Below are 54,943 nucleotides of genomic sequence, written 5' to 3'. Positions count from 1 at the left end.
ACCCGAAACTTAACCGAGTCATATTTTTAACTCGGACCACTTTCGGGCTCCCCGCCCTCTACCCTCCGACCCTCACCCTCCACCTTCCCGTGCAGGACCTCGCGCGCCTGGTCGGCCGCCCGCGCGATGCTCTCGGCCACGAAGTCCATGAACCGGGCCATGTTCTCCAGCCGCACAGCCGCAGGCGTTCCGGCGCCTAGTACCCCCACCCCCCTACGAGCCACCTCCCCCAGGTAGGCGGTCGCCTTCGCGCTGGCCATGGTCGACTGGTACATCACGTCGTCGTCGACGACATACCTCTCCCGCCGCCGCCCCTCCGCCTCGCGTTCCCGCCGCACCAGCCCCTGGGTCTCCAGGAACGCGATGGCCTTCGACACGGACCCCGCGCTGACCCCGAGCCGCCCCGACAACTCCCCCGCGGTCAGGGTCCCGCCGTCCGTGACGTAGAGCGCGGCCAGCACCCGGGACGTCATGTTCGGCAGCCCCTGCTGGGTGAACAGCGTCGCGAACGCCTCCTCGTACTCCCGCACCGCCTCCATGTCACGCCCCTCGACCGCCGCCACCGCACCGGCCACCCGGGGCGCGGCCTTCTTGCGCCGGTGCGCGCGGGTCTCGGTCGCGCGGTGCGCGAGGTCGGCGCGATACCCGACGGGCCCGCCGTTGCGCATGACTTCACGCGTCACCGTGGACGTCGGCCGGTCGAGCCGCCGCGCGATCTCCGCGTAGGCGAGCCCCTCCCCCAATCCCACCGCGATCTGCTGACGCTCCTGCTGACTGAGCCTGCCTCCAGGCATCGCACCCTCCTCCACCGGCCTTCGAGGACCGCGCCAGCATAGCTTTCAATCCAGAATCATTGCAACGCGCACACCATCGCATGTTGCGTTAAAGCTAGGCTTGTTGCAACGATTTCTAAGCTGTGAACTGCATAAACAAGACTCCATCGCAACGAACTCATTGCCAGATTCTTCAACGCAACGTAGCTTTTCCAACGTCAGAAACGACGAAGCGAAGGACAGGAACCATGCAGAAGTTCGACACCCCCGCCGCCATCACCGCCACCCTCTCCATCCCCGCGGGCCGCATCCAGCTCATCGCCGCCGACCGCGCCGACACCACCGTCGAGATCCGCCCCGCCGACGCCGGCAAGTCCCGTGACGTGAAGACGGCCGAGCAGACCACGGTCTCCTACGACGCGGGCGTCCTGCGCATCGAGACCCCCGCGCCGAAGTCCGGGCTCCTCGGCGGGCAGGGCGCGGTGGAGGTCACCGTCCAACTCCCCGCCGGTTCCCGGGTGGTGGCCAAGGCGGGCGCCGCCGAACTGCGCGGCGTCGGCCGGCTCGGCGACGTCACCTTCGACGGCGGCTACCGCGAGGTCAAGCTCGACGAGGCGTCGAGCGCCCAACTCACCTCCCACGACGGCGACATCACGATCGGCCGCCTCACCGGGCCCGCCGGGATCAGCACCCAGCGCGGCACGATCCGCGTCACCGAGGCGGTGCGCGGCGCCGTCGACCTCAAGACCCAGCAGGGCGACATCGAGATCGGCGCCGCGCAGGGCGTCTCCGCCTCGCTGGACGCCGGGACTTCGTACGGCCGCGTCTCCAACTCCCTGAAGAACGACGGCACTTCCAGCCTCGTCATCACCGCGACCACCTCGCAGGGCGACATCACCGCCCGCAGCCTCTGAACCCCGGAAAGGAACCCCGCCATGACCGAACTGGCCATCTCCGCCAGCGGATTGCGCAAGTCCTACGGCGAGAAGACCGTCCTCGACGGCATCGACATCGCCGTCCCCGAAGGCACCGTCTTCTCGCTGCTCGGCCCGAACGGCGCGGGCAAGACCACCGCCGTGAAGATCCTCTCCACGCTCATCACCCCGGACGGCGGAGAGGCCCGCATCGCCGGGCACCAACTCGCCGGCCAGGCCCAGGCGGTGCGGTCCGCGATCGGGGTCACCGGCCAGTTCTCGGCGGTCGACGGGCTGATCACCGGCGAGGAGAACATGCTCCTCATGGCGGACCTCCACCACCTCTCCAAGAGCGAAGGGCGGCGCGTCACCGCCGAGTTGCTCGCCCGGTTCGACCTCACCGACGCCGCGAAGAAGCCCGCGTCCACGTACTCGGGCGGGATGAAACGGCGCCTCGACATCGCGATGACCCTCGTCGGGAGTCCCCGCGTCATCTTCCTCGACGAGCCGACGACCGGGCTCGACCCGCGGTCCCGGCACAACATGTGGCAGATCATCCGGGAGTTGGTGACCGGCGGAGTGACCGTCTTCCTCACCACGCAGTACCTGGAAGAGGCCGACGAACTCGCCGACAGGATCGCCGTGTTGAACGGCGGGCGGATCGTCGCGGAGGGTACGGCAGAGGAGTTGAAGCGGCTCGCGCCGGGGGGCCACGTCAGACTCCGGTTCGCGCACCCGGCGCCGTACCAGGACGCGGTGGCCGCGTTCGGCGAGGCGTCCCGGGACGACGAGTCGCTCACGCTCCAGATCCCGAGCGACGGCAGTCAGCGCGAACTGCGGGCGGTCCTGGACCGGTTGGACGCGGCCGGCGTCGAGGCCGACGAACTCACCGTGCACACACCGGACTTGGACGACGTGTTCTTCGCCCTGACCGAGAGCTCGACCGGCGGATCGGCCAACGGCCCCTCGACCGCCTCGCCCTCGACCACCGACCCCTCGACTGCCGGCCGCTGATCCCGGCCGGCACCACCCCCCACCCCCCGCCGGCCGCCACACACCCACCAGCTCCCCAACTCCCTTCAGGAGAACGCCCGATGAGCTCCCTCTCCCTCGCCGCCCGCGACTGCTCCACCATGCTCCGCCGCAACCTCCTCCACGCCCGCCGCTACCCCTCCCTCACCCTCAACCTCCTGCTCACCCCGATCATGCTGTTGCTGCTGTTCGTCTACATCTTCGGCGACACGATGAGCGCCGGCATCGGCGGCGGCGACCGCTCCGACTACATCGCCTACATCGTCCCCGGCCTGCTCCTGATGACCATCGGCTCCACCACGATCGGCACGGCCGTCTCCGTCTCGAACGACATGACCGAGGGCATCATCGCCCGCTTCCGCACGATGGCGATCCACCGGGGCTCGGTGATCGTCGGGCACGTCATCGGCAGCGTGCTGCAATCGGTCGCGAGTGTCGTCCTCGTCGGCGCGGTCGGCGTGGCCATCGGGTTCCGGTCGACGGACGCGAGCGTGCTGGAGTGGCTCGCCGCGTTCGGGCTGCTCGTGCTCTTCGCGACGGCGCTCACCTGGATCGCCGTCGGGATGGGCCTGGTCAGCCCCAACGCCGAGGCCGCGAGCAACAACGCGATGCCGCTGATCCTGCTGCCGCTGCTGTCCAGCGCGTTCGTGCCGGTCGACACGATGCCGGGGTGGTTCCAGCCGATCGCCGAGTACCAGCCCTTCACCCCGGCGATCGAGACCCTGCGCGGTCTCCTCCTCGGCACGGAGATCGGCAACAACGGCTGGCTCGCGGTGGGTTGGTGCGTCGGCCTCACGGTCCTCGGCTACTTCTGGTCGACCGCGAAGTTCGACCAGGACCCCAAGTAGGCGCCATGGCAAGGCCGTTCACACACAGGCGGCGCACTCCGGCAACTGCCGGGCGTGCGCCGCCTGTTCCGCGTACGGGGCACTTCGCGCGGCAGGCCGAGCGGCGTACGAGCCCTCCCCGCGCCGCCAACAGGCCGACATGCGCCGCCTGTTCACCGTACGAAGCACCCGCCCCACCCCGCTCAGGAACCCCCCGCCCGCAGCTCCCCCACCGCAGCCGCCAGCACCCCGAACGCCCGCTCCGCCGCCGCGACCGCGTCCGCCTGGACCTCCTCCACCGGCTCCCCCTCCGCGATCCGCCGCCAGTTGTCCAGCGCCAGGATGCGGCGTACGGCGATGATCTGCCCGGCCGCGAGGCGCGCGGCGAGGTCGCCGCCGAGGGCCTCGCCGAGCGCCTCCTCGGAGCGCTCCAGGAAGCCGTACAGCCGCGCGACCAGCGACGGCGTGCCGTACAGCAAGGCGTAATACTCCCGTACCTGAGGGTGATCGTTGAGGCCGGTGACCGGGTCGTGCGCCTCCAGCCCGGCCAGGAAGTGGAGCCGCAGCGCCTCCACCGGTGCGAGCCCCCGCGCCCGCCCGGCGGTCACCACCTCCGCGGGCTCCCGCTCGTGGTCCGCGAGCCGGTGCAGGACGAGGTCCTCCTTCGCCGGGAAGTACCTGAACAGCGTGGGCTTGGAGATCTCCGCCGCTGCGGCGACCTCGGCGACGGACACCTCGTCGAAGCCCCGTTCGATGAACATCCGTACCGCAATGTCCGACACGTCCCGGTACATCCGCTGTTTCTTGCGCTCCCGCAAACCGCTCTCACTCATGCGACGAGCGTACGCAGCGTAGCCCTCACGGGGTCTCATCCGGTGAGCGCGAGCCCCAGGTAGGGGTTGGCGGCGCGGGGGACGGGGAGGCCGAGGACGTCGAGGGCGGCTTTCAGGGTCTGGCCGTAGGAGTCGACGGCGCGGCGGACGTTGGGGGCTTCCAGGGCCTCTCTGCTGACGAGGCGGTCGAGGTCGATGTAGGCGGAGCGGATGATCTCCAGCCAGCGGTACACCAGCCAGTCGTTCTCCCACCCGGCGACCCGTTCCGCTCCGAGCTTCTTCACCCACCGCTCGAACATTCGTTCCCTGATGGCCTGTTTGGTCGGCGTCAGGTGCATGTGCCGGACGAGGTCGTACAGCGGGTCCCCTACGAGTGCCAACTCCCAGTCGATGATGGTGAATTCGGCAGAGTCGTGACGACGGACGAGGTTCCAGGGGTTGAGGTCGCCATGGAGGAGGGAGGGTGCCCGGCGAGTGATGTGATGCCGACGCAGCAGCTTGCCCAGCAGGTCGGCCTCGGGCAGACCCACTTCTTTCGCCAACTCACCTGTCTCTTTGGGAAGTTCACAGACCAGGCCGACCAGCGAGGAAGTCAACTGCCCGTAGAAGTCGCGGCTCTCGGCCTCCGGGTCCAGCGACGTCCAGTCCACCCGTGTCAACGCGCACAACTGGTCCACCAGCGCGTCCGCCTCGAACGGCCGCAGTCCGTCCACCGGATGCCGGGGGGCCCGCTCCGGGTCCGGACCGGCGTACGTGTGGATCGCGAACGGGTCGTCGTGGTAACTCTCCCCGAGCGCAAGGACATTGGGCGCGAGAACCGGTACGTCGGAGGCGTGGATGGCGCGCAGCACAGCGTGTTCGTACAGCGGGCGCCGCTCCCGCCGCCGCACGTCGGGGAGTTCACGCCGTACGACGACCGGGAAGCCGATGCCCGGGACCTCGACGACGGTGTTGAGGTGCGAGGCACCCTTGAACACGTGGTCGGCGCCGGCCGCGCCCTCCGCGAGGAGCACGGCCTTCACCTGCTCCGCCCCGAACTCCTCACCGAGCGGCACCCGTTCGGTGTCGATGCGGCAGTCGAACGCCTTGCCGAGCCAATCCCGCCCGCTGACCTCACCACCGCGCCGGGCGGCGAGCCAGCGGAACAGCGCCGACTCGATCTCGGCCCGGCCCGGTACGGAACGCAGCCTGAGCGGCCGTTCGGCGACCCGCATCGCCCGCTCGACCTCGCGCGTCGCACTGTCCAAGTCCCGTTGCGTGAAAGAGGAGTCGAGGGACCGCGCGGCGCGCATGACGTCGGGGTAGAGGGACTGGGCGCGCTCGAAGTCGAGGTAGTGCCGCAGGTCGGAGTCGAAGCCGGTGACGGCCGCGGGCCGTACCCTGCGCATCGCGGACTCCCAGGCCACGAGCACCTCGCTCCACTGGTGCTCCGGATAGCGCATGCGCACCAGATGGGTGGCGAGATCCTGCAACGGGTCCCCGAACGTGGCGAGTTCCCAGTCCACGGTGACCACCTCCGCCTCCACCGGGGCGTACGGCAGGATGAGGTTGTCGCGGTGGAGGTCGGTGTGCAGCAGACTGTAGGGCCGTTGCGCCATCGTCGGCACCCGCTCGGCGAAGCGCGTCAGCGCGTCCTCCGGGACGCCGAGTGAGCTGAACAGGCCACCGAAACCACGCCAGTTGGGCAGCCTGATCTGCCGGTCCGCCTCCACGGCAAGGGTCTTGAGGAAAGCCTGGCTGTCGGCACCGTGAGCGGGCCAGCCCGAGGGCAGCGGCGGCAGCACCGTACGCCGTACCCGGGTCATCTGGGCCAGCAGTTCGGTGAGCGCCGACATGAGCCGACCGTCCACGAGTTTGCCGTCGCCGCAGACCGTCGACAGCGGCACACCCTGCACATAGCTGTGGATGCTGAAGCTCGGGGCGCGCAGCAGGCAGGTCGGCGCGTGCGGCAGATGCGGGCGTACGGCCTTCAGGATCGCGCCCTCGTCCTGCCAGGTCCGGATCACCACCGGCAGCGCTTCGCGCCGCCTGACCCGCACCAGCACGGTCGTACCGGCCTGCTCGCCCAGCCTGTCGGCGAGGAACTCCGGCAGCTCGCACACGTAGTTGTCGTTGTGATGGCCGCTGGCGACCGGTGCCTTGTTCCTGGCGTCCTCGACGAACGACGACAAGGCGGCGCTGGGCTTGATCACTGACCGCTCCGATGGGACGACTCACGCTGGTATGACAGGCACGCGACTTGTGTAACGACCCAGTGGGGACGTGGGTGTAGTCACCACTCCTGGGTGTCTGTCTGTTCGACAGCGCGGGCGGGGAGTCGTTCGGTCATGGTATTCAACTCCCATTACACCGAGGTCACTTGGCGAGATTTCTCCACACCGACTCGAACCACGTCCGCATGCTCTCCACGAAGACGGAGGCGGCCGAGTCCGGGTCGTCGTCGCGTACCTGATGGGTGAGGGTGGCGCCGAGACCGAGTACGTCGAGTGCGTCGACCTCGGCGCCCGTGTCCAGGGCGATCGGCCGCTCGACCACCTCGTACGGACCGAACAGTGCCGAACGGTCGTTCAGCAGGTAGAGCTTGAACGTCGGTGTCAGCGGCGCATGCTTGATCTCCAGGGAGACCTCGTCGACCATCTTGCGCACCTGAAGTTCCGCGAACAGCCGGGTAAGCGAGTCGACATGCTGCCCTGTGATCTTCTGCATCCGTTCCTGAAGCCTCATGTCGTCCGGGACGCCTTTGGTGCGGGGATACGGCAGTTCACCGGAGGGAAGCAGCATCCGCAGCGAGATCCTCCGGGGCGCGATCTGCCCCGAATAGATCCGTTCCGCCTGGGTCATCATGTGCCCGGTCAGCGACTCGGACGTCAACGTGTAGATGTCCAGGGCGACTTCGGGTTCCTGGAACGCTTCGTCGAGAAACGGCCCCAGAGACAGGACCCGGCCCTTGCGCTGCGGATCTCCGGAGGATATGCGCTGGGTCTTCAGCACCACCCGCGATCCGCTGCCCTGCCGAGACTGGATCCACCCTTCGCTGGCCAACTCCCTCAGCGCCCGCTGGACGGTGTCCCGCGAGACGCCGAACTCTTCCGCCAGATCCCGTTGCGGCGGCAGGAACCCCCCTACGGGGTAAGTACTTTCGGTGATACGGGCGCGCAGGACCTCCGCGACCCGTCGGAACTCCCTGCCGCCGCCGTCGCCGATCTGTTGCTCGCCCACTCTTCGACCGTACCGCCACCATCCCGGTGACAAACCACTTTCAGTCAAATCGACCGGCCAACTGGACTGCCCGTTAAGGGATCTACCGGTCAGGGAAAGACCACTTCACGTCAACCAGTCCAATTGGACTGCTAGTTGCAGACTTCACCGAGAGTTGTCGGGAGGTGAAAGAGCATGCTCCTGTTGTCCACCCTGACGGAATCCCTCAGCCTGGCCCTGGGCCTCCTGGCCCAGGCACGGCTCGGCCCCTTCGGCGTCTTCCTGTTGTTCTGCCTGGGAGTCGGGCTGCGAGCCCGCCACAGCGGACTCGCGGTCACCTCGGCCACATTGCTGACGATCCTCATGATCCAGGCCTGAGCAAGGCTTTCCCCACCGCTTACGCCCGTTTCCTGACCACCGCCAGCACAGGCTTCAGCGAGGTGACGACCGCCTCCGCACCCTCCTCGCGCAACAGGCTCTCCTTGAGGTCGCTGCGCGCATACCCGAGGAACGGCACCCCTGCCCGCCGCGCCGCCTCCAGGTCGGTCGGCGTGTCACCGATCATCAGGGCGTCCGCGGGCGCCGAACCCATCGCCCGCAGCGCTTTGTTGAGGCAGTACGGGTCGGGCTTGAGGAGCTGGAGATCGGCGGTACGGCCGTAGACGTGCGGGGCGAAACAGGCGCTCAGGCCGCGGCCGGCCAGGTATTTCCCCACCACCCGGGGGGAGTTGTTGGTGGTGATCGCCATGCGCGCGCCGACCGCCACCCACGTACGGATCAGCGGGTCGGCGTACGGTGTGGGCTGCGCCGAGGTCGCCGCCGTCAACTCCTCTTCTGTGAGCCACTCTTCCAGCTCGACGACGAGGTCGCTGCCGGAACACCGGCTGTCCACGGCACGCAGGACGGCATGGGGGTCCGGGCTGTCGCGCTCCGCCCCATCCAACAGCCCCCGCAAGCCCCGGAGTTCGAGCCGCTCAACCAGCCCCGCCGCGATACCCGCCGCAGGGTACCCGGCGAAGAGCGCGCACACGGGCCCGTCGAAGTCCCAGAGCACGACCCGGGCGCGACCGATCAACTCCTGGACTTTTTCGGTCGTCTTGTCGCCATCAAGAGCCATCCGATCCGTCTGTCTCGTATCAGAAGTCACTAGGAGAGTGTCAGGTCTGTCGTGATGGTTTCCCAGAGGGCGTCGAACCAGCGCTGAGACTCCTCGACGAACGCCGCGTCGCGCTGGCCGGTGCTCTTCTCGAAGGAGAAGAGGAGGGACTCGGTACCCCGGACGTCGTACATGTCGAGGAGCTCGCCGTCGTCGGAGGGCTCTTCGTACCGGGCGACCGTGTAGTAAGCCATCAGCGCTTCCGTGCCGTTGAGCAGATACAGCTTGACCGGAGGCGTGAACGGCAGTGCGCGGAAGGTGACTTGGACGTCGATGCCCTGCGAGCGGAGGGCGTTGAGGTTGTAACGCAGCACCTGGCCCTGGGCGTTGCGCATCCCCAGCCACCGCTCGTGCACCGTATCTCCGCCCGCGCCGCCGCCGACCTGGACCGGGAACGCGAGGTTGATGTCCCGGGACGGCAGCATGATGCGGACGTCGATACGCTCGGGCCTGACCTCGCCGCCGTGGATGAGACGCAGTGGCTCACCGAGAGCGGGGATGAGGCTCTCCGCGGTGAGGCAGACGGCGTCGATCCTGATGCGCGACGACTGGAATGCCTCCACGATGCGGGGTCCGAGCGCGACCATCGTCGGCCGGGGTTCGTCGCCCTCGCCCTCCGGCGCCTCGGCGATGCGCGGTGGGCTGCCCTTGCTGACGTTCGTCAGGAGCCCGTCCTCCTGCAAGGCCCGCAGCGCCTGCCGCACGGCGCCCCGCTCGACCCCGAACTCGTCGGCCAACTCGGCCTGGGTAGGCAGCCGATCACCCGCTTTGAGGTCCCCGACCCGGATCTGTTCCCGCAGATGGTCGGCGATCTCCTGAGGCGAGAGCCTTCTGCCGGCGTCCACTGCCACCTTCCCCCTGGGTCGTCACGGTCGAACGGTACAACTCTGATCCATCTTAGGGCAGTTGCCGACAACTTGTTTGAGGGTTGGTGCCAAGTGGGGACAACATCAGTGTAGTTGGTTGCCAACTTGGTCAAGTTGGCAGACCGCTGGCATATCCAAGCCGGTCCGCACCGAGCAAGCCCGCACCGAGCCGGCCCCCGTCACAGCACCGCACACAAGGAAGGGGTGAGCCCCATGCCCGTCGCCCTCGTCACCGCCGCCCTCGAACAGGCCGTCCAGTGGAGGTACGGCACGTCAGGCGCCGTCGCCATGCTGCTGATCAGCGTCGGGATCAAGGCCAGGATCCCCACCCTGACGTCGATAGGAGCCGTGCTGCTGGCCGCGCTGATGACGACCCCGGCGGTCAACTCGTGAGCTGGAGGTCCGAGCTGATCGTCCCCCACAGCGCGTCGAACCACAGCCGGGACTGCTCGACGAACATGGTGTCGCGCGCCCCGGCCCCCCGCCCGAACGCGAAGAGCATCGACTGCGTGCCCTCCGCGTCGTACGTCTCCACCCGCTCGTCGTTGATGAGTTGCTCGCGCCGCCGCAACGTGTAGTAGGCGAACAGGGCTTCGTCACCGTTGAGCAGATACAGCTTGACCGGAGGCGTGAACGGCAGTGCGCGGAAGTCGACTTGGACGTCGATGTCGTGCGTCTGCCGCAGCGCGAGGAGGTTGTGCTTGAGGACCTGCCCCTGCGCGTTGCGGTGCAGCAGCCAGTGTTCGCGCAGCCGCCCGGAGACCGAACTGTCCAGCGGGGCGGGGAAAGCGAGCGGGATGCTGCGCGACGGCAGCAGCACCCGCACGTCGACCTTGGCCGGTTTCATTCGCCCCGCGTGGATGTGCCGGAGGGGTTCGCCCATGGCAAGTGTCAGCGAGACGGCGGTCAGGCAGAGCGCGTCGATCCGGACGTGTTCGGCCTCGAACGCCTCGGCGATGCGCGGCGCGAGAGCGACCGTCGTCGGCTGCGGCGGGGCCGCCGGACCGCCCACCTGGAGCCCAACTCCCAGGTCGAGGGCGACAGTTGCGGGCGCACCCTTGGTCATGTTGGTGAGCAGGTGCTCCGCCTGGAGGATGCGCAGGGCCTGCCGTACGGCCCCGCGCTCGACCCCGAACTCGTCGGCCAACCGGGCCTGCGTGGGCATGCGTTCACCGGGCCGCAGCACTCCGGTCCTGATCCGGGTGCGCAGTTCGTCGGCCACCTCGTGGTGCGACTTCTGTGGCCGCTGTGGCCTTTTCCGTCCATTGACGGAGGCGGGTTCCGGCTCCACGTCGAAACAGTACAACTTCCCGCCATCTTTGGGCAGTTCCCCGGGAGATGGTTATGAGACGCTTCCAAGCGGACATAAGTACAGTGAAGTTGGCAGCCAACTTCACCTGACATGGTCAACGTGGTCAGACTTTCAGATGGTTGGTCGGGCTCCCTTCCGGAGGGGAGCCGGGAGCCCGCAGACAGACGGCGGCCCTGGCCGCACAGGCACAGCCACAACCGCATACGAGGCACCACCGCACAGCCACAACCGAACATCGCGAGCACAGCCACAACTTCATGAGCACAGCTACGGAAGAGTACGGAAGAGTTACGCCGTCAGGAGTACGACCCGAGTACGACCAGTGACCGGAGAGGAGGAGCAGCACCATCCCCCTGCGGGGGGCTCGACTCAGAACATGTCCGGGCACCATGGCCGCCCGGACGTACGCAGCAGGGCGTCGGCCTCGCGCACGGCGCCCGCTCGTACCTCCCGCACCCGGTCCAGCGCCGCCAGCCGCGCCACCGACTCGTCGCCGAGCCACACCGACGCGAGGTCGGTCACGTCCAGCGCGAGGTCGGCGCCCCGGGTGCTCCTGGTGCAGGACGCACCCCCGGGTGACGCCGAGAGCAGGAACCGTCCGCCCGCGAGCCCGGCCGGGTCGTCCACCTCCAGTACTACCTCTCCGGTGGTGTCGTACGTCCGTGCCTCCAGGGCCCGTGGGACATCCAGGAGCCGTACCCACAGCCAGTCCCCGAGCTGGGTGATCCGCGCGGCGCGGGGGTCCGGCAGGAAGCGCGGCAGCAGGTCGCCGGGGCCGCGCCAGCCCGACTTCACGGTGGCCACCCAGTCGATCGAGCACAGGAAGTGCCACAGCGCGCGCTCCGCCTCGGGAGTTACGCCGATCAGCCACTTCACGGTCAGCGTGTTGGCGGCCTGGCCGCCGCCGGTCCACGCGTCGTCGACCTCGTACGCGACCAGCCCGTCGATCTGCCCCGCGCCCCCGCCTGCGCCCCCACCCGCGCCCTCGCCCGCCGGCGAGCGGTACGCCACGTACGTCGGCACCGGCCGCTCACCCTCGTACGTCCGTAGTACCCCGGTATCACGGTCCCACCACTGCTGGTCGCGGCTGACCGCGCCGGCCGTCGCCCTCCTCACCCGCTCGTGCAGCTCGGGCCCGGCCTTGCGGACCTCCTCCGGCTCCAGCACCTCGATCCGGCCCCCGCACTCGGGCGCGGCCCACCGCGGGTCGAGCCCCGTGCGCGGTACGTCGATGCTCCACTCGGCGACCGAGGTCGCCGGCCCGAACCCGTACCGCCCGTAGATCGGGTACTCGGCGGCGATCAGCGTGGCCACCACGTCGCCCCGCTCCTTCGCCGCGGCGAGGTCCTCCCGCATGATCCGCGACAGCAGGCCGCGCCGCCGGTGCGTGGGCAGCACCGCCACGTTGGAGATCGCGTCGGCGGGTACGACCGCCCCGCCCGGCACGGTCAGCTCCTGCGCGAAGGAACGGTACGTCGCGACGACCCGGTCGCCCTCGAACGCCCCGTACGTCCGCGACCCCTCGTCCGCGACGCGCCGCGCCTCGACGTGCGGCGCCGAGATCGCGGAGGACCGCAGGAAGCCGACGTTCATCGCGCGCAGCCACTCGTGCCGCTCGCTCTCGGCGATCAGCCGGACGGCAATGGGTTCACTCGCAACAGGTTCACTCGTCATACCTCCACGCTATGCACCCTGAGGACTACACCTCCAGCAAATTGCCGCCCGCCCTCACCCCAGCAGGTCCTCCACCTGCGCCTCACCCTCCCGATACCTCCGGGTGATCTCGCCCCCGCAGTCGTCCGCCGCCCGCTGCAAGCCCTGCCGCCGCCGGGAGACCTCCTGCTCGTACCTCTCCAGTCTCCCCATCGCCTCGCTCAGCTCCCCGTCCGTACGGGCGGACAGGTCCGACAGCTCGACCTCGCCCAGCATCTGCGCGGCCAGCTTCCGGTACTCCTCCCCCTGGGGCGTACCGAGGGTGACGTGCCGGGCGGAGGAGCGGTACCGGGCCGGCCCGTCCGCGAGGATCTCCGAGAGCCGCTCCACCACGCCCCCCACCACCGCGGTCCCCCGGCAGGCCAACTCGGCCCGCAGGATGTCGATGCGCCCCTGCAACAGCCGCCGTACGTAACTGAGATCGGCCTCGTCGCGCAGCGCGTCCCGGCGCAGGTCGCGCAGCTCGGCCAGGCTGAGCCGGGTCAGGTCGTACTCCTCGTACCGCGTACCCGATGTACTGAGTGTGCTCATCCGCCTCTTACCGTCCCCTCGACCGTCCCCTCGACCGGGCGTGTGGGAAGCATGGTGCCACCCCAAGTGGCCGCTATGTGACCGAGTGCCCCCGAACGGCCCCAGATGGGGGGCTTTAGCCACCCGGTACGCCCCTGGGGCTACCCGGTTACGACCCGGCGCAGCCGCCCGCGAAGCACCCGGCATCATGGAGCCATGCGAGCAGTGGTGCAGAGAGCGGACGGCGCGAGTGTGGTCGTCGAGGGCGAGACGGTCGGCGGGTTCGAGGGCGAGGGCCTGTGTGTCCTGGTGGGGGTGACCCACGACGACACGAAGGAGAAAGCGGCCCAGCTGGCCCGGAAACTCTGGTCGATCCGCATGCTGGCGGACGAGAGGTCGTGCAGCGACATCGCCGCCCCGCTGCTGGTGATCAGCCAGTTCACGCTGTACGGCGACGCGCGCAAGGGCCGCCGGCCCACGTGGAACGCGGCGGCCCCCGGCGACGTCGCCGAGCCCCTCGTCGAGGCCGTCGTATCGGAACTGCGTGCGCTGGGTGCGACGGTGACCACGGGCCGCTTCGGAGCCCAGATGCGGGTATCCCTCACGAACGACGGCCCGTTCACGGTACTGCTGGAGATGTAGGCACCTACCCCTGCGGAGCTACCCGCGGAGCAGCCCCGGAGCAACCCTCGGAGCCACCTCCGGAGCCACCCCGCAGAGCTACCCCTACGGTGCTACGACGACCTCCTGGGCCGCAGCCGTCTTCTCCCCCACCACCAGCTCCGCGTCCACCGGCACGTTCCGCTTCACCAACGCCAGCGCGATGGGCCCGAGTTCATGGTGCCGGGCGGTGGTCGTCACGAACCCGATCTTCCGCCCGTCCGCCCCCTCGGCGGCGAGACGGATCTCGGCCCCCCGCCCCGGCAGCTGCACCTCGCTGCCGTCGAGGTGGAGGAAGACGAGCCGCCGGGGCGGCTTGCCGAGGTTCTGGACGCGGGCCACGGTCTCCTGCCCCCGGTAGCACCCCTTCTGGAGGTGGACGGCGGTCCCGATCCACCCCAGCTCGTGCGGGATGGTCCGGTGGTCGGTCTCGAACCCGACCCGGGGCCGGTGCTGCTCGACGCGCAGCGCCTCGTACGCGAGGAGCCCGGCGGCATCGCCCACCCGCCCCGCGAACTCTTCCAGCTCCTCCCGGGGCAGGAAGAGATCACGCCCGTACGGCGTCTCCCGCACCACGACGGACCCCGGCACCTCGGCCACGGACCCGGCCGGCAGGTGCACGACGGCGAAGTCGGCGGTCCGGTCCTCGACCTCGACGCGGTAGAAGAACTTCATCGACTCCAGGTACGCGATCAGCGCCTCCTGCGACCCGGGCTCGACGTGCGCCCACACGGTCGACCCGTCGTCGACGAGGTACAGCGCGTGCTCGATGTGCCCGTTCGCGGAGAGGATCAGCGCCTCGGTGGCGACGCCCGCGGCGAGGTCGCTCACATGCTGGGTGAGCAGCAGATGCAGCCAGGTCAGCCGGTCGTCCCCGGTGACGGCGACGACGCCCCGGTGCGACAGGTCGACGAACCCCCGCCCGTCGGCGAGCGCCCGTTGCTCCCGGAACAGCTCCCCGTAGTGGGCGGCGACACCGTCGTCCACACCCTCCGCGGACACCGCACCCGGCAAGGACAGCAAGGGACTCTTCATGGTCCCAACCCTACGACGCGGCTCCCGGAACCCGGCGGGGCTCCCGCCCCTCCGCTACTCCCTCTCCTTCGCCGAGCACTCCGCGCACCGCCCGAAGATCGCGAAGTGCTTCATGTCGGTCTCGAACCCGAACCGCTCGCGCAGCGCGTCCGTGAACACGGCCGCGACCTCGACGTCCGCCTCGATCACGCGGTCGCAGTCGCGGCACACGAGATGCAGGTGATGGTGCCGGTCGGCGAGGTGGTAGGTCGGCGCGCCGTGCCCGAGGTGCGCATGACTCACCAGCCCCAACTCTTCCAGCAGCTCCAGCGTCCGGTAGACCGTGGAAATGTTGACCCCCGACGCCGTCTTCCTCACTTCCACGAGGATGTCGTCGGGGGTCGCATGCTCCAGCGTGTCGACAGCTTCCAACACAAGCTGCCGCTGCGGCGTCAGCCGATACCCACGCTGCCTGAGGTCGCTCTTCCAGTCGGTGCTCACCACACTGGAGAGTCTAGGACTACTTGAAGAAAGCGATCCCGTCATCCGGCATGTCCTGCGGGAGGGCCTTGGCCCAGCGGGCCACGTCCTCCGGGGTGACGACCTTCTTGAGGTGCGCGGACATGTACGGCCGGAGTTCTACGTCGGGAGTCTGCTTCTCGCCGACCCACATGAGGTCGCTCTTGACGTACCCGTACAGCCTCTTACCTCCGGTGTACGGCCGGGAGGCACCCGTACGGGCTACGGCGTCCGTGACGAGGTCGATCTGGGGCTGCTTGGCCGCCAGTTCGCCGTACCAGATCTCTACGACGCCGTCGTCGCGGACCATCGTGACCTCGACCTTGCGGTCCGCGTCGATGCGCCAGAAGCCGTGCTCGGACTCCAGGGGGCGGACCTTGTTGCCGTCGCCGTCCAGTACCCAGGTATGAGAGGTGTACTCCAGGAAGTCACGGCCGTCCTGGGTGAAGGACACCTCCTGGCCGAAGTTGCACTTCTCCGAGCCGGGGAAGTCGTGCACGCCCGCGCCGGCCCACTGGCCGAGGAGGAACGTCAGCGGGAGGAGGTCCTTGTGCAGGTCGGACGGGATCTCGATCATCAGGCTTCCTGGTCGGACGGGGTCAGCGCTGGCCCTGGTACAGCTTCTTCACGGTCAGCCCGGCGAACGCGAGCACGCCGACGCAGACCAGGACGAGGAGAGCTTCGAAGAAGACTTCAAGCACGGGGTGCTCCTAGAGGCGCGATTCAGGTACACAAGGCCGGACCCCAGCTTACGCCGCCGGGGTCCGGGCCACTCATCGGGCCGGGGTCACCCCAGGGGAGGAGGCGAGCAGCTGGCTCTGGAGTACGACGGTCTGCTGGAACGGCACGCTCGCGGCGGACCCCTTGCGGGACTGGAGTACGACGGCCATGACGTCCCCGTGGAACAGGTACGCCTGCCGGAGCTGCTCGGCGCCGTAGGGCTTCTTCTCGTCGTAGACGTCCCGGTCGACGCCCTGGACGTTGGACTCGTACGGAATCCCGTCGTCGAACTCGGTCTCCTCGGCGCCGCGCGCGGGGTAGAAGGGCGCGTCGTACCCGGTGAGGTTCTCGCGCAGCCGGTCGACGACGGCGGGGTCGTCGAGGCGCAGGAGGTATACGGAGGTATGGGTACCGTCGGCGGTGGTCCACCCCCGTGCGGCGATGTGCCTCAGCCCGTAGTCCTTGAGGTACTCCCCCACCCTGGTCCGCTTGTCGGCGGAGGCGTACACGGCGAGGAAGTCCTTCACGGCGAGCCAACCGCCGTCCCCCTTGAGAGCTACGTCCTCGACCGCCCCCTGAGGGGCAGGCAGCACGTAGGCCCGCAGATCGGCGCCGGCGACGGGCCGCTGGATCTCGGGGTAGTCCCACCGTCCGTCGGAGGTGGTACCGAGCCCGGGTACGTCGGTCCGCTCCATCCGCGTGATCCCGTACGCGGTCCCCGCGCCGAGCACCCCGAACACGGCGACGGCGGCGGCCCACCGCAGGACGCCGCGCAGCACGCGCCGCGACTTGGGTACTTCGGGAGACGGCGCGACGACCTCTTCCGGGGCGGCCTCTTCCGATTCCGGGACGGCCTCTTCCGGCATGACCTCTTCCTGCACAGCCTTTTCCTGCACGGCCTCGACGGCCTCGTCCCGCGTCTGCTCGCTCATACCGCACGCCCCGCATCCCCGATCCGGTCGAGCTGCTTCGCTACGAACGCGGCGATTCCCTTGGTGTCCAGCGGGTCGGTCCCCGTCGCGATGAAGGAGACGACCAGGTCACCGACGCCGGCCGTGCACTGAACGGCACCGAGCGTGTCCTTCTTCTTGTCGTCCGACGTGGCGAGGCACGTGACGTTCTTGTGCCCCTTGATCACCGGCCCCTTGCCGAAGGCGTCCGACGCGGCCATGGCGCGGTACACGTCCCCGACGAGCTTCACGGTGCTCCGGTCGGCGAAACGACTCAGCCCGACCTGGACCATGAAGGAGGAGTCGTCGTCATCGGTTTCCGCGCTCAGGTAGGTGCGCATGGCCATGCCCTTGAGCTTGTGTTTCTCGACGGCGTCCCGGTACTTCCGGGGCTTGTCCTTGAGCTGCTGCGCACGCACAGCGGCGGCCTGCCGCTCATTGAACTCGACGTCGTGCCCGTAGGACTCCAGGTCGGGACCGGGCCGAAACCCGTACGTCCCGTAGGGCACGAAGAACGCCCGCAGCGTGCCTGCGGCGGGCTTCTCGGACGCGGACGCGACAGGCTTCGGGAACTTCCAGCGCGCGGCACCGGGGTCATGCTCGGCACCCCGCACGGTGACGACGGTGTACCCGACCCCCGCGAGGACTACGGCGGCGAGGAGGGCGGACCCGAGTATGAGACGGGTACGACCCCGGCGAGCCGGTTTCCCGGCGGGGGACCCGGAGTCGTCCCCGGGGACTACCTCAGGGGTACGCGTCTCCTCGACGTCCCCGGCGTTCTCGTCGCTCACAGCTTCCCCATCTGCCGCTGTGCCAGGCCCATGATCGCGGCCTTGGGGATCGGCTTCGTGTCGTACAGGTAGATCTCGGCGTAGAGGTCGCCGCGCCAGGCGTGTGCCTCGGCGGAGTAGATCGGGAGGTACCCGGCCTTGCGCTCAGGGGTGTCGTGGACGGAGGCCCGGCCGTTCAGCGCTCCCATGCCGGGGATGGTCCAGCTCCGGGTGTCGCTCTTCTCGTCGGACCAGTACTGCCCGTTCTCGGCTTCCTCGGAGGCGCCGATCGTGCCGTCGTTCTGGTTGAACTGCACGAGTTTCACCTCGACGGTGCGGCTCCCGCCCTCGGCCCAGATGATCGAGGCGGCGCGGCGGAACTCGCTCTTGCCCAAGCTGCTGAAGGCGCCGGAGGGGTCGACGTAGGAGGAGGAGTACTCGGGGAGACCGATCCAGCGGGGACCGCCTCGCCAGCCGTCGTCCCCCTTCTCCCTGGCTCCCTTCGGCGGCTCTACCAGCAGTTTCCGCAGATCCCCGTCGACCTTGACGCGGCGGTCACGGGCGGCGGAAAGCGGCTCGGGTGTGCTGCCCTTGGCCTGTGGGACCGTCGCCTGGGACAGCGGCGGCAAGGGTGTGGGCGAGCGTTCGGCCTGGACGAGGTACCCCGTGCAGACCCCGCCGAGTACCCCGAGGCAGGCGGCGGTGGAGATGAGTAGGGCCGTACGACCCCGGCGTTCCAACAAGTCCCCCCGGAAAAGAAACCGGACAAAGAAGTGAAGCGCGCACTTGGCGTGCACGCTTCACAGGAGACTCGTAGGTATCAGGGGTGGTTGTACGACCCAAGAGTTACGACTTGATACCGAGGAGGAAGGCGGCCCAGGAGTCGGCGGCGAAGAGGAGGGAACCGGCGGAGGGGTCCTTGCTGTCGCGGACGGGGACGAGAGAGGGGAAGCTGTCGGAGACTTCCAGGCACTCGCCGCCGTCGTTGTTGCTGTAGGAGCTCTTGCGCCACGCGGCTGTACTGAGCAAGTCGTCGGAGACTTCGAGGCACTGGCCGCCATCGGTGTTGCTGTAGCTGCTCTTGCGCCACGAGACGCTGCTCAAGTCGATGGATCGCACGGCAATTCCTCCAGCAGACGCATGATGAACTGTCGTGTCTCGGCGGGGCTGTACGCCAAGTCACGTAGGGCATCATAGGCGCGGTTAAACGCCTGAACCCTGCTGGTTTCCTCGATCAGTTCGCCCTGTGCGTCGTTCTCCGAGTAGGCGACGATCTTCCCGTCCGGCAGTTGCAGGAACATCATGTCGGTGTTGACCAGACGGTGAAGCCCCACGCCGAACGGCAGCACCTGGATGGTGACGTCAGGCAGTTCCGACACCTCCAGCAAGAACTCCAACTGCCTGCGCCACTCCGCCAGGTCCGTCAGCGGATTGCGCAGTACCGCCTCCGACATGATCGACCGGAACGGCACCGGGTTCTCCGGGTCGAACAGCGCGCGCTGTCGCTCAAGTCGGGCATGGATCTGCCGCTCCAGCTCCTCACCCTGGTAACCACCGGCGATGAGCGCCGCCCTCGCGAACCCTTCGGTCTGGAGCACACCCGGCGGCGTAGCCGGCCCGTAGTGCCACAGAACTACGGCCTTCTCCTCCAACTCCATGTACGGCCGGTACTTCAGCTTGAACTGCCCCTTGTCGGCGATCGCCAGCTCCCACAGGGTCAGCAGCTTGTCCCCCGTCCCGTAGTAGGTATCGAGGTCCCTGACCACATCGGGTCCCCCCAGCAGAATCCCGTTCTCCATCCTGCTGAGCAGGGACTGGTCCCACCCCACGTCCTCCGACAACTTCCTTAAAGAGACCTCCTTTTGGAGCCGCGCCTTCTTCAGCTCCTGCGCGAACCGCTCCCTCGGCCCTCCGCTCCGCCCCGTGATCGGCCTCCTGGCTGGCATCGCCTTCCCACCCTCCTGTTGCCTTTGGACATTCCCGCGTTGCCTTTGCGCCTGTCCGGGGTGCGAAGGCGTCCCCGCAGGGGCCATCCTCGTACTACCCAGGAATGCGCAGAGTAGTACAACAACCTCATTCCGTATAGATGTTGGGCGAAAGGATGTAAACCCATGGAACCCGGAACCCTCCTCTACGACCCCACGACCGACAAGGTGGGGGAGTTCCAGGCCCGCGACGGCAAGTACGCGATGCTCCGCCCCGTCGGCGGCGGCATCGAGTGGCAGGCCGACCCCGACACCCTCCGTCCCCCCACCGACAGCGAGCGCATCGGCGCCGGCGTGAAGGCGGCGAACGTCCAGGCGGCCCGCAAGTACCCGCTGTTGGAGCCGACGGTGGACATCACGAAGGTCCCCGAGCCGCACCCGAACTGCGCGAGCTGCGCGGACCTCGTGCGGCTCGCGCACAAGGCCGCCGACGAGAAGGACTTGAGCGCGGAGGTGGACGCGCGGGTCCTGATGAGGCGTCACCACGAGCAGGCGCACCCGGCGTGACACGGCGCCCGGAGCCCGGTCGGGTCCAGGAGGTGTACCCGGCGTACGCGGTTCCCCCGCCCGCGTTGCCGTGGACGCCGACGGCCGAACTCATCGCCGTACAGAGCGAGTTGCCGTCGAGACCGGTGACTCGTGGTCGCCGGGTGCGGCGCAGAGCGAGGCGGCTGTTGCGTGAGGACGCGTTCTGGAGCGGTGTGCTGACCGCGCTGAGCGTCGCCACGCTGGTCGCGGTGATCGCGGCGACGGTGGTGTAGGCCGCACTACGCTGCACGGCATGTCCAAGAAGCTGGTTATCAAGGTGACCGCGGGTGCCGATGCCCCCGAACGCTGCTCGCAGGCCTTCACCGTGGCCTCGGTGGCGGTGGCGAGCGGGGTGGAGGTGTCGCTGTGGCTCACCGGGGAGTCCGCGTGGTTCGCTCTGCCGGGGAAGGCCGCGGAGTTCGAACTCCCGCACGCGGCGCCCCTCCCGGACCTCCTCGACACGATCCTGTCCGCGGGCCAGGTCACGCTGTGCACGCAGTGCGCGGCGCGGCGGGACATCACGGAGAAGGACGTGATCGAGGGGGTGCGGATCGCCGGGGCGCAGGTGTTCGTGCAGGAGGCGCTCGGGGACGGGGTTCAGGCGCTCGTGTACTGAGCGTGTAACGGGCGTGTCATAGGCGCGAGTTGAGCGGAACGCGGGGTCGCCGGGGGCGCTCATCACAGTAGTCAACGGCACGCCGTACCGAGGTTGGGGAAGAAACACGATGCGCGTTCAGAAGCTCACCATCGCCGCCATTGCCGTCGCCGCCGGTCTGTCTCTGACCGCGTGCGGCTCCAGTGACAGCACGGCCAAGAACGACCCGTCGCCGTCTGCTTCTACATCCAACTCCAGCGCGGCGACGGGCGGTTCGGGCACGGCAGGATCGACGACCGGCGGTTCGGGCACGACGGGGACGGCGACCGGCGGTTCCGGTTCGGGGTCCAACGCGTCGGCGACAACCGGCGGTTCGGGTTCGAGCGGCTCCACCACCGGCGGCTCCACCACCGGCGGTACCGGCTCCAACTCCGCTTCCAAGAGCGGCCGTTGCGGCACCGACTCGCTGGCGATCACGGCATCCGACAACACGATCGGAGGCGACAGCACGCGCACGGTCGTCGTCACGCTGAAGAACAAGAGCGGCAAGTCCTGCACGATCTCGGGTTACGCGGGCGTCGACCTGAAGACCAACTCCGGGACGATCTCCGCGAAGCGCAGCGGGCAGCAGACCGCCGCCGTGACCCTCAAGAGCGGCGCGGAGGTCTTCTTCCCGGTCTTCTACCCGGCCAACGACTCCGGTGGCTCCGGTGTCCGCATCACCGGTCTCCTCGTCACCCCGCCGAACGACACCCGCACGGTCTCCCTCGCCTGGCCGGGTGCCGCCTCCCTCCCCGTCACCGAGGGCGGCGGCACCCCGGTCAAGGTCGGCCCCATCGGCAGCGCGGGGCAGGGCAGCTGATACCTGAGCAGCTCATACCTGAGATGTACCCGGTGACTCCCCTGACTCCCCTGGGGTGACTCAGGGGCTGACGCGGCCGGGGGCGGAGTAGACCCCCGGCTCCGCCCTCAGCCGTGCCGCGTCCTGTCCCGGGGGCAAGCCGTACTCGCTCCGGTACTCCCGGTTGAACTGGGTAGCGCTGGAGTAGCCCACCGCGTGGGCGACCTGCGCCGCGGACTCCCCCTCGCTGACCAGCCTGCGCCGCGCCTCCTGCATCCGCAGCCGCTTCTGGTACTTCAGGGGCGTCATACCCGTGACCGCCTTGAAGTGCCGGTGCAGCCCGGCGGCGCTCATGTGCGCGACCGCCGCGATCTCCTCGACGCTCAGCGGCTGGTCGTACCGCTCCTTGATCCACCGCGCGGCGACCCGGACCCGGGAGGTCGCCGAGTCCGCGAGGAACGCCTCCCGCAGCAGCGGGCCGAGGTCGCTGCGCAGCAGGCGGTACAGGATCTCGCTCTCCGTGCGCGCGGCGAGGGGGCCGATGTCCTCGGGTGAGTCGAGCAGCTCCACCCAGCGGGCTACGGCGTCCGCGAGGGCGGGGGTGAGCGCCGTACTGACCAGCCCCTGCCGGGCGGGACCGGCATGCCCCCCGTCCTCCCCGTACCCCTCGTAGCTCTCCAGTTCCACGAGCAGCTCGGTCACCGTGCCCGCGTCGAGCCGCAGTACGGCGGACCGGTACGGCACCTTCACCAGGTCGACGACCGCCGGCAGGTGCAGCGGCGTGAACAGCAGCTCGCCGGGGCCCGCAATCGCGCTGACGTCCCCGGACGTGACCCTCTTCGCGCCCTCGACGACGAAGCAGATCATGGGTTCGTAGAGGCGGTGGAGGGACTTCCACTCCTCGTCGACCCCGGCGAGCATGAGGTGGGGGACGGCCGTGTCACCCCCGGGTACTACGAGGTGACGTCCGATGGCGGCGGCGAGACGGTCGAGCACGACGCGATCCCTTGGCTGAGGGGGCTGAGAGGATCAGGCAAGTTTATGAGACTGCTGCCCCATGCCGCCGGGCCGCCCGCTCCGTAGCGTCGAGGGCATGGCAGAGAACACCGCGAAACTCCCCCTCCGCACCCTCGGCACCCAGGGCCTGACCGCCGGTGCGATCGGTCTCGGGACGATGGGGATGACCGTCGCCTACGGGCCCAGCGACGAGCGGAGCAGCATCGCGACCATCCACCGGGCGTACGACCTGGGAGTTACTCTCTTCGACACCGCCGAGATCTACGGCCTGGGTACGGGGAGCAACGAGCAACTCCTCGGCCGCGCGGTCGCCGGTTTCCGTGACGAGGTCCTCCTCGCGACGAAGTTCGGCTTCGACCTGTCCGACCCGAGCCGTATGTGGTCCCACCTCGACAGCCGCCCCGAGAACATCCGCAAGGTCACCGAGGCCAGCCTGCGCCACCTCGGCACCGACCACATCGACGTCCTCTACCAGCACCGCGTCGACCCCGACGTCCCCATCGAGGACGTCGCCGGGACAGTCGGCGAGCTGATCGCCGAGGGCAAGGTCCGCTTCCTCGGCCTCAGCGAGGCGGGCCCCGACACGATCCGCCGCGCCCACGCCGTACACCCGGTGTCGGTCCTCCAGACCGAGTACTCCGTCTTCGAACGCGCGGTGGAGGTCGAAATCCTCCCGCTGCTACGGGAGTTGGGCATCGGCTTCGTCCCGTACTCCCCCTTGGGTCGAGGATTCCTCACGGGTGCGGTCAAGCCGGCCGCCGAATACCCCGAGGACGACATGCGCCGCGCCGACGAACGCTGGCAGCCGGGCAACTACGAACAGAACCTGCGCGCTGTAAGGGAGTTGACGGCCCTGGCCGCCTCGAAGGGAGCCACAGCACCCCAACTCGCCCTGGCCTGGCTCCTGTCGCGGGGCGAGGACATCGTCCCCATCCCCGGCACCCGCACCCCCACCCGCCTGGCGGAAAACGTCGCGGCAGCCGAACTCGCCCTGACCACCGCCGACTTGACCCGCATCGACGAGATCCTCCCCCACGGCTCGGCGGGCTCCCGCTACCCGGAATTCATAATGCCGACCTGGAAGTAACCCCTGCCCCGGCACCGCCCCCCTCTCAGAGGTTCACCCGTTCAGCGGGACGTTCCGCCTTCTCCGTTCCCCTACGTTCAGGACAACGACCGAATCATCAGCCGAAGGCTGAAAGGTGGCTGCCCTGATGCGCAAGACCTCTCGGGATGTCCTCGCCTTCGTCCTCGCGTCCCTGACGATCTGGGCCGTCCCGACGGCGGTGACGGCGGCGCCCGTTCCACCTGCCGAGGCCGCGGAGCCGGTACCGGGTATCGCCCCGCCGGACTCCGACACGACCGCCGTATATCTGGACGCGGAAGGCCGCCCCGTCCAGACGGCCGAGCGCACCGGCGCACAACGCCTCGGCTGCACCCCGGTCAGCGGGCGGGACAATCCCCACCGGTCCGGCACCGGAGTGGCGGTGTCCGGTCACGGCTGGTGGGACAAGGGGACGTGCGACAACGACCGCGCCGATGTCTACAACTGCATCGTGGACGGCGAGATCGACACGGCCGAGCAGCCCATGAACCAGGCTGCCGTCAACTGCCGTGTCCGCTGACCCGCCGACCACGGGAACCCTGTTCGCCGCGCTCTACGGCGCACAGACCCCGCACCCGTGGCACGACCCCGAGAACGACCCCTACCAGCTCTTTCATCAGCGCTCGCTCGCCATGGGGTGGCTGGACACGCTGTGGGGGATGAACGACGCCGGTTGCGGGCATCCGCAACGTGCCGCCGGGGACCCGGAGTTGATCGCCTGGTTCCAGGTCGGGGCGGCTGTGGTGAGCGGGGAGCGGCCGTTGCCGGTGCGGGCGTTTCTGGGGTGTGCCGGGAGTGTGGTGGAGCGGATCGGGACTGCGGATTTCTCCGTCGTCCAGCTTCTGCTTCCGCTCGGGTCTATCGACGTCGCCTCGCGGCCCGCGTACGCGGCGGTGCCCTCGATGCTGACGCGGGAGTGGTTCCGGGCGGGTGATCCGGCGGCGCGGACTCCGGTGGAGGTGACCGTCGGCAGCGGGCGGGACGACGTGATCGGGGAGCTGCCGCGCTGCCTCGCCGAGCTGGAGCAGGACGTCTTCACTCTCCGGCCGTCCTCCTCTGGACGTACCTCTCCGGAGTTCCGGCCGTCCTCCCCTGGACGTACCTCTCCGGAGCCACCCTTCGACGACACCTTCTGGGGTGGTCCACCCCGTCACACCCTGACCCTCCACGGCGACCTCGCCGCCTGGTCGTACGACGCCGTCGGCTGGCTCGGAGAGACCCTCGCCGACCTCGCCGCGCGCCTCGGCGGACGCGCACCTCTGCTGGTCACGGTGAGTCGTACTACCTGAGAGCTACCGGGGTCGCTTCTTGCCGTCCAGTTCGTCCCACCACTCGTCGGACTTGGGGTCGCCCGACGGGTCGTCCCACCACCGGTCCTCGGGACCCCGCCGGTTCGCCACGATCGCCGCGAGCGGCGGGATGACCATGGCCACCACGCACATCCCCACGGCCACCGGCACCGACCAGATCCGCACGACCCCCCACGCCAGCACGAAGAGCCCGATACAGCTCCCCATCATGGCGAAGTACACGTGCCGCCGCCGTGCGTACATACCTCCAGCGTAGCCCCGCACTACCCCCGAAGCACCGCCCCTCCGGCCCCGTACGCAGAAGGGCCGTACCCCCCGAGAGGTACGGCCCTGACTCTTGCGTACGGCCCTGCTCAGACCGCGATCGCGACCTCCGCCAGCCCGCCCTGCTGGGCGACGACCGTGCGGTCGGCCGTGGCGCCGGGGACGAGGGCGCGGACGGTCCAGGTGCCTTCGGCCGCGTAGAAGCGGAACTGACCCGTGGCCGAGGTGGGGACCTCCGCCGTGAACTCGCCGGTCGAGTCCAGGAGGCGGACGTAACCGGTCACCGGCTCACCGTCGCGCGTCACCTGGCCCTGGATCGTGGTCTCACCGGGCTTGATCGTCGAGGCGTCGGGGCCGCCGGCCTTCGCTCCACACATGCTGCTACTCCAGTACTAGGTCGGGACTACCTGAGAGCTACTTGTTGGCGCCGAGCTCGATCGGGACGCCGACGAGGCTGCCGTACTCGGTCCAGGAGCCGTCGTAGTTCTTGACGTTCTCGACACCGAGCAGCTCGTGCAGCACGAACCAGGTCAGCGCGGAGCGCTCACCGATGCGGCAGTACGCGATCGTGTCCTTCGCGAGGTCGACCTGCTCCTCGGCGTACAGCGCCTTCAGCTCGTCGTCCGACTTGAAGGTGCCGTCGTCGTTCGCGTTCTTCGACCACGGGATGTTGCGCGCGGACGGGACGTGGCCCGGACGCTGCGACTGCTCCTGCGGCAGGTGCGCGGGGGCGAGCAGCTTGCCGGAGAACTCGTCGGGCGAGCGCACGTCGACGAGGTTCTGCGAGCCGATCGCGGCGACGACGTCGTCGCGGAAGGCGCGGATCGCCGTGTTCTGCGGCTTCGCCTTGTAGTCGGTGGCGGTCCGGACGGGGACCTCCTCGACCAGCTCGCGCGCGTCCAGCTCCCACTTCTTGCGGCCACCGTCGAGCAGCTTCACGTTCTCGTGGCCGTACAGCTTGAAGTACCAGTAGGCGTACGACGCGAACCAGTTGTTGTTGCCGCCGTAGAGGATCACCAGCGTGTCGTTGGCGATGCCCTTCGCGGACAGGAGCTTCTCGAAGCCCTCCTGGTCGACGAAGTCGCGGCGGACCGGGTCCTGGAGGTCCTTCGTCCAGTCGATCCGGATGGCGCCTCGGATGTGGTTCTTCTCGTACGCTGTCGTGTCCTCGTCGACCTCGACGATCGCGATGTCGGCGTTGTCGAGGTTGGCCTCGACCCAGTCGGCGTCGACCAGGACGTCGCTGCGGCTCATGCTCGTTCTCCTCCGGGGCAGTTGCGGCGGGGGTGTGCGAAGTGCGGATGCGGGCGCGCCAGTTGACCGGTCGCAAGGAGCGGGAGCGGCGCGCGATGCCCAGAAAAAGGGCCGGCGAGTTTCAGGAAGCGATACAGAGCATGGCGGCGACGCGGCACAGGTCGACTGCCCGCCGCTTCGTGAGATCCGCCTGACGCTTCATGCCGTCGATCGTAGGGACGGATCGGGCATGCTGTCACCGGTGTGTCGTATGGCGAGACGCGATCGTCCGGATACCGAGACCGATCACCCTCCAGGGGATACCCGGGTACTACCCGTCTACACCCCGGGGGGTCCCGTATCTACGGTACGGACACCCCCGTCTCGCCCCTCGGACGTAGACCCGTACGACCCCTACCCCGCGAGTCGTACGTTCGACCCCTTCACCGTGATCTCCACGCCGCTCTGCGCCGGGGTCACCTTGTCGAGCTGGATGCCGCCCGGCAGGTCCTCGATCTTCTGCTCGAAGTCGGTGATCTTGCGGGCCTCGTTCTCGGGAGCCTCTACGCCGCCGAAGCTGGGCATGTCGTCGGCGTGGACGCGGACGGTGTCGCCGTCGACGGTCACCGAGCTGAGGACGTACACCGGCTGGGGGAGCTTCGTGCCGAGCACCGTCGCCTCGACCGCGACCTTGATCTTGCCGTTGCCGCCGTCCGACAGGCCGACGACCTCGGCCTCCACGCCGTCCATGACCCGCGTCGGCTCCGACTTCGCGGCCTTCAGCAGCTCCGCGTACGAGATGCTCGCGGTGCCCGTCGCGGACGTCGCCGTCGCCGAGCTGAAGCTGGAGTCGAAGTCGACGCCCTTCATGCTGGCCTTGAGGTCGTCGATGCGGATGCTGCCGCTGCTGGTGCCGGTCGCCGCGTCGTACTGCTTGATGCCGACCTCGACGTCGTCGAGCTGTCCGCCGAGCGCCTGCGTGAGGAACGGGAAGCCCTTGATGGACACGTCGGGCGTCGCCGCGAGCCCCTCGGTCGTCCTCAGCTTGTCGGCGGCCTCGCCCTCGGCGAAGTTCACCGCCAGCCGGTCGGCGAGCACGAAGAGCCCGCCCAGGACGACGACAACGATCAGAAGTATGCGAAGGCCGCGCATTGCTGTGGTTCCCCCAGTGGGTGCTGACCGGGGTATGTGGGACCCCTGGTCCTTACGGCCACCCAAAGTAACCCGCTGGGCAAGGCTTTCCCGGAGACTGTCGAACGGTTGTGACAGTCGCCGGGGTCTAACCCAGCGCCCGGCCCAGGACGTACACCGCCGGAGCGGCCAGCGCGAGCGGCAGGGCGACGCCCGCCGTGAAGTGGACGAACCTCGACGGGTAGTCGTAGCTCGCCACCCGGTGGCCGGTCAGGGCGCAGGCCGCGGCGCCCGCGCCCACCAGGGCGCCCGCCGTGCCGACGTCCGTCATGCCGCCCACCGCGATGCCCGCGCCGGCGGCGGCCAGGAGGGAGACCACGACCGACGCCGGGGTCGGCAGCGGCAACGCGCGCGCGAGGATCGCGACGGCGACCGCCGCGGCGCCCACCGAGGTCGCGTCCGAATCGGCGCCCAGGTACCCCGTCGCGACGATCGCCAGCGCGCTGCTCGCGACCGTGGCCATCAGGCCGTACATGCGCTCGTCCGGGTCCGCGTGGGAGCGGAGCTGGAGGATCAGGCAGAGGAGGACCCAGACGCCGAGGGTGCCGAGGATCGCGGCGGGCGCGTGCTCCTTGCCGACGCCCAGCAGGACCGCGTCGGCGACCAGCGCGCCCAGGAACGCCAGCGCGATGCCCTGCCGGGCGGGCCACATCCCGTTCAGCCGGAACCAGCCCGCCGCTGTGACGCCCTGGAGCACGACGAGGGGGACCAGGAGCCCGTACACGCCCAGCGGCGCCGTACCGGCCAGCAGGAGGCCGAGGAGGGCCGTCAGCGCGGCGGGCTGCATGCCGGGCTCGATGATCGGCGAACGGCCCTCCAGGCGGGCCCGCTGCGCGTCGGTGACGCGCGCGTTGCCGGCGAGGGTGGCGGGGCCGTAGCCGGGGGCGGACGGGTCGGGAGCCGCGGCCGGGGCGGCCTGCCCGTCGCCCGCGAACTGTCCCACCGGCGCGCCGAAGGAGGGCGCGCCCTGCTCGGCGGACGCGAAGCCCTGTCCGGCGGTCCCGGCGGTACCGGCGCCCGCGTACGGACCGGCCTGCGCGTACGGCCCCTGCGCGGGCGCACCGGCCGCCGCGAACCCTCCGAAGGACGCGTCGGGGTGCCCCGCGGGCGCGTACGGACCGGCAGCCCCGGCGGACGCGTCGGCGGCGTACGCCCCGGCCCCCCGCGCGGACGCGTCAGCACCCGCGTACGGACCCTGCGCGCCGGGAGCGGGGAAACCCCCGCCGCCTTGCGCGGGCGCGCCCGGTGCCGGCTGCTGCCAGCCGTACGGGGACGGCGCGGCCTCGGGCGCGTAGGCGCCGTACGACGGCTGGGGGCCCGTCTGCGGGGGCAGGTAGGCCGTCTCCTCCGCCGGGGACTGCGTCTGGAGGGACGGCTGGGCCGTGGTCTCCCAGGTCTCGCCCTGCCACTGCTGGGCGTTGGCGTTGTCCATGGAGTCGTGGTTCGGGGCGCCCTGCTGCGGCCACGGGGTCGCGTACGGGTCGTAGGGACCCTGCTGGTCGGTCATCGGTGACTCATCCTCCTGCGAACGGCGGGAGCACCTCGACCGTGCCGCCCTCGGCCAGCCGTACCGTCTCATGCGCGCGTGTGCCGACGGGGTCACCGTCGACGAGGAAGGAGCATCGCGCCAGGACACGTACGAGTTCCCCGGGGTGTCGCTCGCGCACGCCCGCGAGGGCGCCGGCGAGGGTCGCCGCGTCGTACGCCTCCTCGGCGACGCCGGCGGCAGCCTTCGCGGCGGCCCAGTAGCGCACGGTGACCTTTGGCATCCGTTCCTCGAAACAGTGGTGAGCGATCGGCATCCGGACGTCAAAGGCTAGCCCGCCCGACTGACACCCCAGTGCGCGATGCGGGCGAGCAGGGCCTCGCTCGCGGCGTGCTCGGCGTGCCCCATGCCGGGCTCCAGCCAGAGTTCCGCGTGCCCCGGGGCGGCCTCGGCGAGGCTGCGGGGGTGGTCTAGCGGGAAGTACCCGTCCGCGTCGCCGTGGACGACGAGCAGCGGCGTCGGCGCGATCCTCGCGGCGGCCTCGACGGGCGGCAGCGGGACGGGGTTCCACTCCCGGTGGTGGATGCGCGTGCCGAAGCCGTAGCGGCCGAGGAGGCGTCCCGAGGGGCGCGTGACGAGCCAGTGCAGCCGCCGCATGGGCGCGGTGCCCCGGTAGTACCACCGCGCGGGCGCGCTGACGGAGACGACGGCGTCCGCGTCCCCGGGGTGCAGCGCGGCGTGCCGCAGGACGACGGAGCCGCCCATGGAGAACCCGACGGTCACCACGCGCGCGTGCCCGAGGGCGCGCGCCCAGTCGACGGCGGCGGCCAGGTCGAGCACCTCGCGGTCACCGACGGTGGAGCGCCCGCCGGAGGCGCCGTGCCCGCGGAACGAGAACGTGACGACGGCACCGTATCGTCGCAACGCCTCCGCCACCCGCCGCACGTGCGGACGGTCCGCCGCCCCCGTGAACCCGTGGGCGATCACGAACGCGAGGTGATCACGAGGTTGATCGAAAGTGTCGTTTTCATCGCCCCCGGGGGTGCTCATTTCGTATACAGCGAGCGGAGGATCGTATACGGAATCGATCGTCACCCCATCGGCGGTCGCCAGAAACGTCCGCATAGGTACGCGTCTGGCCGTCTCGCCATTCGGACGTACGGTGGAACGTGCCACATGACCTGCCGGACTGTCGCTCATGTCGGCTATTCTGCTGGGCAGAGGACTCGGGCAGCGAAGCCCCCGGGTCCTTTTGTGCTTTCGGAAGCGTTGTATACGAAGTGGGAAACCGCAGGTGTACAGCGGATCCACCGCGCCGCACATGTCCTCGCAGGGACCGAGGAGGAACCGGACGTATGAGTTCTCTGCTGCTCCTGACCAATGCCCTCCAGCCGTCGACGGAGGTGCTCCCGGCTCTCGGCCTGCTCCTGCACAACGTGCGGGTGGCCCCGGCGGAGGGCCCGGCCCTCGTCGACACCCCGGGCGCCGACGTCATCCTCGTCGACGGCCGCCGCGACCTCCCTCAGGTCCGCAGCCTCTGCCAGCTGCTGCGCTCGACCGGCCCCGGCTGTCCGCTCGTCCTGGTCGTCACCGAGGGCGGCCTCGCCGCCGTCACCGCCGACTGGGGCATCGACGACGTCCTGCTCGACACGGCCGGCCCGGCGGAGGTCGAGGCGCGGCTGCGGCTCGCGATGGGCCGCCAGCAGATCGTCAACGACGACTCCCCGATGGAGATCCGCAACGGCGACCTGTCGGTCGACGAGGCGACGTACAGCGCGAAGCTCAAGGGCCGCGTCCTCGACCTCACCTTCAAGGAGTTCGAGCTTCTCAAGTACCTCGCGCAGCACCCGGGCCGCGTCTTCACGCGCGCGCAGCTGCTCCAGGAGGTATGGGGGTACGACTACTTCGGGGGTACGCGCACGGTTGACGTCCACGTACGGCGCCTGCGCGCGAAGCTCGGCCCCGAGCACGAGTCGCTGATCGGGACCGTCCGGAACGTGGGTTATCGATTCGTTACGCCCGAGAAGGCGGAGCGCGCCCCCGAGGCCCCGAAGGCCGACTCCGCCCCGGCAAAGGCGGAGGAGACGGACGAGTCGGCCGTCACGGCGTCCGCCGAGGTATAGGCCCTGCTCGGACGGGGCGCGGTTACCGTCCGGTCACCTTTGCCACGCCCTGCCCGGGAGGGGTTGATCCGCGTAGACTCCGCGCCGTGGCCAAGGTGACGAGGGACGACGTAGCACGTTTGGCGGGGACCTCCACCGCCGTGGTGAGCTACGTCATCAACAACGGACCCCGGCCGGTCGCCCCGGCCACGCGCGAGCGTGTCCTCGCCGCGATCAAGGAACTGGGGTACCGGCCCGACCGCGTCGCCCAGGCCATGGCGTCCCGCCGCACCGACCTCATAGGCCTGATCGTCCCCGACGCGCGCCAGCCCTTCTTCGCGGAGATGGCGCACGCGGTGGAACAGGCCGCGTCCGACCGCGGGAAGATGGTCCTCGTCGGCAATTCGGACTACGTCGCCGAGCGCGAGGTCCACTACCTGCGGGCCTTCCTCGGGATGCGGGTCTCCGGTCTCATCCTCGTCTCGCACGCCCTCAACGACCTGGCCGCCGCCGAGATCGAGGCGTGGGACGCCCGCGTAGTCCTTCTGCACGAGCGGCCCGAGGCCATCGACGACGTCGCCGTGGTCCTCGACGACCTCACGGGCGCGCGGTCCGCCGTGACCCACCTCCTGGGGCATGGATACCCGTACGTCGCCTGTATCGGGGGTACGGCTGATACCCCAGCGGTGGGCGACCCCGTCTCCGACCACGTGGAGGGCTGGCGCCAGGCCATGGCCGAGGCCGGTCTCTCCACCGAGGGACGGCTCTTCGAGGCCCCCTACAACCGGTACGACGCGTATCGCGTCGCCCTCGGCATCCTCTCCGGGCCCGAGCGTCCCCCGGCCGTCTTCTGCTCCACCGACGACCAGGCGATCGGCGTCCTGCGCGCCGCCCGCGAGCTGCGCATCGACGTACCCGGTGAGCTGGCGGTCATCGGCTTCGACGACATCAAGGAGGCGGCGCTGGCGGACCCGCCGCTGACGACGGTCGCCTCCGACCGGCCGGCGATGGCCCGTACGGCCGTGGACCTGGTGCTGGACGACGGGCTGCGGGTGGCGGGGTCGCGGCGGGAGCGGGTGAAGGTGTTCGAGTCGCGGCTGGTGGTACGGCGGTCGTGCGGGTGCGCGTAGTAGGTACCTACCTCTCAGGTATGAGGGGCGTTCCCTCAGGTCCGGGGCGGTTTCTGAGAGTCCCCTGAGAGGCCGGGCAATTCGCCCTCGTACGCCTTTACACAGCGCGAACGACCTTCTCGGGGCGTTCTCAGCGGGCGCTCAGGAAGCTCTCATGGTCGGGGACGAAGCTTCTTTCCATGACCGAGAGCTTCCGCCGCGACGGCGAGTCCGAGAACCCGCAGAACCCGTACCAGGGCGCGCAGCAGTACGGCTCCGCCCCCGTGACCCCTTCGCCGGTGACCCCTTCGCCGGTGACCCCTTCGCCGGTGAACCCTTCGCCGGTGAACCCGGAGTGGCCGCCCCCGCCGCCGCACCAGCCGGGGTACGCCGCGCAGACGGAAGCTCCCGGACAGCCGACCGCCGTCCACGCCGCCCAGCCCGCGCCGAAGAAGCGGCGCACCCGCGGCCCGCTCGCCCTCCTCGCGGCGGTCGCGATCGTCGCGGCGGCGATCGGCGGCGGTACCGCGTACGGCATACAGGAGCTCACCCACAAGGACGACACGGTCGCCGCCGCCGCGACCAGCGTCGTACCGGCCGGCAAGAAGGGTGACGTCGCGGCCATCGCGGCGGCCGTCAGCCCGAGCATCGTCGAGGTCAAGGCGGCGCTGGGCAACGGGAGTTCGACCGGTTCCGGCGTCATCATCACGAGCGACGGCGAGATCGTCACCAACAACCACGTCATCGCCGGCGCGACCCAGATCAAGGTCTCCACGAGCGACGGCAAGACGTACACCGCGAAGGTCGTCGGCACCGACAGCAAGAAGGACCTCGCGCTGATCAAGCTGGAGGGCGCGTCCGGCCTCAAGGCCGCGTCCCTCGGCGACTCCTCCGCCGTGAACGTCGGTGACTCGGTCATCGCGATCGGCTCCCCCGAGGGGCTCACCGGTACGGTCACCAGCGGCATCGTCTCCGCGCTGAACCGCGACGTCACCGTCTCGACCGACGAGAGCCAGGGCCAGCAGCAACAGCAGGGCGGCGGTTGGCCGTTCGAGTTCGGCGGCCGGCAGTTCAACGGCGACACCGGCTCATCCACCACCACGTACAAGGCACTTCAGACGGACGCCTCCCTCAACCCCGGCAACTCCGGCGGCGCGCTCATCGACATGAACGGCAACGTCATCGGCATCAACTCCGCGATGTACTCGGCCAGTTCGTCCGACTCCTCGGACGCGGGCAGCGTGGGTCTCGGGTTCGCGATCCCGGTCAACACGGTGAAGGCGGACCTGGCGACGCTGCGGGCGGGCGGGTCGGACAGCTAGAGAAACTCTCAGTAAGGGGTTACGACATGATTCAGCAGGTCACCCACACCACCGCCCGCGCGGGCGCCGCCGACACGGCCCTCGCCCTCGCGGTCGCCGCCGCCCTCCACGAACCGGCCCCCGCGGGCCGCGCCCCCGAGGTCGCCCTGCTCAGCACGACCGCCGCGCGCCGGGCCCTGCGCAACCGGCGTCGCGCCGCGGCCTGAGCGGTCGCGTACCGCCGTACGACGCGCGGCCGGCCGCCGGACGAAACGGCCACGCCGCAGGAAGACGCCCATACGCGCCCCCAGGGAAACGTGCGAGGCTGATGCCCTGCCCCCGGCGAGGTACCACCTTTGCCGTAACCCCCCGCACCCGAGGAAACCGAGCCCATGAGCCCCGCCGAAGGCGACCGTGACATCCAGCGCATCCTGATCGTCGACGACGAGCCGGCCGTGCGTGAAGCGCTCCAGCGCAGCCTGGCCTTCGAGGGGTACGACACCGAGGTCGCCGTGGACGGCGCCGACGCGCTGGAGAAGGCGGCGGCGTACCGTCCCGACCTCGTCGTCCTCGACATCCAGATGCCCCGCATGGACGGGCTCACCGCGGCACGCCGCATCCGGGGCGCGGGCGACACGACGCCCATCCTCATGCTGACCGCGCGCGACACGGTCGGCGACCGGGTCACGGGACTCGACGCGGGCGCCGACGACTACCTCGTCAAGCCCTTCGAACTCGACGAACTCTTCGCGCGGGTACGGGCGTTGCTGCGCCGCAGCTCCTACGCGGCGCCGGCTTCCGGGCCCGCCGAGGAGGACGAGGCGCTCACGTTCGCGGACCTGCGCATGGACCTCGCGACCCGGGAGGTCACCCGTGCCGGTCGCCAAGTCGAGCTGACCCGGACCGAGTTCACGCTGCTGGAGATGTTCATGGCGCATCCGCGCCAGGTCCTCACGCGCGAGCAGATCCTCAAGGCCGTGTGGGGGTTCGACTTCGAGCCGTCGTCCAACTCCCTTGATGTGTACGTCATGTACCTCCGCCGCAAGACCGAGGCGGGTGGCGAGCCCCGCCTCGTCCACACGGTCCGGGGTGTGGGGTACGTCCTGCGCCAGGGCGGGGCCGAATGAGCAAGGTCGCCCACTGGTTCCGGACGCTGCCGATCCGGGCCAGGCTGTCGATGCTGGTCGCGGCGGCGGTGGCGTTCGCGGTGGCGGCGGTGTCGGTGACGTGCTGGTTCCTGGTGCAGGGGAAGCTGTACGAGCAGGTCGACAACGACTTGCGCAAGGCGCTGACCAGCCCACGGCTCCAGGACCAGGCCGAGAGCGCGGTCAACAACTGCACGACCAAGGTCTCGCAGGACTTCCGCCTCGGCCTGCCGAACACCTACTTCCAGGTGGTCGTGGCGAACGGCAAGGCCTGTGTGCTGCCGTACTCCCTCGGCGCGGTCAAGGTCACTCAGACGGACCGGGACGTCATCAAGAAGGGCGGCGGCGAGGGCATCTTCCACAACAGCACCGACAGCGAGGGCAACGACGTACGCGTCCTCGCGCTCCCCGGTTTCACGGTCACCGACCCCTCCACCGACACGACTTTCAGTGCCGCCCTCCTCGTGGCCCTCCCACTGAAGAACACCCAGAAGACCCTCAACGAGCTGATGCTCATCCTCCTTCTGGTGTCCGGCATCGGAGTCCTCGGCGCCGGAGCCGCCGGCCTCTTCGTCGCCCGTGCCGGGCTTCGTCCCGTCGACAAGCTCACCGAAGCCGTCGAACACGTGGCCCGTACCGAGGACTTGAACATCCGCATCCCCGTGGAGGAGGACGCGGAGGACGAAGTCGCCCGGCTGTCACGGTCGTTCAACTCGATGACCGCCTCGCTCGCCAACTCCCGTGAGCTGCAACAGCAGTTGATCGCCGACGCGGGTCACGAGCTGCGTACCCCCCTCACCTCCCTCCGGACGAACATCGAACTCCTCACCCGCAGCGAGGAGACGGGCCGCCCCATCCCGGAGGCGGACCGCAAGGCGCTGCTCGCGTCGGTGAAGGCGCAGATGACCGAACTGGCGGCGCTGATCGGGGACTTGCAGGAGCTGTCGAGGTCGGAGGGGCAGCGGGGTGAGCGCGTCCAGGTGGTCTCGCTGGAGGACACGGTGGAACACGCCCTGCGCCGAGCCCGCCTGAGGGGCCCGGAGCTGACGATCACGGCGACCCTGGAACCGTGGTTCACGAGGGCGGAACCGGCGGCGCTGGAGCGCGCGGTGGTCAACATCCTCGACAACGCGGTGAAGTTCAGCCCCGAGGGCGGGACGATCGAAGTCGCCCTGACGAACGGCACGTTGACCGTACGGGACCACGGCCCCGGCATCGCGGAGGATGAACTCCCGCACGTCTTCGACCGCTTCTGGCGCTCCCCGTCGGCCCGCGCGCTCCCGGGTTCAGGACTGGGCCTGTCGATCGTGGCCCGCACGGTCCAGCAGGCGGGCGGCGAGGTCACCCTGACCCGGGCCCACGGCGGCGGCACGATGGCGAGGCTGACCCTCCCGGGCGCCCCGGTCCCCCCGCCGGAAACCCCGGACGCCCAGGAAACCCCCACGTCAGCACCCCAGTAGTACCCCGGTAATACCCCTCCCCCACCAGAGCCACCTCGTACGATTTTCGCCATGACCGAAAAGTGGACCACCCGCCCGGCAACCCCCGCCGACCTCGAACCCCTGCTCGACATCAGGGCGAGCGCGATGCGCCCGGACCTGGAGCGCCTGGGCCGGTACGACGAGCACCGGGTGCGTCAACGAATGCGGGACGCGTACGACCCGGCGCACACGAGGATCATCGAGGTGGACGGGGTCACGGTGGGCTGCGTGGCCCTGCGCCGGGCGCCCGAGGGCGACTGGCTGGAGCACTTCTACCTCGTCCCCGACCTGCACGGCAGGGGCATCGGCGGCGGCGTCCTGCGCGAGACGCTGGCCCGCACGACGCGCACGGTCCACCTCAACGTCCTCCAGGGCAGCCCCGCCCGCCGCCTCTACGAACGGCACGGCTTCGTCCTGGACCACGAGGACGCCGTGGACGTGTACCTGACGCGCGCGCCGGCGTCGTAAGGAGCCTCGGGGGGCGGCGGAACGCCGTGGGGATTCGGGGAAATGTACGACAGGAAATCCCCGATACGAGTGGTCCGAGGGCGAGTTGGGGCGCGCGCGGGGGTGTGCGCGGCGATGATGGCACGCTGTGTCGTCTCGTGTGCGTGTCCTCTTCCTTCCGCTGCTGGCCCTGCTGCTGCTCGCGGGCCAGTCCTGCCTGCCGCTGCCGCACGGCACGGACGCGCGCCCGGCGCTGTCGGGGGCGCCGTCCCCGCGCTCGGTGAAGTTCGGCGCGTACGTCGGCTACGGCACCGACGGCATCGCGCGCCTCGCCGGGCTCGGCACGTGGCTGGGGCGCTCGGCCCCGACCGTCGGGCACGCCTATCTGCCGGGCGACCGGTGGAGCAACATCGAAGGCGCGCCCGGGTACTTGGCGCACTGGGCGAAGTGGCGGGCGGCCCGCAAGGACCGCCTCTTCGTCCTCAACGTCCCGCTCCTGGAACGCAACGAGGCCCACCTCCCCGACGCGACGGTCCGCGCCGAACTCCGCAAAGGGGCAAGGGGGTTGTACGACGCGCACTTCCGCGCGCTGGCCCGCCGGCTGGTCTCCCTCGGCCTGCGCGACACGGTGCTCGTGCTCGGCTGGGAGATGAACGGCATCACGTACACGCACCGTTGCGGCCCGGACCCGGCGGCGTGGAAGAAGTACTGGGTGCGGATCGTGAACGCGATGCGGTCGGTGCCCGGGCAGCGGTTCCGCTTCGAGTTCACCCCCAACAGGGGCCGGGACGCGATCCCTTGGCCCCGCTGCTACCCCGGCGACCGGCACGTCGACGTCATCGGCATGGACGCCTACGACGCGCCGCGCGGCATGCCGTTCACGGCGCAGCTGAACGAGCCGTACGGGCTCAGGGCGCACGTCCGCTTCGCCCGCGCGCACCGCAAGCCGATCGCGTTCCCGGAGTGGGGGCTGTACGAGAACGGCGACAACTCGGCTTACATGCGGGGCATGTTGACGTGGATGGCCCGGCAGAGGCCGCTGTACCAGACGATCAGCGACTACTGCCCGCACGGGGTGTGGCGGTGCCGGTCGAACCCCAGGTCGTCCGCCGTGTACAAGGCGTTGATGGGCAAGAAGAAGTGAACCCCCTCCGGAGTAAGCCTCTTGGGCAACTCGGGAGGGGGCTGCGTGAGATGACGGGGCGTCATATCGCCTGACGTCAGCTCGCGTTGCCGCGCCGCCGCCGTACGGCCATGAAGGACAGCGCCGCGATGCCCGCCACGGCCGCGCCGCCGAGCGCGAGTTGGGTCGTACCGAGGCCGTCGGCCTTCTGCTCGGCGGTGACGCCCTCGGGGCCGGACGCGCCGCCGGGGAGGGTGTCGAGGTCGCTGGCGCAGACGGTGGGGGCCTTGGCGCCGTCGAGGTAGGCGCAGGCGGTGCTGGCCGCGCGCAGGGCCTTCTTGTCGGTCTTCCCGAGTTCGATGCGGGCGGTGAACTCGGCCTTCGTACGGGCCTTGACGTCGGCGGTCCAGGTGATGACGCCGCTCTTGCCGACCTGGCCGCCCTCGGACGCCTCGGGGCGCCCGGCGGTCTCGGGGACGCGCTGCTCGATACGGAGGTTGCCGAGGGCCTCGCCGCCCTGGTTGTGGACGATGATCCGGTAGGCGAGCTTGTCGCCGGCCGCCGCCTTGTCGACGCCGTCCGAGATCTCGATGGACATCGGGGGCGCCGCCTTCTCCCCGGCCTCCTTGTCGGGGCCGTCGGCGACCGCGGCGGTGACCGGCTGGAGCAGGGCGAGGCAGACGGCGGCCGGGACGAGGGCGATCCGGGACAGGCGCAGACCAGAGGTCACGGTGGGGGGTCCTTTCCGTACGGGCACGGGGTCATGCCAGCACGGGCCGTGCGCGGGCCGGGCCCGACATTCCGATGATCACGCCCGCTTGGGTCACGGGTATGACGCCATCCGGGGGAACGGCCGGGCAACCCGTCTGTCGTACCTCTCAGGAGCTCCATCCGGCCTAGATGATCCGATAATGCTACGAAAACAGCGCATGCGTTCCCACCGCCTCGGCGCCGCGCTCGGAGCGGTCCTGCTGGTCGCCCTCACCGCCGCGCCCGCCGGAGCCGGCGAGCCCTTCCGCGACCGCGCCGCACGCCTCGTCCAGGAGCACGAACGGGCGCGCGCCCAGGTCGACTCGCTGCGCCGGGCGGACGCGGCGCCGCAGCGGATCCGGGCCGCCGAGCGCCGCCGTACGACGCTCCGCAACCGGTTGTGGAACATGCTGCGGGCGCACGAGCGCGCCCTCGGCGACCCCGTGGCGGTCAACCCCTCGGGGAAGGGCGCGGGGTGTCCCCGGGGACGCGCGACGGTCGCGCCGCGCACGGTCTCCCGGTGGACGGCGCCGGCCCGTGGCTACTGGCTCTCCGCCGGGTACGCCGCGCGGGGCAGCCGCTGGCAGAACCGGCACACCGGGCAGGACTTCGCGGTCGGCACGGGTACGCCCGTGTACGCGGTCGGCGCGGGCGAGATCCGCGTCACCACCTGCGGTGACGGCTTCGGCAACCAGATCCTGGTCCGCCACCGGGACGGCTACTTCACGCAGTACGCCCACCTCTCGCGCATCGACGTCCGCAAGGGCCAGCGGGTGGCCGCCGGGCAGCGCATCGGGCTGTCGGGGGCGTCCGGCAACGTGACCGGGCCGCATCTGCACTTCGAGGTGCGGATCACCCCGTACCTGGGGTCGGCGGTGCCGCCGCTGCCGTGGCTGAAGCGGAAGTCGGTACGGGTAGTGCGGTAGCTCTCCGGAGGGACGCCCCGCGCGAGGACGGCGCGGGGCGTACTTCCCGGGGTCTACCCGGGTAACTCTCCGGTAGGGGGTCAGCCCGGGTGGATCACCGCGTCGCGGGCCACCGCCCGCATCTGGGTCTTCTTCGTCGGCGTCAGCAGCGTGCTCGTACCGCTGGTCGTCGTGTTGACGCAGACGCCGCCGAACTGGGCGGAGTACAGGTAGTACTCCTTGGAGAAGTTCGTGAACGGCTTCCCGTCGACGAGGACGTTGTCGTAGCGGACGCCGTTGGTGACGGCCGCGCCCCAGTCGTGGATCTCGGTGACGACCTCGACCTGGGTGCCGGTGGGCGGGCCGGTGACGTGGACGGTCTGCCACCAGTTGCGGGTGACGTTCTTGATGTACATCTCGTAGTCCTGCGAGTTCTTCGGCGTCCTGATGCTCGCCTGGATGACGTCGCCGGGGCCGACCGCGCGCTTGGCGTAGACGAAGTTCGCCGGGAACTGCTCCCACCAGGCGTAGTACGTCGCCTTCCCGCCGGCGCACTCGACGCTCGTGCCGATCTGGTTCAGCGGGTCCTTCCAACTGTCGCCGCTGCCGAAGCCCACCCACTGGTCGGTGAGGCCGTTCGGGTTGCCGGTCACCGAGGTGCAGTCGGCGGTCGGGACCTTCCACTGCGCGCTGACGCTGGTGTGGGCGCCGTTCAGCTGGAAGCCGGTCCAGTTGCCCTGGGGCGCGGTGCAGGCGGCGGCCTCGGCGAAGGCGGGGCCCGTCATCATCAGGGCCGAACAGGAGAGCGAGCCGAGGACGGCGAGCCGTCGTTTTGTACGCATACGGCGATGATCAAGTCCGCTCCGCGCGGCCCCGCTCCGCCACTCCGGAGGCTGAGCCGCACGGGTGCGCGATTTCCCCCGGCCTGACGGGTGAACGCGAGGATCACTCACGGGTGATTCCGGGGAGCCGTGCGCGCGGGGCGCCCGCGGGACCGGTCACACCTCCGGGGGAGGGGAGCGGGACAGCGTCCGGGGGCGATCAGGAAGGCAGTGCATGACCATCCGTCCGATCCGACTCAGACCCCGTACTTCCGGGGTACGACCCGATACTTCCGGGGTACGGCCCGATGCCTCCGGGGTACGGGCCCGCCGCTGGGCGGCCTGTGCGGCTCTGGGCGCCGTGGCACTCGGCGCGGCGGGTCTCACGCCGGCCTCCGCGCAGGGGCGTAGCTCTCAGGTCTCATCAACCTTCGGAGCTACGGCGGATACGGCGGCCGGGGTGACAGGGGTGGCTGCCGACCCTGCGGACGCCTTCACCCCCGAGGTCCCCGGTACCCCCCGTACCACCACCCCCCGGGCCGCCTCCTCCACCTCCTCCACCCCCGGCACCCCCGGCACCGCCGTGCGCCAACGCACCGGCACCGTCCGGGACAGCGGCCTCGCGCCGATCTGCGAGCCGCCGCGGCCGGGCCGCGAGGTCCGTTTCCCGCTCTTCGGCGACGTCCTCGTGAAAGCCGTGGAGACCGGCCGCGAGACGGTCGACGGGAACCTCGTCTGGCACGGCGAGGTCCCCGGCACCACGGACCAGACGGTCCTCGTCACCCTGGCCGGCGGCTGCGACACCAAGCCGGGCAACGAGTACCTGGGCGCCCAGTTCGCCCTGGGCGGCGCCCTGTTCGACATCAGCGCGATCGGCCCCGGGAAGGTCCTGATCTCCGAGACGACGCCCCTGGTCGACGAGCACGAGCCCCACGCCGTCCCGCCCCGTGGCGCAACCCCCTTGCCCGGACCGGGAGTTCGGGCCCGCAAGGCGCCCAGGGCGAAGTGCAAGGGCGGCGCGGGCATCGCGACCGTGGACACGCTGGTCGCCTACACCCCGAAGGCCAGGGCCGAGGCGGGCGGTGAGGCCCAGATCCGCGCGCAGGTCGTGAAGGGGGTCTCGCTGGCCAACGAGGCGTTCGCGGTGAGCGGCATCAAGGTCCGGCTGCGGCTGGTGTTCACGACGCCGGTCGACGTGCCGGCGGCGTACGACACGGTGTCCAGCGCCTCGCTGGCCGCGTTCGCGAAGAAGGGCGACGGGGTCGCCGACACGCTGCCCGCGCTGCGCGACAAGTACGGCGCGGACCAGGTCAGCGTGATCGCCGGGGGCACGGCGGCGGGCGGCATCGGATACATTCCGGCGCCGCCGGGGCCGTCCTGGTCGGAGTGGACGTACACGGTCGTCGCCCAGTCGGCGATCGCGAGTTACTCCTTCGGCCACGAGATCGGCCACAACCTCGGCTCCAACCACGACTGGACGACCGACCCGAAGCAGCCCGACAACGGGGCGAGCGGCTACTTCCCCGCGAAGGGCGAGTTCTCGACGCTGATGGCGTACGAATCGAGCTGCCGCACGGCGACGAAGGGCGCCTGCGGGCGGGTCAACCGGTTCTCCAACTCCCATCAGAAATACCGGGGGTTGATGCTCGGCAAGCCGATGACGCAGATCGACTCGGCGGACTCGGCGGCCGTCCTCGGCACCAACGGCAAGGCGGTCGCGGCGTACCGCAAGGCCGTCACGGACGACTCGCTGTGCGGCGTCACCGCGTCCGTCTCCCCGGCCGCCTCCGGCACGGTCACGCCCGGGACGCCGGGCCCGTACGCGCAGGGTGCGACGGTCTATTTCACGGCGACCCCCGCCAAGGGGTACGTCTTCGACCACTGGATGCTCGACGGCAAGCAACAGGCGTCCAAGGCGACGCGGTTCGCGGTCACGACCGCCAACGACCGTACGCTGCAAGCGGTGTTCAAGAAGGGTGCGACGCCCACGGCGAAGGTGACGACGAAGAAGTCCGGCAGCGGGATGGTCAGGGCGAGGGCGACGAAGAAGTCCCGCGCCGCCGAAGACCTCCTCGTGGGCGCCGAGTTGCTGTACGAGGCCGTCCCCTCGGCGGGCTGGAGCTTCGCCGGGTGGAAGCTGAGCGGCGGCTCGCACGCGGGTGACCTCTCGCTCGTCGGCGTCCGGGTCGGCGAGACGGACCAGGGTCTGGAAGCGGTCTTCGCCCGGCAGCAGTACACCCTCGGACTCTGCCCGCACGGCCACGGCACGCTCACGGCGTCCCGCCCCGGCAAGTACGCCGCCGGCGACACCGCGATCGTGACCGCGAAGCCCGCCAAGGACCATGTCCTGGCAGGGTGGTTGCTCGACGGGAAGCCGTACGCGGGCAGCCCCGGCGGCGAGGCCCTCGTCAGCTTCACCGACGGCCATCACCACACCCTGACGGCCAAGTTCCGCAAGAAGTAGGCGAGTTGCCCAACTCCCCTGCTGTATCAACGCCGTTGAGTGGGACGGCGTGCCGTACGGGTGACGTACGGCGCCGCCGAACGGGAGGCCGGTGTGCTCCCGTCGGGCGGCGCCGGGGTGGGGCTGCCCCGCCGACCAGGGGCAGCCCCGCTTGTCGCCGCCGAGGGGAGGCGCGGTGCCGGGTGCCATGCCATGACAGTGGCCGTGGGGGTCCAGCCTGTCCGACCCGGCGCCTCCCGTCCCCGGGGCGGCACGACCAGACTCCCGTACCGGAGGGCGCGGGCGCAGTCCGGGGCGGGAAGATCCGTACACCTAGCCGCCGGTCGGGGCGGATTGCCGTATGCGTACGTACCCCTAGTGGACCCGCCTCGTCATACCCGTAGTCCTCAGGGTCCGACGGTCGTCGGGATCTCCGTCCTCGACGTGATGCCGAGCTTCGCCAGGATGTGCTCGACGTGCGCGTCCACGGTCCGCTTGGAGATGACGAGGCGTTCGGCGATCTCCCGGTTGGACAGGCCCTGGGCGACCAGGGTGGCGACCTCGCGCTCCCGGCGGGTGAGGGCGTCCAGGGAGCGGTGGCCGTCGAGGGTATGACGGGTATGGGGGGTACGACGGTCGGCGGGGGGATCGGCGGGGAGGGGTACGTCGGCGTCCGCGCGGACCGCCTCCAGCACCTCGCGCCCCGACAGCCGCGCCCCGATCTCCCGCCAGCGCTCGAACGCCTCGCTCCCGAGGGCGGCCCGCACCGACTTCTGGACGGCCTCCTGCTCCTCCAGCAGGCGCGGCAGGAGCGTGACGGGGTCGCCGCCGAGGCGCCGGGCGTGTTCGGCGTACCCCATCAACCAGCAGGCGCGCACGGGGCGTTGGTGCTGCTCGGCGTGCCAGGACAGGCCGAGGCAGGCGAGCGCGGCGACCAGGATCTCCCCTATCTCCGCGGCGGCTTCGAGGCCGAGGCGGAAGCACTCGACGGCCTCGGCGTGCTCCCCGGCGAGGTGGAGGATGAGCCCCTTCGTGGCGACGGTCGAGGCGTACAGCTGCCGTTCGCCGCACCCTTCGAGGTAGGACATACCCGTCTCGCACAGGTCCAGCGCGCCCTTGGTGTCCCCGAACACGGCCCGCAGCAGGGCGGCTTCGTAGTGGATGACGCCGATCGCGAGGCCGTCCCCGGAGTCGAGGATGCGCCGCCGGGCCACCTCGACCTCGGCGAGCCCCTGTTCGACGGCGCCACCGAACGCGGTCATGGCTCCCAGGTATCCCTCGGCGGAGAGGACCACCCGCTCCGCGCCGCACCTGCGGGCCACGTCGTACGCCTGGGGGAAGCGGTCGAGGGAGGTCTCCAGGTCGCCCGCCCACACCCCGAAGATGCCGGTCATCAGCAGGCCCCAGGCCCGCTCGGGGCAGTCCTGCGGGGTGAGTCCGAGACCCTTGTCGATCCAGTGGTGGCCCTCGGAGAGGGTGCCGGCGGCCCGCCAGTACGGCCCGAGCCGCGCCGCCAGCCACAGCGCCTCCACGCCCCGGCCCTCCGCCGCGCAGCCGTACTCCAGGGCGGCCCGGACGTCGGCGACGTTCTCGCGGACGGCGCGGTGCAGGGCGACCTGCGCGGGGCTGAGGAACTCGTCCCAGAACCGGCCCACCAGACGTTCGTAGTGCGTGAAGTGCCGTTGTTTCACGGCCTCTTGGTCGGCGGCGGTGAGGCGTCCGGCGCCGTACTCGCGGATCGTGTCGAGGAGGCGGTAGCGCCCGCCGTCCTCGCCGATGCGCTGCACGACGGACTTGTCCACCAGGCCGATCAGCGCCTCCACGACCTCGCCGGGCGGCAACTCGCCGTCGCCGCACACCTGTTCGGCCGAGGTCAGCTCGAACGACCCGGCGAACACGGAGAGTCGGGCCCACAGCAGGCGTTCGTGCGGGGTGCACAGGTCGTACGACCAGTCGATGGCCGTCCGCAGTGTCTGATGGCGCGTCAGGGACGTGCGGCGGCCTCCGGTCAGCACCTCGAAGCGCTGGTCGAGCCGTGCGACCAGCTCCGCGAGGGGGACCGCGCGCAGGCGTACGGCGGCGAGTTCGAGGGCGAGCGGCATGCCGTCGAGGCGGTCGACGAGGGCGAGGGTGCGCTCGCGGTCGCCCTCGTCGAGGAGCACGCCGCCGTTCACGGCCGCCGCGCGCTGCACGAACAGGTCGACCGCGTCCTGCCTGCTCAGCGGGGTGATGGGGACGCAGTGCTCACCGGGTACGTCCAGCGGCTGACGGCTGGTCGCCAGCACGCTGAGGCTCGGGGCCTCGCGCAGGAGGATGTCGCAGAGCATCGCGCAGGCGTCGACGAGGTGTTCGCAGGTGTCGAGGACCAGCAGGACGCGGCGGTCGCGGAGGTGTTCGACGACCGCGTCCAGCGGGCTCATGCCGGGCTGCTCCGGCAGTTCGAGGACGCCGGCGAGGGTGGCGGGCACCAACTCCGGGTCGCGCAGGGCCGACAGCTCGATCAGGCGGACGCCGTCGGCGAACCGCGCCGCCGAGGCGCCGGCCGCGCGCAGCGCCGTACGGCTCTTGCCGACGCCGCCGGGGCCGACCAGTGTCACCAGCCTGGCGCGGCCCAACGCGTCGCGCAGCAGCGCCAGTTCCTCCGCCCTGCCCACGAAGCTCGTGAGTTCCACCGGCAGTTGACCGCCCCGCCGCTGTCCGAAGCCGAATCCCATCTGTCCCCCGTGCTCGCGTCGGCCGTCGCCACCCTGTCACCCATCACAGCGTAAGCACACTGCTGCCGAGCGTGAATGGCGCGAGGAGGCGTAGGTATCACTCGGCCTGGGGACGGGGATCGAAAACGTGCGCGAGGGGTGAAAGGGGAGGGAGGAGTGGGGTGTTGGGAGGGGTGGGTGCCGGAGGGGGCTTCCTTGCGGGGCGCTCAGGCCATCCAGAAGAAGACCGCCGTCATGCGCTTGTCCTCCAGGGTCGTCCCGCAGTAACCCGTCGCGCTGTGCACGAGGTTGGCGTTGTAGAGGAGGAGGCGGTTGTACTTGTGGGGGACGCGTACGTCCTCCTCGAAGGCGTCGGGGGCGACGAAGCGGGTGCCGAGGGCGTCGACGAGGTTGTTGTGGGGGGCCTGGACGACGTTGCCGCCGAGCCGGCCGCCGGGCAGGGACTGGCGGTAGAACGCCGTACCGCAGTCCTTGGGAGCTACGGGGTTGAGGTACAGGACGGCCGCGTACCGGCACAGCGACCGCGAGTCGGTGTGCGGCCGGGGCTCGCTCTCGCCCTCCCCGACGACCTGCACGCAGTTGTGGTTGAGGGTGCCGCCGCCGGGCGCCTCCTGCACCCACAGCTTCCTCGCCCCGGTCGCCCGCATCACCAGCCGTTCCACGCGGGCGAGTTCACCGGGCCGGAGCCCCGGCATGGCCCGTAGCCCCGGCCAGGTCTCGGAGGTGTACGGGTACCCCCTGACCCAGTCCTCGTGGGCGAGGCACCGTTCCCGTACGGCGTCCACCTCAGGTATGACGTCGTCGATCACCCAGTAGTCCCGGCCCTTGGTCGGCTTCCGGTAGGGCAGTACGGGCAGCTGCGGCGCGCGTGGCTGTGGGGGCATGCGGCGAATGTAAGACCGAGGTAAGCAAGTGCTCGCCCACGGTTTGCCCAAACCCGGCCCAAGAAACTTTTTGCCACCCCGGTGAGTCGCGGACCGTTCCCGTCCGTACTCCTGTACGTCCGATCCCGCCGCCCTCGCGCGGCGGGCTCCCCGACCGGGCAGGAGGCACGGTGCGCTTTTCACGCAACGCGATGGGAACTCTCTTCGTGGGCGGTGCCCTGAGCCTGACTCTCGCCGCACTCGCCTACCCATCGATGCTGGGTGTCAGCACCGTCTCGAAGTCCGGTGACCGGATCATCGCCAACACCCAGTGGGGGCCGTTGACCGAAGGGGAGCGCGACTTCGTGGTGAAGGTGCGCGCGGCGGGGCTGTGGGAGTACCCCCTCGGCCAGATCGGTGTGCAGAAGGGCAGCTCTCCGGCCGTCGTCACGGCAGGCCAGCACCTCATCGACGGCCACGCCGCGCTGGACACCACCTGCCGCAAGATCGCCCCGATGCTGAACATCACGCTGCCCAACGTGGCGAGCCCTCAGCAGCAGGGTTTCGTGAGCCAGCTCCAGTCGGAGAACGGCGCGAAGTTCGACACCGACTACGCCAACATCCTGCGCATGACGCACGGTTCGATCTTCAACACGATCGCGAAGATCCGCTCCACCACCAAGAACACCCTGATCCGGGCGCTGGCGGACCAGGCGAACGACACCGTCCTCGACCACATCACGGTGATGGAACAGACCGGTCTGGTCGACTACAACCAGACCATCTTCCAGCAGACGACTCCGCCGAAACTGCCCGACTCCGACATGACGCCGCCGCCCCCGATCCCCGGGGAGCCCATGGTCGTCCTCACCCCGCCGCCGACCGCCACCTCGACCCCGGTCGACATCGACAAGATCGTCGGAGCCAGCGCGGGCGTCACCGCGGCGCCGAACCCGGGCGGGAACAACGGGAACAACAACGGCGGTAACAACAAGGGCGGCTGACGTTTCATTAACTCACGTTAACCTCACGCGAGTTGACAGCGTTCCCAGGCGAAGATCACGATGACTCCCGCACCCCTGGCGCACCGACCGGTCGCGCCGGGTGTCCCTCCTGGTCCATCCGGCCGCCGCAGCCCGGCAGTCGTGAGAGACCAGCCACGTGATCCGACCAACCACCCCTGGCTGTACGCGATATGACGGCTCGTCATATCGGCGCGCCAAGATGGGATACGCATGTCCATAGCGAGAAGTGTCACCGCGCGCCGCCTGCTGGGGACGGGCGTCGCGTCGCTCGCCCTGTGTGCCGCCTCCGTCGCCGCCGCGTCCGGCGCGTGGGCGAGCACCGGCGGCGGGCACGGCTGGAACAACGGCGGCCAGTACCGGCCCGGCACCGGCGCGGGCGAGAAGACCGAGGCCGACCGCTGCCAGTTCTCGCTCGACGGAAACACCTTCTTCGACTCGGTGAAGGTCGACGACCAGAGCCTCAAGCCCTCCGGCGACGGCAAGGTGCACGTCACCGTGCTCGGCGCGGGCGGCACCTGCACGGTCTCCCTCGCCTCCTACCTCGCGCACGGCGCGACCTTCAACACCTCCGGCGAGCAGGTCTTCGTCGACTTCGACACCGTCACGGTGAAGAAGGGCCAGAAGGACACGCTCGACATCGCCGTCCCGGACGCGGGCTGCTTCGCGCAGGTCGACCTCTACCGGGGCGCGGTGAAGTTCGACGGCAAGAAGGAGGCCAACGACGGCTTCGAACATGGTGAGTTGCCGAAGGGGCCGGACCGTCTGGTCATCAAGGACAAGCTGATCGCCGCCTGGAACGGCGGTACGAAGGACTGCACCGTCACCGAGCAGCCGCCGGCCTCGACGCCGCCGGCCACCCCGCCCGCCGAGCAGCCCCCGGCCACCGTCCCGCCGTCCGGCGGCACCCAGACTCCGCCCTCCTCGACCTCGCCGTCCCCGTCCGCCTCGGAAGTCACGTCCACGCCGCCGAGCGACGGCGGTTCCTCCGGGTCGCCCACGCCGTCCGCCTCCGCCTCCCAGAGCACGCCCCCGGCCGCGCCCACGCCCAACGGCGGCGGCGGGAACCTCGCCGAGACCGGCGCGAACAGCAACACGGGCGTACTCATCGGCGGTGCGGCAGCGCTCGTCGCGGGCGGCGCGGCGGTGGTCGTGGCGACGCGGCGCCGGCGGGGCACGCAGTCGTGACGGCGGTAGTACCCGTGTAGTACCCGTAAAACCGCTGGAGACGCGGCGCGCTCGCGCGCTAGCGTGGCCCGTATGAAGCGCGCCTGTTCGTCCTCCACGACGACGCCGGACCAGGTCCCGGCGCGCTGACAGCTGAGCTGATCGACGAAGCCCCGGGGCGAGTGCCCCGGGGCTTTCGCGTGGGGTCGCTCGCCTCCCCACCAGCGAGGAGACCCTCCCATGGACGCCCACAAGGACGCCGCCGCGTACGACGACCACCGCCGCCTCGGCCGTGAACTCGACCTGTTCGACACCGACCCGCTGATCGGCGCCGGCCTGCCGTACTGGCTCCCGGACGGGGCGGTCGTCCGGCACGAACTGGAGGAGTACGTCCGGGAGTTGGAGGTCGGCGCCGGATACCGGCACGTGTACTCGCCGGTCCTCGGCAAACGGGAGCTGTACGAGATCTCGGGCCACTGGGACCACTACAGCGACGACATGTTCCCCCCGATGCGGCTCGGCTCCGAGGACGTCGTCCTGCGTCCGAGCCTGTGCCCCCACCACGCCCTGATCTACCGCTCCCGCGCCCGCAGCTACCGCGAACTCCCGCTGAGAATCGCCGAGTTGGGTGGCATGTACCGCTCCGAGCTGTCCGGCGTCCTCGGCGGTCTGACCCGGGTGCGCGCGATCCAGCTGAACGACGCGCACGTCTTCTGCACCCTCGACCAGGCCGTGGACGAGGCGGCGTCGGCGCTGCGCCTGATCCGCCGCGCGTACGACGACCTCGGCATCGAGGCGTCCCGCTACCGTCTTTCGCTGCCCGGCGAGGGCGGCAAGTACGTCGCCGGTCCCGAGCTGTGGAGCAGGGCAACCGCGTTGCTGCGCAAGGCGCTTGAGGGGATCGCGTACGAGGAGGCGGAGGGGGAGGCCGCGTTCTACGGTCCGAAGATCGACGTACAGATCACCGATCCGGCGGGGCGCGAGGCGACCCTGTCGACCGTGCAGATCGACTTCCATCAGCCCGAGCGGTTCGGGCTGACCTACATCGGCGCCGACGGCGCGAAGCACCGGCCGGTGATGGTCCACCGCAGCATCGTCGGCAGCGTCGAGCGGGCGGTGGCCCACCTGATCGAACGGCACAAGGGCGCCTTCCCCGTCTGGCTCGCGCCGGTCCAGCTCGCGGTGCTCCCGGTCTCCGAGGCGCAGGAGGCTCACTCCCTGGAGCTAGTACGTGAGGCGGAGTCCTCAGGTATCAGGGTCGCGTACGCCGGGCCGGACCAGGGGACCCTGGGGGCCAGGATCAGGGCGGCCCGGCTGGTGCCGTACCAGGCGGTGATCGGCGAGCGGGAGGCGTCGGCCGGGCGGGCCGCCGTACGGCTGCGGGACGGGCGGCAGGTCGGGGAGGTGGCTCCGGCGGAGCTGGTGCGGCGGATCGGGGGGCGGGTGGCGGCGCGGGGGACCGGGCTGTGGGAGTGAGGGCGCGCCTCGGGGGTGCGCGGGGGCTGACGCGGGTGCCGGGCGCGGGCGTCGGCGCGGACGTCGGGCGGCGCTGGCGTCGGGCGGGGGGCGGGCGTCGGGCGGGCGGCGCGGGCGTCGGCGCGGATGTGAGGAGAACCGGCCTGTGGGGTTGACCAGCACCGCATAGGCTCGGGACAGGCGATCAAGCGCGGCGGTCATCTCGTACGGCGGTCACCCCGTACGGCGGTGGCGCCGCGCCCGCCGCCTGTCGTGACCGCTCGCCCGTGACGCCCGCCGTCCGGTCCGCCCGCCACCCGGAAGGGGTCCCATGACCGCCCAGCCCATCCCCGTGATCATGGACGTGGACACCGGTGTCGACGACGCCCTTGCCCTGTTGTTCGCCGTCCGGCATCCGGCGATCGACCTGCGGGCGGTGAGCTGTGTCGCCGGGAACACGGATGTGGACGGCGTCGTCCGCAACACCCTGACCGTGCTGGAGCTGGCGGGCGCGCCGGACATCCCGGTCGCCCGGGGAGCGGAACGCCCGCTGATCGAACCGGCGCGCTCGGCGCAGCACGTGCACGGCGTGGACGGCATGGGCGACCTGGGTCTCACACCCCCTACCCGTACCCCTGTGGAGCTGGACGCCGTGTCACTCCTGCGGCGGGAGATCCTCGCGTCGCCGCGCAAGGTGACGCTGGTCCCGACGGCCCCGTTCACCAACATCGCGCTGCTGCTGCGGACGTACCCCGAGGTGACCGCGAACATCGAGCGGATCGTCTTCATGGGCGGCGCGGTGGAGGTCGGGAACGCCACCCCCGTCTCGGAGTTCAACGTCTGGCACGACCCGGAGGCGGCAGCGGTCCTGCTGAGCGCCGGGGTCCCTCTCACGATGTACGGGCTGGACGTCTTCCGGCAGGTCCTGGTCCCCGGGGACGACATCGCCCGGCTGCGGGCGAGCGGGGACCCGGTACTACGTCTGACGGGTGACCTGCTGGCCCACCGCGACCCCGACGCCAGCGGCGACCCCAGCCCCACCGGCTGCCTCGGCGACGCGGGCGCGGTCTGCGCGGTCGCCGACCCCGGGGGCCTCACCACGGCACTCCTCCCGGTCGAGGTCTCCCTCGCACCGGGACCGACCCGGGGCCAGACGGTCGTCGACCGGCGCCCGCGCCCCGGCGAGGCGGAGATCCACGGCCAGGGCCGCGGAGGGGTACTGGTGGACGTAGCTCTGGAGGTGGACGTGGACCGGTACGTGAAGCTGTACCTGGGGACGCTGGAGGGCTGAGCCCTTTCCGGGGCCCTGCCTCTGAGGGGCTGGGCCCTCTCCCTCTCAGGTAACCCTCCTCTACCTCCGAAGTACGACGCCGGGGTACTACGCCCCGGTGCCGCATCCCGCTCCGGTACTACCCCCGCACACCCACCCGCAGGAACCTCGTCCCCCGGACGGACCGCCACGGTGGTCGGCCTCCGGGCGGGGTGCTGGCGTGGGAGCAGGTGTCCCTGCGTCAGGAGGCGGGTGCGGTGCGTCGAGCCCTGGGTGTGAGCGTGGCGATGGTGTGTGCGGGGGCGATGGCGGGGTGTGCGGCGCTCGGTCTCGAACATCCGGCGGTCGCTCCGCACCCCACGCCGACCATCGCCAAGTCCCCCTCCCCGCAGGCGAGTCCGAAGGCGCCGGGCGTACTGAGCGAGGCGCAGGCGCGGGCCGCCCTGCTCACCGTCGCCGACCTGGGCGCGCCCTGGACCGCCACCCGGGGCGCGGCGACCTGGCGGGACGGGGTGCTGAAGGCGACCAGTACGGCCCCGGAGTGCGCCCGCTTCCTCGACGCCCTGTACGCCGACGAACTCCTCGGCGCCCCCGCCCGCGCCGCCATCGGCCTCGACGACGCCGACACCGACGCGCAGCTCCGCTTCCAGGTGACCGCCCAGCGCCCCGCCGCCGAGGTGGACCGCGCGCTGGCCTGGCTGAAGACAATCCCCCAGGTGTGCGCCCGCTTCACCGCGACCTCGCCGAAGAACGTCGTCCAGGACGTCATGGTGACCGAGGCACCCCTACCTGAGGTGGGGGACGTACGACAGGGTCTCCATGTCACTCTCACGAGCCACGACGAGGACGGCGAGCCCGCCACCCTCACCCTCGACGTCGCCGCCGTCCGCGCGGGCGACGACGCGTACACCCTGACCAACGGCGGCATGGGCGACGTCGCGAACGAGGCGACCCAGATCGGCGTCCAACTCGGCGCACTGCGGCTGGCGGACGTGCGGAGGCAGGGGCGGATGCAGGTGTAGGCGCCGGTGCAGATACGAACGGGCGTCACGGCTTCTCGTACGGGTCCTTCGGCTGCGCGATCCGTATGACGGTGTCGGCCGCCGGCACCGGTGGCCACGCCTCGTCCGACCCCAACTCCCCTTCGGGCAGCCACGTTCCGGTGACCGTCACCCATGTGCCGACGGCCGGTGCGCCAGATCTCCACCTCGGACGGTACGGCCGGCGAGAGCCGCCCCCGGGGGACGCGGTCGGGCGGGCCAGGACCATGACCGGTTGCCCGGGGAACGCGATCGAAGTGGCCACCAGGGCAACGTGGTTGACGGCCGGCGCGGACAGCGGGCACGCCGGCGCGGCGGCCGGTGCGACCCCGCGCCGCATCAGGCTCGCGGCCACCGGTACGGACGCGCACTCGCACCCCGGAAGTACTACCCCGGTAATACCCGCGACCGGTACGGCGAGCGGGGTTCGCCGGCAGCAGCCGCTTGAGCAGCGTCTCCGGCACGAACGCGGCGATGGCCACCGGCACGGCCGTACCGAGGAGGAGGAAGGGGACCGCCCGCACGACGACGGCGGTGGAGACGGTCCACCAGGCGGCGACGGCCGGGGTGTACAGGTCGAGTTCGAGCGCCGGGCCGAGGACGGCGGCAACCGTGCCGATCGCGGCGAGCGCGGCCCCGCCGACGGCGGCGTACACCGCCACCTGCGCCGCGAGCCGTACCCCGTCGAGGGCGGTCCGCTGGTTCTCCATGGCCCGGGGGACGCCAAGGGCGACGCCTGTGCGCCGCCCCGGATTCCCCGGAGGACGAGCTGTGGCGGCACCGATCTGCCAACGCGCCCGCCCGCGCTCGCGCCCGTACGGGAACGCCCTTCGCACGCCGTGCAGAAACCGCTTGCACAACTCCCTCTCGACCCCCTTGCCCTCCTCCCCGTACACCCCTAGGTTGGTCGACACCCCGAACACCGCGTGACACCCCGAACACGCACGTCGAACAGCGCCTCCGCCCGCTGCGACCACCACCTCCTGCGAGGTCCTCCGTGCCCCGAACCACCACCACCGTCACCCGCGGCCTCGCCGCCGCGCTCATCGCCGTGACCGCCCTGGTCCTCGCGTCGACCACGGGGCATACGAGGGCCGGCGAGGAGCGCCCCGCCGCACGGACCGCGGACCAGCTGACGGGCCACTGAGGGGTGCGGCCCCGGGCGGAGCCGGGCCGCGATATCGGGCGGCGGGCGCCGGACCGCGGCAGCGGGCCGCACGAGCCGGGTGGCGGGAATCACGCCCGCTAGCCCTCTGGTATTAGCCGTCTACACCCTTACCGTGGAGAAATGTCCCCTCTGGCCCGAATCAGCAGCTCGTACGCCCCGCGCCTCGCGGAGTTCGCGTTCGAGCCCGGCTTCGTGGCCGAGGTCGACCAGCACGTCGCGGAGCTGCGCGACCGGCTGGCGGCGAACCACGCGGGCCTGATCCCCCGCCCGCCGCACCGCGAGGACCTGGCCGACTACGCCCTGGGTTTCCTGGACGCCCTCGACGAGCTCGACTGGCGTGAACCGGTGGGCTACGACTACGCGGTGTGCCGGCTGACCGCGATCACATGGCTGGTGCACCAGCACGACCTGGTTGTGGAAAAACCGTAAGGATCAGTTCACAGAAAGCGCTTGTACTCTCAACTTCTGTGCTGCCAGGGTCACTTCAGCATCGCTGAACCACCCCCGAGCACATGGAGACCCGCACGTGTTCCAGGAGTACAAGCGTTTCGCCAAGGCCGCGTTCGTCGCCGCGGCCACCACGTCCCTCGCCGTCGGCCTCACCGCCGGAACGGCCTCGGCCGCCCCCAACTTGTCGAATCTGCCTGAGAGTTCGACGTCGTTCCAGAGAACCTTCCAGCCGTACTTCGACTACGACTCGGACGGCTGCCTCCCCGCGGCGGCGATCGACATGTGGGGCAACCTCAACGGCGGCCTGAACCCCAGCGGTTCGATCGGCGGCGGCTGCCGCACGGACCACCTCGGCAACGCGAACACCTACGCGCGCGCCAAGTGCAACAACGGCTGGTGCGCGATCATCTACACCCTGTACTTCGAGAAGGACCAGGCCGACCCGACCGGCATCTCGGGGCTCGGCCACCGCCACGACTGGGAGTGCGTGGTGGTCTGGGTGAAGCAGGGCGCGGCGCAGCCGTCGTACATCTCCGCCTCGCGGCACGGCGGGTTCGACACGATCCCCGTGAACCAGGCGCCGATGGACGGCGTCCACGCGAAGATCGTCTACCACAAGGACGGCCCCTCCACCCACGCCTTCCGCTTCGCCAAGTCCGGTGAGACGCCCGAGGCTTGGCCCGACGGCGGCTGGGACCACCCGGCGCTGGTCAGCTGGGACCACTACCCGGCGAGCAAGGACCCCTCGAAGAACCTCCAGACCATCATGAACAACTCCGACTGGGGCAACGCCAACTTCCCCCTCCAGGACAGCAAGTTCAACAACACCCTGAACAAGGGCAAGC

62 protein-coding genes and 1 pseudogene (1 of these 63 cut by a window edge) are annotated in these 54,943 nt (G+C 70.3%); 31 read left to right on the top strand and 32 right to left on the bottom strand.

Translation table 11 applies throughout. The features are described 5' to 3' along the window. Positions 1–26: 26 nt before the first annotated feature. Entirely contained in the window at positions 27–794 is a 768-nt protein-coding gene (locus tag PV682_RS15455) for a GbsR/MarR family transcriptional regulator (protein ID WP_319729993.1), read from the bottom strand. 227 nt (positions 795–1,021) lie between these two features. On the opposite strand from PV682_RS15455, the gene PV682_RS15450 reads away from it, so the two are divergent. The 3 genes from PV682_RS15450 to PV682_RS15440 all read left to right on the top strand — a co-directional run bounded on the left by PV682_RS15450 (position 1,022) and on the right by PV682_RS15440 (position 3,567). Next, complete coding sequence (locus tag PV682_RS15450; RefSeq protein WP_319729990.1) at positions 1,022–1,687, top strand: DUF4097 family beta strand repeat-containing protein; 666 nt, start codon at positions 1,022–1,024, stop codon at positions 1,685–1,687. Between the two features lie 21 nt (positions 1,688–1,708). Further along, the gene (locus PV682_RS15445) at positions 1,709–2,701 is read left to right on the top strand and encodes an ATP-binding cassette domain-containing protein (RefSeq protein ID WP_319729987.1); all 993 of its coding nucleotides are present in this window, start codon (positions 1,709–1,711) and stop codon (positions 2,699–2,701) included. An 80-nt stretch (positions 2,702–2,781) separates the two neighbouring features. Next, positions 2,782–3,567 carry an ABC transporter permease gene (locus PV682_RS15440; protein ID WP_109362376.1) on the top strand — a complete coding sequence of 262 codons (786 nt, stop codon included), beginning with the start codon at positions 2,782–2,784 and terminating at the stop codon, positions 3,565–3,567. Positions 3,568–3,749: 182 nt separating this feature from the next. Here the strand turns inward: PV682_RS15440 and PV682_RS15435 are convergent, their stop codons facing one another. From PV682_RS15435 to PV682_RS15425, 3 genes are all read right to left on the bottom strand, one after another. After that, the gene (locus PV682_RS15435) at positions 3,750–4,379 is read right to left on the bottom strand and encodes a TetR family transcriptional regulator (protein ID WP_319729984.1); all 630 of its coding nucleotides are present in this window, start codon (positions 4,377–4,379) and stop codon (positions 3,750–3,752) included. A 35-nt stretch (positions 4,380–4,414) separates the two neighbouring features. Next, positions 4,415–6,571 (bottom strand): phosphotransferase family protein, encoded by a 2,157-nt coding sequence (locus PV682_RS15430; protein ID WP_319729982.1) that lies wholly within the window; start codon positions 6,569–6,571, stop codon positions 4,415–4,417. 163 nt (positions 6,572–6,734) lie between these two features. Further along, positions 6,735–7,598: a winged helix-turn-helix domain-containing protein gene (locus tag PV682_RS15425; RefSeq protein WP_319729979.1), complete on the bottom strand. Its 864-nt coding sequence runs from the start codon at positions 7,596–7,598 to the stop codon at positions 6,735–6,737. A 174-nt stretch (positions 7,599–7,772) separates the two neighbouring features. Between PV682_RS15425 and PV682_RS15420 the strand changes: the two genes are divergently transcribed. After that, the gene (locus PV682_RS15420; RefSeq protein ID WP_319729977.1) at positions 7,773–7,955 is read left to right on the top strand and encodes a hypothetical protein; all 183 of its coding nucleotides are present in this window, start codon (positions 7,773–7,775) and stop codon (positions 7,953–7,955) included. 19 nt (positions 7,956–7,974) lie between these two features. Here PV682_RS15420 and PV682_RS15415 read toward each other — a convergent pair whose 3' ends face one another. Together PV682_RS15415 and PV682_RS15410 are read right to left on the bottom strand one after the other, a co-directional pair. Then, complete coding sequence (locus tag PV682_RS15415) at positions 7,975–8,694, bottom strand: HAD family hydrolase (RefSeq protein WP_319729974.1); 720 nt, start codon at positions 8,692–8,694, stop codon at positions 7,975–7,977. A 29-nt stretch (positions 8,695–8,723) separates the two neighbouring features. Further along, entirely contained in the window at positions 8,724–9,578 is an 855-nt protein-coding gene (locus PV682_RS15410) for a FadR/GntR family transcriptional regulator (protein WP_319729971.1), read from the bottom strand. Positions 9,579–9,812: 234 nt separating this feature from the next. Here PV682_RS15410 and PV682_RS15405 point away from each other — a divergent pair, with 234 nt between their 5' ends. Then, positions 9,813–9,992: a hypothetical protein gene (locus tag PV682_RS15405; protein ID WP_055719532.1), complete on the top strand. Its 180-nt coding sequence runs from the start codon at positions 9,813–9,815 to the stop codon at positions 9,990–9,992. Here the strand turns inward: PV682_RS15405 and PV682_RS15400 are convergent. The 3 genes from PV682_RS15400 to PV682_RS15390 form a co-directional block, all read right to left on the bottom strand. Next, the gene (locus PV682_RS15400; protein ID WP_319729968.1) at positions 9,982–10,905 is read right to left on the bottom strand and encodes a winged helix-turn-helix domain-containing protein; all 924 of its coding nucleotides are present in this window, start codon (positions 10,903–10,905) and stop codon (positions 9,982–9,984) included. The genes PV682_RS15405 and PV682_RS15400 overlap by 11 nt on opposite strands. A 375-nt stretch (positions 10,906–11,280) precedes the next feature. Beyond that, complete coding sequence (locus PV682_RS15395; RefSeq protein WP_319729965.1) at positions 11,281–12,585, bottom strand: GNAT family N-acetyltransferase; 1,305 nt, start codon at positions 12,583–12,585, stop codon at positions 11,281–11,283. A 54-nt stretch (positions 12,586–12,639) separates the two neighbouring features. Beyond that, the gene (locus PV682_RS15390; protein WP_319729962.1) at positions 12,640–13,155 is read right to left on the bottom strand and encodes an RsiG family protein; all 516 of its coding nucleotides are present in this window, start codon (positions 13,153–13,155) and stop codon (positions 12,640–12,642) included. A gap of 195 nt (positions 13,156–13,350) precedes the next feature. Here PV682_RS15390 and dtd point away from each other — a divergent pair, with 195 nt between their 5' ends. Then, positions 13,351–13,776 carry a D-aminoacyl-tRNA deacylase gene (gene dtd, locus PV682_RS15385; RefSeq protein ID WP_319729960.1) on the top strand — a complete coding sequence of 142 codons (426 nt, stop codon included), beginning with the start codon at positions 13,351–13,353 and terminating at the stop codon, positions 13,774–13,776. A gap of 84 nt (positions 13,777–13,860) precedes the next feature. Here dtd and ygfZ read toward each other — a convergent pair whose 3' ends face one another. The 8 genes from ygfZ to PV682_RS15345 form a co-directional block, all read right to left on the bottom strand. Beyond that, positions 13,861–14,829: a CAF17-like 4Fe-4S cluster assembly/insertion protein YgfZ gene (gene ygfZ / locus PV682_RS15380; RefSeq protein WP_319729957.1), complete on the bottom strand. Its 969-nt coding sequence runs from the start codon at positions 14,827–14,829 to the stop codon at positions 13,861–13,863. A 54-nt stretch (positions 14,830–14,883) separates the two neighbouring features. Then, complete coding sequence (locus tag PV682_RS15375) at positions 14,884–15,312, bottom strand: Fur family transcriptional regulator (protein ID WP_319729955.1); 429 nt, start codon at positions 15,310–15,312, stop codon at positions 14,884–14,886. 16 nt (positions 15,313–15,328) lie between these two features. Next, a complete protein-coding gene (locus PV682_RS15370) occupies positions 15,329–15,904 on the bottom strand; it encodes an FABP family protein (protein WP_319729952.1) in 576 nt (191 codons plus the stop codon). Between the two features lie 196 nt (positions 15,905–16,100). Beyond that, positions 16,101–16,979 (bottom strand): hypothetical protein, encoded by an 879-nt coding sequence (locus PV682_RS15365; protein ID WP_319729950.1) that lies wholly within the window; start codon positions 16,977–16,979, stop codon positions 16,101–16,103. Next, positions 16,976–17,788 carry a hypothetical protein gene (locus PV682_RS15360; RefSeq protein WP_319729947.1) on the bottom strand — a complete coding sequence of 271 codons (813 nt, stop codon included), beginning with the start codon at positions 17,786–17,788 and terminating at the stop codon, positions 16,976–16,978. The genes PV682_RS15365 and PV682_RS15360 overlap by 4 nt, the downstream gene beginning before the upstream one ends. Then, complete coding sequence (locus PV682_RS15355) at positions 17,785–18,507, bottom strand: hypothetical protein (RefSeq protein WP_319729944.1); 723 nt, start codon at positions 18,505–18,507, stop codon at positions 17,785–17,787. Before PV682_RS15355 ends, PV682_RS15360 begins: the two co-directional genes overlap by 4 nt. A gap of 106 nt (positions 18,508–18,613) precedes the next feature. After that, entirely contained in the window at positions 18,614–18,886 is a 273-nt protein-coding gene (locus tag PV682_RS15350) for a DUF397 domain-containing protein (RefSeq protein ID WP_319729941.1), read from the bottom strand. Next, positions 18,868–19,713 (bottom strand): helix-turn-helix domain-containing protein, encoded by an 846-nt coding sequence (locus PV682_RS15345; protein ID WP_319729938.1) that lies wholly within the window; start codon positions 19,711–19,713, stop codon positions 18,868–18,870. Before PV682_RS15345 ends, PV682_RS15350 begins: the two co-directional genes overlap by 19 nt. Positions 19,714–19,878: 165 nt before the next feature. Here PV682_RS15345 and PV682_RS15340 point away from each other — a divergent pair, with 165 nt between their 5' ends. The 4 genes from PV682_RS15340 (at position 19,879) to PV682_RS15325 (ending at position 21,737) form a co-directional block, all read left to right on the top strand. Then, positions 19,879–20,259, top strand: a complete 381-nt coding sequence (locus PV682_RS15340; protein WP_319729935.1) for a hypothetical protein — start codon at positions 19,879–19,881, stop codon at positions 20,257–20,259. Further along, the gene (locus PV682_RS15335) at positions 20,256–20,513 is read left to right on the top strand and encodes a hypothetical protein (RefSeq protein ID WP_319729933.1); all 258 of its coding nucleotides are present in this window, start codon (positions 20,256–20,258) and stop codon (positions 20,511–20,513) included. Before PV682_RS15340 ends, PV682_RS15335 begins: the two co-directional genes overlap by 4 nt. A gap of 20 nt (positions 20,514–20,533) precedes the next feature. After that, a complete protein-coding gene (locus PV682_RS15330) occupies positions 20,534–20,896 on the top strand; it encodes a DsrE family protein (protein WP_010351638.1) in 363 nt (120 codons plus the stop codon). Positions 20,897–21,005: 109 nt separating this feature from the next. Further along, complete coding sequence (locus PV682_RS15325; RefSeq protein WP_319729930.1) at positions 21,006–21,737, top strand: DUF4232 domain-containing protein; 732 nt, start codon at positions 21,006–21,008, stop codon at positions 21,735–21,737. Positions 21,738–21,797: 60 nt separating this feature from the next. Here PV682_RS15325 and PV682_RS15320 read toward each other — a convergent pair whose 3' ends face one another. Next, positions 21,798–22,712 (bottom strand): AraC family transcriptional regulator, encoded by a 915-nt coding sequence (locus PV682_RS15320; protein ID WP_319729927.1) that lies wholly within the window; start codon positions 22,710–22,712, stop codon positions 21,798–21,800. Positions 22,713–22,809: 97 nt separating this feature from the next. Here PV682_RS15320 and PV682_RS15315 point away from each other — a divergent pair, with 97 nt between their 5' ends. The 3 genes from PV682_RS15315 to PV682_RS15305 all read left to right on the top strand — a co-directional run bounded on the left by PV682_RS15315 (position 22,810) and on the right by PV682_RS15305 (position 25,127). Further along, positions 22,810–23,820, top strand: coding sequence for an aldo/keto reductase (locus PV682_RS15315; RefSeq protein ID WP_319729923.1), 1,011 nt, complete (start codon positions 22,810–22,812; stop codon positions 23,818–23,820). A 127-nt stretch (positions 23,821–23,947) separates the two neighbouring features. Further along, entirely contained in the window at positions 23,948–24,358 is a 411-nt protein-coding gene (locus PV682_RS15310) for a hypothetical protein (RefSeq protein WP_319729920.1), read from the top strand. Continuing rightward, positions 24,348–25,127 (top strand): hypothetical protein, encoded by a 780-nt coding sequence (locus PV682_RS15305; protein WP_319729918.1) that lies wholly within the window; start codon positions 24,348–24,350, stop codon positions 25,125–25,127. Before PV682_RS15310 ends, PV682_RS15305 begins: the two co-directional genes overlap by 11 nt. A 3-nt stretch (positions 25,128–25,130) precedes the next feature. Here PV682_RS15305 and PV682_RS15300 read toward each other — a convergent pair whose 3' ends face one another. The 8 genes from PV682_RS15300 to PV682_RS15270 all read right to left on the bottom strand — a co-directional run bounded on the left by PV682_RS15300 (position 25,131) and on the right by PV682_RS15270 (position 30,522). Continuing rightward, positions 25,131–25,391 carry a DUF3099 domain-containing protein gene (locus PV682_RS15300; protein WP_319729915.1) on the bottom strand — a complete coding sequence of 87 codons (261 nt, stop codon included), beginning with the start codon at positions 25,389–25,391 and terminating at the stop codon, positions 25,131–25,133. Between the two features lie 110 nt (positions 25,392–25,501). Then, positions 25,502–25,789: a DUF1416 domain-containing protein gene (locus PV682_RS15295; RefSeq protein ID WP_010351646.1), complete on the bottom strand. Its 288-nt coding sequence runs from the start codon at positions 25,787–25,789 to the stop codon at positions 25,502–25,504. A 37-nt stretch (positions 25,790–25,826) separates the two neighbouring features. Further along, positions 25,827–26,666 carry a sulfurtransferase gene (locus PV682_RS15290; RefSeq protein WP_319729906.1) on the bottom strand — a complete coding sequence of 280 codons (840 nt, stop codon included), beginning with the start codon at positions 26,664–26,666 and terminating at the stop codon, positions 25,827–25,829. A gap of 121 nt (positions 26,667–26,787) precedes the next feature. Further along, entirely contained in the window at positions 26,788–26,868 is an 81-nt protein-coding gene (locus PV682_RS44325; protein ID WP_355879453.1) for a putative leader peptide, read from the bottom strand. A gap of 191 nt (positions 26,869–27,059) precedes the next feature. After that, positions 27,060–27,797, bottom strand: coding sequence for an LmeA family phospholipid-binding protein (locus PV682_RS15285; protein ID WP_319729904.1), 738 nt, complete (start codon positions 27,795–27,797; stop codon positions 27,060–27,062). 127 nt (positions 27,798–27,924) lie between these two features. Further along, positions 27,925–29,343, bottom strand: a complete 1,419-nt coding sequence (locus tag PV682_RS15280) for a hypothetical protein (protein ID WP_319729901.1) — start codon at positions 29,341–29,343, stop codon at positions 27,925–27,927. Between the two features lie 7 nt (positions 29,344–29,350). Continuing rightward, a complete protein-coding gene (locus PV682_RS15275; RefSeq protein WP_319729899.1) occupies positions 29,351–29,605 on the bottom strand; it encodes a MoaD/ThiS family protein in 255 nt (84 codons plus the stop codon). A gap of 47 nt (positions 29,606–29,652) precedes the next feature. Then, entirely contained in the window at positions 29,653–30,522 is an 870-nt protein-coding gene (locus tag PV682_RS15270) for an alpha/beta hydrolase (RefSeq protein WP_319729897.1), read from the bottom strand. Positions 30,523–30,677: 155 nt separating this feature from the next. Between PV682_RS15270 and PV682_RS15265 the strand changes: the two genes are divergently transcribed. The 8 genes from PV682_RS15265 (at position 30,678) to PV682_RS15230 (ending at position 38,051) form a co-directional block, all read left to right on the top strand. Further along, on the top strand, positions 30,678–31,445 hold the full coding sequence (locus PV682_RS15265; protein ID WP_055719508.1) for a winged helix-turn-helix transcriptional regulator: 768 nt from the start codon (positions 30,678–30,680) through the stop codon (positions 31,443–31,445). Between the two features lie 86 nt (positions 31,446–31,531). Continuing rightward, positions 31,532–32,554 (top strand): LacI family DNA-binding transcriptional regulator, encoded by a 1,023-nt coding sequence (locus PV682_RS15260; RefSeq protein ID WP_319729895.1) that lies wholly within the window; start codon positions 31,532–31,534, stop codon positions 32,552–32,554. 179 nt (positions 32,555–32,733) lie between these two features. Beyond that, entirely contained in the window at positions 32,734–33,855 is a 1,122-nt protein-coding gene (locus tag PV682_RS15255) for a S1C family serine protease (protein ID WP_319729893.1), read from the top strand. A gap of 26 nt (positions 33,856–33,881) precedes the next feature. Beyond that, positions 33,882–34,061, top strand: coding sequence for a hypothetical protein (locus PV682_RS15250; protein ID WP_319729892.1), 180 nt, complete (start codon positions 33,882–33,884; stop codon positions 34,059–34,061). A gap of 165 nt (positions 34,062–34,226) precedes the next feature. Continuing rightward, on the top strand, positions 34,227–34,961 hold the full coding sequence (locus PV682_RS15245) for a response regulator transcription factor (protein WP_109362385.1): 735 nt from the start codon (positions 34,227–34,229) through the stop codon (positions 34,959–34,961). Continuing rightward, complete coding sequence (locus tag PV682_RS15240) at positions 34,958–36,439, top strand: sensor histidine kinase (protein WP_319729887.1); 1,482 nt, start codon at positions 34,958–34,960, stop codon at positions 36,437–36,439. The genes PV682_RS15245 and PV682_RS15240 overlap by 4 nt, the downstream gene beginning before the upstream one ends. A gap of 51 nt (positions 36,440–36,490) precedes the next feature. Then, positions 36,491–36,928: a GNAT family N-acetyltransferase gene (locus tag PV682_RS15235; RefSeq protein ID WP_319729884.1), complete on the top strand. Its 438-nt coding sequence runs from the start codon at positions 36,491–36,493 to the stop codon at positions 36,926–36,928. Positions 36,929–37,055: 127 nt separating this feature from the next. Continuing rightward, entirely contained in the window at positions 37,056–38,051 is a 996-nt protein-coding gene (locus PV682_RS15230) for a glycoside hydrolase family 26 protein (RefSeq protein WP_319729882.1), read from the top strand. A 76-nt stretch (positions 38,052–38,127) separates the two neighbouring features. Here the strand turns inward: PV682_RS15230 and PV682_RS15225 are convergent, their stop codons facing one another. Beyond that, entirely contained in the window at positions 38,128–38,760 is a 633-nt protein-coding gene (locus tag PV682_RS15225; RefSeq protein ID WP_319729880.1) for a hypothetical protein, read from the bottom strand. A 199-nt stretch (positions 38,761–38,959) separates the two neighbouring features. Between PV682_RS15225 and PV682_RS15220 the strand changes: the two genes are divergently transcribed. After that, entirely contained in the window at positions 38,960–39,706 is a 747-nt protein-coding gene (locus tag PV682_RS15220; RefSeq protein ID WP_319729877.1) for a M23 family metallopeptidase, read from the top strand. Positions 39,707–39,786: 80 nt separating this feature from the next. Here PV682_RS15220 and PV682_RS15215 read toward each other — a convergent pair whose 3' ends face one another. After that, complete coding sequence (locus PV682_RS15215) at positions 39,787–40,527, bottom strand: G1 family glutamic endopeptidase (protein ID WP_319729874.1); 741 nt, start codon at positions 40,525–40,527, stop codon at positions 39,787–39,789. A 448-nt stretch (positions 40,528–40,975) separates the two neighbouring features. Here PV682_RS15215 and PV682_RS15210 point away from each other — a divergent pair, with 448 nt between their 5' ends. Further along, positions 40,976–42,970, top strand: a complete 1,995-nt coding sequence (locus PV682_RS15210; RefSeq protein WP_319729872.1) for an InlB B-repeat-containing protein — start codon at positions 40,976–40,978, stop codon at positions 42,968–42,970. A 386-nt stretch (positions 42,971–43,356) separates the two neighbouring features. On the opposite strand, the gene PV682_RS15205 is transcribed toward PV682_RS15210, so the two are convergent. Continuing rightward, positions 43,357–45,663: a LuxR C-terminal-related transcriptional regulator gene (locus PV682_RS15205; protein ID WP_319729870.1), complete on the bottom strand. Its 2,307-nt coding sequence runs from the start codon at positions 45,661–45,663 to the stop codon at positions 43,357–43,359. A gap of 206 nt (positions 45,664–45,869) precedes the next feature. Beyond that, positions 45,870–46,547, bottom strand: a complete 678-nt coding sequence (locus tag PV682_RS15200; protein WP_319729867.1) for a DUF6445 family protein — start codon at positions 46,545–46,547, stop codon at positions 45,870–45,872. Positions 46,548–46,738: 191 nt separating this feature from the next. On the opposite strand from PV682_RS15200, the gene PV682_RS15195 reads away from it, so the two are divergent. The 5 genes from PV682_RS15195 (at position 46,739) to PV682_RS15175 (ending at position 52,462) form a co-directional block, all read left to right on the top strand. Beyond that, positions 46,739–47,530 carry a DUF4142 domain-containing protein gene (locus tag PV682_RS15195; protein WP_319730202.1) on the top strand — a complete coding sequence of 264 codons (792 nt, stop codon included), beginning with the start codon at positions 46,739–46,741 and terminating at the stop codon, positions 47,528–47,530. A gap of 231 nt (positions 47,531–47,761) precedes the next feature. Then, complete coding sequence (locus PV682_RS15190) at positions 47,762–48,736, top strand: LAETG motif-containing sortase-dependent surface protein (protein ID WP_319729864.1); 975 nt, start codon at positions 47,762–47,764, stop codon at positions 48,734–48,736. A gap of 219 nt (positions 48,737–48,955) precedes the next feature. Further along, the gene (gene thrS / locus PV682_RS15185) at positions 48,956–50,191 is read left to right on the top strand and encodes a threonine--tRNA ligase (RefSeq protein WP_319729861.1); all 1,236 of its coding nucleotides are present in this window, start codon (positions 48,956–48,958) and stop codon (positions 50,189–50,191) included. A 310-nt stretch (positions 50,192–50,501) separates the two neighbouring features. Next, positions 50,502–51,461: a nucleoside hydrolase gene (locus tag PV682_RS15180; RefSeq protein ID WP_319729858.1), complete on the top strand. Its 960-nt coding sequence runs from the start codon at positions 50,502–50,504 to the stop codon at positions 51,459–51,461. A 284-nt stretch (positions 51,462–51,745) separates the two neighbouring features. After that, the gene (locus tag PV682_RS15175; RefSeq protein WP_319730200.1) at positions 51,746–52,462 is read left to right on the top strand and encodes a hypothetical protein; all 717 of its coding nucleotides are present in this window, start codon (positions 51,746–51,748) and stop codon (positions 52,460–52,462) included. Positions 52,463–52,487: 25 nt separating this feature from the next. On the opposite strand, the gene PV682_RS15170 is transcribed toward PV682_RS15175, so the two are convergent. Together PV682_RS15170 and PV682_RS15165 are read right to left on the bottom strand one after the other, a co-directional pair. Then, positions 52,488–52,613: a hypothetical protein gene (locus PV682_RS15170; protein WP_319730220.1), complete on the bottom strand. Its 126-nt coding sequence runs from the start codon at positions 52,611–52,613 to the stop codon at positions 52,488–52,490. A 69-nt stretch (positions 52,614–52,682) separates the two neighbouring features. Next, positions 52,683–53,190, bottom strand: a pseudogene (locus PV682_RS15165) (permease); the annotation flags it as partial. A gap of 287 nt (positions 53,191–53,477) precedes the next feature. Between PV682_RS15165 and PV682_RS15160 the strand changes: the two are divergent. The 3 genes from PV682_RS15160 to PV682_RS15150 all read left to right on the top strand — a co-directional run. Beyond that, positions 53,478–53,627, top strand: a complete 150-nt coding sequence (locus PV682_RS15160) for a hypothetical protein (RefSeq protein ID WP_319729856.1) — start codon at positions 53,478–53,480, stop codon at positions 53,625–53,627. Between the two features lie 141 nt (positions 53,628–53,768). After that, positions 53,769–54,077, top strand: coding sequence for a DUF6401 family natural product biosynthesis protein (locus PV682_RS15155; RefSeq protein WP_319729854.1), 309 nt, complete (start codon positions 53,769–53,771; stop codon positions 54,075–54,077). Between the two features lie 97 nt (positions 54,078–54,174). Beyond that, positions 54,175–54,943, top strand: partial view of an NPP1 family protein gene (locus PV682_RS15150; protein WP_319729852.1) — the 5' portion only. The gene runs 38 nt beyond the window's last position; only the first 769 of its 807 coding nucleotides appear in the window; the start codon lies at positions 54,175–54,177; its stop codon lies beyond the right edge, outside the window.

It is taken from the genome of Streptomyces niveiscabiei, from assembly GCF_033794345.1.
Taxonomy (GTDB): Bacteria; Actinomycetota; Actinomycetes; order Streptomycetales; family Streptomycetaceae; genus Streptomyces; species Streptomyces niveiscabiei.
This window is presented reverse-complemented; position numbering and strand designations above follow the sequence as displayed.

Bases quoted from the DNA above. Each gene is read 5' to 3' on its own strand.
- PV682_RS15220 (WP_319729877.1), top strand. From the start codon at position 38,960: ATGCGTTCCCACCGCCTCGGCGCCGCGCTCGGAGCGGTCCTGCTGGTC.
- dtd (WP_319729960.1), top strand. From the start codon at position 13,351: ATGCGAGCAGTGGTGCAGAGAGCGGACGGCGCGAGTGTGGTCGTCGAG.
- PV682_RS15330 (WP_010351638.1), top strand. From the start codon at position 20,534: ATGTCCAAGAAGCTGGTTATCAAGGTGACCGCGGGTGCCGATGCCCCC.
- PV682_RS15365 (WP_319729950.1), bottom strand. From the start codon at position 16,979: ATGAGCGAGCAGACGCGGGACGAGGCCGTCGAGGCCGTGCAGGAAAAG.
- PV682_RS15290 (WP_319729906.1), bottom strand. From the start codon at position 26,666: ATGAGCCGCAGCGACGTCCTGGTCGACGCCGACTGGGTCGAGGCCAAC.
- thrS (WP_319729861.1), top strand. From the start codon at position 48,956: ATGGACGCCCACAAGGACGCCGCCGCGTACGACGACCACCGCCGCCTC.
- PV682_RS15250 (WP_319729892.1), top strand. From the start codon at position 33,882: ATGATTCAGCAGGTCACCCACACCACCGCCCGCGCGGGCGCCGCCGAC.
- PV682_RS15190 (WP_319729864.1), top strand. From the start codon at position 47,762: ATGTCCATAGCGAGAAGTGTCACCGCGCGCCGCCTGCTGGGGACGGGC.
- PV682_RS15415 (WP_319729974.1), bottom strand. From the start codon at position 8,694: ATGGCTCTTGATGGCGACAAGACGACCGAAAAAGTCCAGGAGTTGATC.
- PV682_RS15325 (WP_319729930.1), top strand. From the start codon at position 21,006: ATGCGCGTTCAGAAGCTCACCATCGCCGCCATTGCCGTCGCCGCCGGT.
- PV682_RS15285 (WP_319729904.1), bottom strand. From the start codon at position 27,797: ATGCGCGGCCTTCGCATACTTCTGATCGTTGTCGTCGTCCTGGGCGGG.
- PV682_RS15180 (WP_319729858.1), top strand. From the start codon at position 50,502: ATGACCGCCCAGCCCATCCCCGTGATCATGGACGTGGACACCGGTGTC.
- PV682_RS15235 (WP_319729884.1), top strand. From the start codon at position 36,491: ATGACCGAAAAGTGGACCACCCGCCCGGCAACCCCCGCCGACCTCGAA.
- PV682_RS15445 (WP_319729987.1), top strand. From the start codon at position 1,709: ATGACCGAACTGGCCATCTCCGCCAGCGGATTGCGCAAGTCCTACGGC.
- PV682_RS15395 (WP_319729965.1), bottom strand. From the start codon at position 12,585: ATGACGAGTGAACCTGTTGCGAGTGAACCCATTGCCGTCCGGCTGATC.
- PV682_RS15275 (WP_319729899.1), bottom strand. From the start codon at position 29,605: ATGCCAAAGGTCACCGTGCGCTACTGGGCCGCCGCGAAGGCTGCCGCC.
- PV682_RS15315 (WP_319729923.1), top strand. From the start codon at position 22,810: ATGGCAGAGAACACCGCGAAACTCCCCCTCCGCACCCTCGGCACCCAG.
- PV682_RS15270 (WP_319729897.1), bottom strand. From the start codon at position 30,522: ATGAGCGACAGTCCGGCAGGTCATGTGGCACGTTCCACCGTACGTCCG.
- PV682_RS15340 (WP_319729935.1), top strand. From the start codon at position 19,879: ATGGAACCCGGAACCCTCCTCTACGACCCCACGACCGACAAGGTGGGG.
- PV682_RS15280 (WP_319729901.1), bottom strand. From the start codon at position 29,343: ATGACCGACCAGCAGGGTCCCTACGACCCGTACGCGACCCCGTGGCCG.
- PV682_RS15265 (WP_055719508.1), top strand. From the start codon at position 30,678: ATGAGTTCTCTGCTGCTCCTGACCAATGCCCTCCAGCCGTCGACGGAG.
- PV682_RS15370 (WP_319729952.1), bottom strand. From the start codon at position 15,904: ATGATCGAGATCCCGTCCGACCTGCACAAGGACCTCCTCCCGCTGACG.
- PV682_RS15175 (WP_319730200.1), top strand. From the start codon at position 51,746: ATGGCGGGGTGTGCGGCGCTCGGTCTCGAACATCCGGCGGTCGCTCCG.
- PV682_RS15255 (WP_319729893.1), top strand. From the start codon at position 32,734: ATGACCGAGAGCTTCCGCCGCGACGGCGAGTCCGAGAACCCGCAGAAC.
- PV682_RS15200 (WP_319729867.1), bottom strand. From the start codon at position 46,547: ATGCCCCCACAGCCACGCGCGCCGCAGCTGCCCGTACTGCCCTACCGG.
- ygfZ (WP_319729957.1), bottom strand. From the start codon at position 14,829: ATGAAGAGTCCCTTGCTGTCCTTGCCGGGTGCGGTGTCCGCGGAGGGT.
- PV682_RS15405 (WP_055719532.1), top strand. From the start codon at position 9,813: ATGCCCGTCGCCCTCGTCACCGCCGCCCTCGAACAGGCCGTCCAGTGG.
- PV682_RS44325 (WP_355879453.1), bottom strand. From the start codon at position 26,868: ATGAAGCGTCAGGCGGATCTCACGAAGCGGCGGGCAGTCGACCTGTGC.
- PV682_RS15300 (WP_319729915.1), bottom strand. From the start codon at position 25,391: ATGTACGCACGGCGGCGGCACGTGTACTTCGCCATGATGGGGAGCTGT.
- PV682_RS15345 (WP_319729938.1), bottom strand. From the start codon at position 19,713: ATGCCAGCCAGGAGGCCGATCACGGGGCGGAGCGGAGGGCCGAGGGAG.
- PV682_RS15195 (WP_319730202.1), top strand. From the start codon at position 46,739: ATGGGAACTCTCTTCGTGGGCGGTGCCCTGAGCCTGACTCTCGCCGCA.
- PV682_RS15205 (WP_319729870.1), bottom strand. From the start codon at position 45,663: ATGGGATTCGGCTTCGGACAGCGGCGGGGCGGTCAACTGCCGGTGGAA.
- PV682_RS15435 (WP_319729984.1), bottom strand. From the start codon at position 4,379: ATGAGTGAGAGCGGTTTGCGGGAGCGCAAGAAACAGCGGATGTACCGG.
- PV682_RS15455 (WP_319729993.1), bottom strand. From the start codon at position 794: ATGCCTGGAGGCAGGCTCAGTCAGCAGGAGCGTCAGCAGATCGCGGTG.
- PV682_RS15420 (WP_319729977.1), top strand. From the start codon at position 7,773: ATGCTCCTGTTGTCCACCCTGACGGAATCCCTCAGCCTGGCCCTGGGC.
- PV682_RS15390 (WP_319729962.1), bottom strand. From the start codon at position 13,155: ATGAGCACACTCAGTACATCGGGTACGCGGTACGAGGAGTACGACCTG.
- PV682_RS15155 (WP_319729854.1), top strand. From the start codon at position 53,769: ATGTCCCCTCTGGCCCGAATCAGCAGCTCGTACGCCCCGCGCCTCGCG.
- PV682_RS15450 (WP_319729990.1), top strand. From the start codon at position 1,022: ATGCAGAAGTTCGACACCCCCGCCGCCATCACCGCCACCCTCTCCATC.
- PV682_RS15240 (WP_319729887.1), top strand. From the start codon at position 34,958: ATGAGCAAGGTCGCCCACTGGTTCCGGACGCTGCCGATCCGGGCCAGG.
- PV682_RS15440 (WP_109362376.1), top strand. From the start codon at position 2,782: ATGAGCTCCCTCTCCCTCGCCGCCCGCGACTGCTCCACCATGCTCCGC.
- PV682_RS15245 (WP_109362385.1), top strand. From the start codon at position 34,227: ATGAGCCCCGCCGAAGGCGACCGTGACATCCAGCGCATCCTGATCGTC.
- PV682_RS15310 (WP_319729920.1), top strand. From the start codon at position 23,948: ATGCGCAAGACCTCTCGGGATGTCCTCGCCTTCGTCCTCGCGTCCCTG.
- PV682_RS15215 (WP_319729874.1), bottom strand. From the start codon at position 40,527: ATGCGTACAAAACGACGGCTCGCCGTCCTCGGCTCGCTCTCCTGTTCG.
- PV682_RS15295 (WP_010351646.1), bottom strand. From the start codon at position 25,789: ATGTGTGGAGCGAAGGCCGGCGGCCCCGACGCCTCGACGATCAAGCCC.